Below are 57,127 nucleotides of genomic sequence, written 5' to 3'. Positions count from 1 at the left end.
GCCGCCACGCCTGTTCGACGGCGACGGCGTCGTCGCAGGCGACGCAGGGGAAGTCGAGGCCCTCGATCGACGCGTTGAGCAGGACGACCGGGATGTTCCGGTCCGCAAGCAGGCGGTAGTGGTCGTGCGGCGCGTCGGCCTCCGCGAAGAGACCTCCGGCGAAGACCACGCCGGAGACGTGCTGTTGGAGCAGGAGGTTCACGTAGTCGGCCTCGGAGACGCCGCCCCTGGTCTGCGTGCAAAGGACTGGCGTGAGTCCCTGCTGGGCGAGCGCGCCCCCGATGACCTCGGCGAAGGCGGGGAAGATCGGGTTCTGCAGCTCCGGCAGGACCAGACCGACGAGCCGGGCGCGCTCTCCGCGCAGCTGCGTGGGCCTCTCGTATCCGAGGACGTCCAGTGCCGTCAGTACGGACTGTCGTGTCGCGTCGGAGACGCCGGGCTTGTCGTTGAGGACTCGGCTGACCGTCGCCTCGCTGACTCCCACCTTCTTCGCAACTTGGGCAAGTCGTCGCGTCATGAACGCAAGAATAGCGCAAGTGTTGCAAGCCAGTTGCGTCCGTGCGGCGATCAATGTGTGCACGGCCGGCGACCGATGTGCACGGTCGGCGATCAATGTGCACGGCCGCCCGGAATCCGGACGGCCGTGCGCCTATGACTTGATCCTTCTCCAGTGGGTCAGGGCCGGGTCAGGGCTGCAGGGTGAGCTTGAACGTCGACGTGTCGTTCTTGGTGTTCTGTCCGTTGCCGCTGAACTCGGGCCGCACGAAGGTCGCTTCACCCACGGCGGGGCCCTGGCCCGCTTCCGGCATCTCGTTGACGTAGATGCCGATCGGTGCGCCCGAGATGGACACGTCCGTGAAGATGGTGTCCTTCACGGGGAACTCGGGATTGCTGCCCGTGTATTTCGTCTGGAACATCACCCCGTGATACGTGGGGTCGATGATGTCGACGTTGTTCACCCGAATTCCCTGGAAGACCTTGGACGCGGAGAACGCCCAGATCGCGGGGAAGTCCTGCCCCTTCCAGAAGGTGCCGCCGGCCCGTTCGATCGTGATGTTCTCGAAGGTGGTCGGATCGGTACCGAAGCCGTTCATCGGGTAGCCGAAGTCCAGCGAGGAGATGGTGATCCCGGAGTAGACCAGGGTGTCGGCGATACGGATGTTGCGGAAGGTGTTGTTGTAGCCGCCGTAGACGGCGACGCCCGCCGCACGCCAGGTCAGGATCGTGGTCAGGTTCTCGTAGACGTTGTTCTTCATGTCCGCGCCCCCGGCGTCGATCGCCGAGAAGAGGGCGAAGCTGTCGTCGCCGGTGGCCCTTGCCTCGTTGTTGGCGACCAGGTTGTCCGTGCTGCCGTTGGTCATGTTGATGCCGTCGGCGAACATGTTGCGGATCCGCGAGTTCTTGATGGTCATGCGGTCCGTGTTGGCGCCCCAGTAGAGGCACACCATGTGCTCGTTCCAGATGTCGTCGATGGTGATGTCGGAGACGTTCTGGAAGTCGAAGACCTTGCCGGGGCCGTCGATGCGCGAGGTGTAGTTGCCGAAGTAGGCGAAGCCCGAGAAGGACGATCCCTTCGCGCTCGCCTCCGCCCGGAACCCGATGTCCGTGTTGTCCTGGGACTTGGGCGCGTGGAAGCGGGTGTACCAGGGCCCGGCGCCGACCACCTTGACGGCCTTGCCGTAGACCTGGAACTTGTTGCCCGTCTCGTAGTCACCCGCGGGCAGGTAGACGCCCGTCAGCTTGCCGCTGGTGTCCATGCGGACCTTGTCCAGGGCGTTCTGCACGTCCTGGTGGCCGAATCCGGCGGGCACGACGTAGGCGGCCGGGTCCGGGTTGGCCTTCGGCGCCACCTGTTCGAGGTCGACGAAGTCGATCGCGTAGCGGGAGGTGTTGGCGTTGTCCTTCTGCAGCTTGATCTTGCTGCCCGCCTTGACCGTCCCGCCGAGCAGGACGTGCGCCTCGTCGTAGATGTGCCGGGCCGGTCCCGCGCCCGGCGAGTTGCCGGGCGCGGCCTCGTCCCCGTACAGCCAGGAGTACTTGGAGGTGAGGTCGATCGCCTTGCGGAAGGTGCCGTCGACGTAGATGTTCAGGGTCGCCTCGGTGCCTCCGCCGCCCGGCGCGTCGGGGATGGAGAAGCGGGTGACCAGGGTGTTGGTGTCCTGCTTGGCGGTGAACTCCACGGATTCGCCCGTGGAGTTCAGGGTGACGGCCTTGCGGCCCGACGCCTCGCCCGCGAGGTCGCCGACGGTGCGGTTGGGCCCGACGGTCTTCGCGCCTCCGGCGAGCACACCGTCCTCGGCCTCGTAGGTGTCGTAGGGCATGTCGGCGCCGCGGCCCACGAACAGCGAACGGCTGCTGGTGTTGTTCTCGCGCTTGACCGGCAGTTCGTTGGCGTCGTCGGCGATGACCGTCTTGACGGTGAAGCGGCCTTTGGCGGCCTGCCAGGTGCCGAGCTTGACCGGCTCCGTGGTGTCGCCCGCGCCGATGGTGCCGTTGTGCGCGCCGGTCAGGGTCTTGACCGTGGCGCCCTTGTCGTCCTGTACGAGGAGGGTGATGCCGTGCGCGCCGGACGCGGACGCCTGGCTGCCCTGGTTCTTGATCGCGACGCTGAAGGTGACGTCCTTGCCCGCGGTGGGCGCGGACGGGGTCCAGCTCACCGGCGATGCCACCAGGTCGGACGAGTCGACCTGCTTGACAACCAGCGGGCTCGAACTGGTGTGGGTGTTGTTGCCCTCGTCCTGCTCGATCACCTTGTTCTCCGCGTCGACTTCGGCGCTGAAGAGGTATGAGCCCGCCGCGAGCGCATCGGTCTTGGCGCTCACCGTCGCCGACTCGCCCGCGCCGAGTGCGCCCACGGCCGCCGTGCCCGCCTTGTCGCCGCCGAGGCGGAAGGTGGCGTCGGTTGCCGTCGAGGCCTCGCTGCCGCGGTTTCGCACGATCGCGGTCAGGGTCGGCTCGTCGGTCTCGGTCGGCGCCTCGGGGGCGTACGACAGCTTGGTGATCTCCAGGTCGGGGTTGGCCGCGGGGGCGCCCATGACCTGGAACTCGGCGACCTGTCCGGCGGTGGCGCCGCTGTTCGCGGTGAACCGCAGGCGTACGTCGGCGACCTTGGCCGAGACCGGGATGGTGACGGTGTTCTGGTTGCCCGAGGGGCTGAAGGAGTACTCCTTCTCCGCCACCAGCGAGGTGAAGTCGGCGGCCTGCTGCTCCCGGCCGAGGACCTGCACCTTCTGGGTGCGGGCGCCCCAGCCGGCGTCCGGGTTGAGCTTGACGACGACCGCGTCGACGTCGGCGTTGGCGCCGAGCTTGACGGTCAGGGTGTGGGGGTAGCTGCCCGCGGCGCCCTCCCAGTAGGTGGACGTCTGCCCGTCGTTGGCGTTCTCGGCGACGAACGTGTGGATCACCGAGGAGGCCGCGATCGGCTTGCCCTCGGCCAGGTTCTTGTTGCCGCCGCCGGGCCGGGTCACGGTGTTGCTGTGCGCGGAGACGTTGCCGGCCGCGTCGCGGGCCCGCACCGTGTAGGAGACCGTGACGCCGGCCGACCGGGTGTCGGTGTAGGTCCTCACGTCACCGGCCACGGACTTCAGGAGCTTGCCGTCGGCGTACACGTCGTAGGCCGTGACCTTCACGTTGTCGTCCGAGGCGCCCCAGCTCAGCTTGATCTCTCCGCTTGAAGGCTGGGTGAAGGCGAGGTTCGAGGGGGCGGTGGGGGCCTGGGTGTCGCCCGAATCGCCCTTGCGGATCACGGAGTTGCTGTTGGCGGAGGCGTTGCCGGCGGCGTCGCGGGCGCGCACGTAGTAGGTGACGTCGGCGCTCGCCGGCCGCGTGTCGGTGTACGTGCGCACGTCACCGGCGACGCTGGTGAGCAGGTCCCCGTTGGCGTAGACGTCGTAGGCCGTTACGCCCTTGTCGTCGTCGGAGGCGCCCCAGCTCAGCTTGATCTCACCGCTTGAAGGCTGGGTGAAGGCGAGGTTCGAGGGGGCGGTGGGGGCCTGGGTGTCGCCGCCCGCGGGACCGTATATCTCCAGCTCGGACAGCTGGCCCGCGGGCTGTCCGGTGTTGGCGGTGATCAGGACACGGACGTAGCGCGTGGTGGCCGAGTCGAAGGAGAGCGTCGAGGAGTGCTCCGACGCCGCGGTGAAGGCGTGCTCCTTGGACGCGGTCAGATCGGTGAAGTCCGAGCCGTTCGTACTGCCCTGGATCTTGAGGGTCTGGGTGCGGTCGCCCCAGTTGCCGGGCACCCGCAGGACCACCTCGTCGACCCGCGTCGTCGTGCCGAGGTCGGCCTGGATCCACTGGGGCAGCTTGCCGTTCTCGCTCTCCCAGTAACTGGACCGGTCGCCGTCGTTGGCGTTCGCGGCGGTGTACGTCTGGGTGTGGCTCGCGGCCTTGAGCGTCTTGCCCAGAGCCAGGTTCACCGAGGCGTCGGCGGCGGCGTACACCTGAAGTTCGGCGAGCTGGGCGGCGGGCCAGCCGGTGTTGGCGGTGATGTGCACCCGTACGTACCGGGTCTGTGCGGCCGCGAAGCGGACCGTCACCGTATTGCCCGAGCCGGGTTCGAAGGAGTGCGCGGCCGATGCGGCGAGGGTGCCGAAGCCGGAGCCGTCCGCGCTGCCCTGCACGGACAGGGTCTGCTTGCGGGGCTCCCAGGCCGAGGGCAGCTTGAGGACCACCTCGTCGACGCGGGTGGCGCGCCCGAGGTCGACCTGGACCCACTGGGGGAAGTCGGACGACGAACTCTCCCAGTACGAGCCCGCGTTGCCGTCGGTGATCTGGCCTGCGCCGCGCCCCTCCTTGGCGCTGCTCGCCTTGGCCGGTTTGCCCGCCGCCTGGTCGGGGCCGCCCGCGGCCGAGGCGGAGAGGGCGGGCAGGCCGAGCAGAAGCAGGGTCGCGGTGAGCGCGGCGGCGAACGGCCGCCACCACCAGCGGGATCTTCGGGCCCGGCCCCGGGCGTCTCTGATGCGTCTCATGGCTCGTGCGACTCCCTCACTCTCGTAACGCGCACGTTTTCGCGTTGAGAAGTGGGAGAATTGCAGAGAAGTGTCGAGTTGACTACAGCCGAAGTGGAACTCGTGACCGTGCCCTTGCCGCCGTCCCGGCGCCCCTGGCTCGGCGGTCACCGCCCGTCGCAGGCATGGCGGGCGGTCCATCCGGTAGCAGTCGTCTTGCGGTAGCAACGCTCTCCGGAGTCAATACAGTTTTTGCAACTTGCGCTCAATATATTGCGCACGGGTTACGTCGGTGGTTGAGTATGCGCCGCACCCGGCACCCACAGCACCACGGCGAGCCGACCGTGCCCGTGAGGGGTGCGCTGCCGCCCCGCCCGAACAGGGCGGCACCGCGCCGTAAAGCACGACCCGGAGGGGGTCCCCTGATGTCATTCACACGCCGGCGCACGCTTGCGCTCGCCACAGCGACCGTTCTTTCGCTGGTTTCGTTGTCCGCCTGCGGCACCAGCAGCGACGGAAGCGAATCGGATTCCGGCGGCAAGGTGAAGCTCGACGTCAACGGGCAGCCGCCCAAGACCCAGGCCTTCGAGCGCACGCTCTTCGACAAGCACGTGAAGCAGTTCGAGAAGGCCAACCCGGACATCGACATCGTGCCGCACGAGGGCTTCATGGACCCGAAGACCTTCAACGCGAAGCTGGCCGGCGGAAAGCTGGAGGACGTCTTCTACGTCTACTTCACCGACACGCGCTCCCTGATCGAGAAGAAGCAGGCAGCGGACATCACGGACGCCGTCAAGGACATGCCGCACCGCGACGACATCCAGGACCCGCTGATGAAGATCTTCCAGGACGACGAGGGCCGCCAGTACGGCCTGCCGACGTCCAACTACTCGATGGGCCTGGTCTACAACCGCGCGCTGTTCGAGAAGGCCGGCCTCGACCCCGACAAGGCGCCCAAGACCTGGGCGGACGTCCGCAAGGCCGCCAAGAAGATCGCCGCGCTCGGCGACAACACGGTGGGCTACGCCGACTTCTCCAAGAACAACCAGGGCGGCTGGCACTACACGGCGGAGCTGTACTCCCGCGGCGGCAAGATCGCCACGCAGAGCGGCGGCAAGTGGAAGGCCGCGTTCAACACCCCCGAGGGCAAGGCCACCTTCCAGGACCTGTACGACATGCGCTGGAAGGACAACTCGATGGGCAGCAAGCAGCTGCTCCAGGTCGAGGACGTGCAGCGGATGATGGGCTCGGGCAAGCTCGGCATGTACGTCTCGGCGGCCGACAACATCACCGTCATCGCCAAGCAGTTCGGCGGGAAGTACGAGGACTACGCCCTGGCCCCGGTCCCCGACGCGAAGGGCACGCTGCTCGGCGGCGAGGGCTACATGATCAACCCCAAGGCGTCCCCGGAGAAGATCAAGGCCGGCGTCAAGTGGATCCAGTGGCGCTACCTCAACCCCGAGCTCATCGAGAAGAACGTCGCCGACTACGCCAAGGCCAAGCTCCCGGTCGGCATCCCGATGCCCATGGTGCCCGACGTCTTCGAGGGCTCCGTCCGCGAGCAGGTCGAGCAGGTCAAGAAAGAGAACGCCAACATGCCGACCGGCAACTACCAGGCGTTCATGGACTCCGCGCCCGAGGTGCCCGGCGTGATCGAGCCGCCCAGAGCCCAGGAGGTCTACGCGATCCTCGACTCGGCGATGCAGTCCGTCCTCACCAAGAAGGACACCGACATCGACGCGCTTCTCGACGACGCCGAGAAGAAGGTCAACGCGATCTACAGCGGCTCCTGATGAGCATGTCCCTGAAGACATCCCCCCGGCCCGTGGCCGCGCCCCCGCTGCCGCCCGCCCCCCAGCGGCGGCGGGCGGCCCGGCGCCGCGCACTGCGCGAACACATGACGGCCTACGGGTTCCTCTGCGCGGCCGTGGTGATCTTCGCCCTGTTCTCGTGGTGGCCGATCATCCGCAACGTGCTCCTCGGCTTCCAGGAAGTCAATTTCGCCACCGGCAACACCTGGGTCGGCGCCGACAACTTCGAGAAGCTGTTCAACGACCCGCTGTTCCTCACCGCCTGGAAGAACACCGGCCTGTTCACCCTGTACGCGCTGCTGCTCGGCTTCGCGGTGCCCTTCCTGACCGCGGTGCTCCTCAACGAGTTCCGCCACGCGAGGGCGTACTTCCGGATCCTGGTCTACCTGCCGGTGATGCTGCCGCCCGTGGTGGTGGCGCTGATGTGGAAGTGGTTCTACGACCCGGGCCCCGGGCTGCTCAACGAAATCCTGCGCACGCTGCACCTGCCGACCTCGGCCTGGCTCGACTCCTCGTCCACCTCGCTGATCTCCCTGGTCATCGTCTCGACCTGGGCCAACATGGGCACCACGACCCTGATCTACCTGGCCGCCCTGCAGACCATCCCCGGCGAGCTGTACGAAGCCGCGGAACTGGACGGCGCCAACGTGTGGCAGCGCCTGCGCCACGTCACCGTCCCGCAGACCCGGTTCGTTCTGCTTGTCCTGCTGCTGCTCCAGATCGTCGCGACGATGCAGGTGTTCACCGAGCCGTACGTGATGACCGGCGGGGGCCCCGAGGACTCCACGGTGACCGTCATGTTCCTGGTCTACCGCTATGCCTTCGTCTACAACGACTTCGGCACCGCCAGCGCGCTGAGCCTGCTGCTCCTGATCGTCCTGGGCGCCTTCTCCGCCCTCTATCTGCGCCTCACCCGCGCCTCGAAGGAGTGAGCAGGATGTCCGCCTCGATGCGCACCCTCGTGCGCCCCGCCGTTCTCAGGACGCGCAAGGGCCGGCTCATCTACTGGTCGATGCTCGCCGTCGCGCTCGCGCTGTTCACGGTGGCCTTCGTCGTGCCGCTGTACTGGGCCGCGACCGGCGCCATGAAGTCCTCCACCGAGCTGGCGCAGAACCCGCCCACCTACATACCGGAGAGCTGGCACCCCGAGAACTACGCCAAGGCGTGGCGCGAGATGGACCTGGCCGACTACTTCCTCAACACGGTCGTCCTGGCCGGCGGCGCCTGGCTTGTGCAGCTGGCGGTGCAGGTACCGGCCGCGTACGCGCTGTCCAAACTGCGCCCGCGGTTCGGCAACGTGGTGCTCGGCCTGATGCTCGTGACCCTGATGATGCCCGCCACCGCCCTGCTCGTGCCGGTCTACCTCACCGTGGTGGACGTTCCGCTCTTCAACCGCAATCTGATCAACAGCCCCAGCGCGGTCTGGCTGCCGGCGGCCGCCAACGCCTTCAACATCTACATCCTGAAGAACTTCTTCGACCGGATCCCCGACGAGCTCCTCGACGCGGCGAAGGTGGACGGCGCGGGCCCGGTCACGACCATGTGGCGCATCGTGCTCCCGCTGGCCCGGCCGATCCTCGCGGTGGTCTCCATCCTCTCCATCGTCACGGCCTGGAAGGACTTCCTCTGGCCGCTGCTCGTCCTGCCCGACCCGGCACAGCAGCCGCTGAGCGTCTTCCTCCAGCGCGTGGCCCAGGACACCCCGCTGAACAGTCTGGTGGCCGGACTCGTGATGGCATCCCTGCCGCTGATCGCGCTGTTCCTGGTCTTCCAGCGCCATATCGTCGCCGGGCTCGGCGCCGGCAGCCTCAAGGGCTGAGCCGCGCTCTTCCCCACTTCCGCCCGACCTCAGGTCCGTACGCGATCCGTACGAAAGGACTCCCCCTTGCCCAGCACGGAGTGGTGGCGCAGCGCTGCCATCTATCAGGTGTACGTCCGTTCCTTCGCGGACGGGAACGGCGACGGCACCGGCGACCTGGCCGGTGTCCGGGCCCGGCTGCCCTATCTGGCCGAACTGGGCGTGGACGCCCTGTGGTTCACCCCGTGGTACCTCTCGCCGCTCGCCGACGGCGGCTACGACGTCGCCGACTACCGCACCATCGACCCGGCGTTCGGCAGCCTGCGCGAGGCGGAGCAGCTGATCGCCGAGGCCCGGGAACTCGGCCTGCGCTGCATCGTGGACATCGTGCCCAACCACGTCTCCGACCAGCACGAATGGTTCAAGTCGGCCCTTGCGGCCGGGCCCGGCTCCCCGGAGCGGGAACTGTTCCACTTCCGTCCGTACTCGGCACAGCCGCCCAACGACTGGGTCGGCGAGTTCGGCGGGGTGCCGTGGTCGCGCACGGAGGACGGCGAGTGGTACCTCCACCTGTTCGCGCCCGAGCAGCCCGACCTCAACTGGAGCCACCCCAAGGTCCGCCAGGAACACGAGGACGTCCTGCGCTTCTGGTTCGAGCGCGGGGCGTCCGGCGTACGCATCGACTCCGCGGCGCTGCTCGCCAAGGCCGACGGGTTGCCCTCCATGGATCCGGCACGTCCGCACCCCTTCCACGACCAGCCCGGGCTGCACGACATCTACCGCTCCTGGCGGCGGATCGCCGACGAGTACGGAGCCGCGCTGATCGGCGAGATCTGGCTGCCGGACGCCGAGCGGTTCGCCCGCTACCTGCGCCCCGACGAGCTGCACACCGCCTTCAACTTCGACTTCCTCTCCCGGCCCTGGGACCCGGCCCAGCTGTGGGAGTCGATCGACCTCACCCTGTCCACCCACGCCCCGGTCGGCGCGCCCGCCACCTGGGTCCTTGCCAACCACGACGTGACCCGCACGGTCACCCGCTACGGCAGGGCCGAGGACACCGGCTTCGCCTTCGAGCGCAAACGCTTCGGGGTCCCCACCGATCTGGAACTCGGCACCCGCAGGGCGCGCGCCGCAGCCCTGCTCACCCTGGCGTTGCCCGGTTCCGTCTATCTCTACCAGGGCGAGGAACTGGGGCTGCCCGAGGTCGACATACCGCGCGAGCGCATCCAGGACCCGATGTACGCACGCTCCGGCAAAGTGGACCCGGGCCGGGACGGCTGCCGGGTACCGCTGCCCTGGGACGGCACCCCGGAGCGCAGCTGGCTTCCGGTGCCGCCCGGCTGGTCCGCCTACGCCGCCGAACGGCAGGCGCGCGACCCGGAATCGATGCTCTGCCTGTATCGCACGGCACTGCGGCTGCGGCGCTCCCTGGGCGACGCGGGACCGCTGCGCCGGCTGCGCGCCGAGGAGCCGCGGGTGCTCTGTTTCGCCCGCACCTCCGAGCGGGACGGCACGACCTGGCTCTGCCTGGCCAACTTCGGCCCGGACGACGTGGCGCTGCCCGCCGACACCGAACTCCTGCTGGCCAGCGGCCCCTTGTCCCCGCGGGGGCAGTTGCCACAGGACACGGCGGTCTGGCTGCGGGTCTAAGGAGCACCCGCGGCCAGGCCGCACCTCTTCCGGCGGGGCGGAGCAGGGCCTTGCACTCGGCTCTGGCCGCCACCCTCGGAACCGGCCTGCTGATCTCCAGCCGGCGAGTGGCGCAGGCGCGGTAGGGGAGGACGGCGGCCCCCTGTCGGCGCCCGAGGGCACCAGCAACGGCTGGGTCACCGCGGACCCGGGCGCCACCCGGCGCCTGGACGGCGCCGCTCCCGGCGGGGACGAAGGCGAGGGCGAGGCGCAAATCCTGCGGTTGAAGGACACCACCACCTGTACCGTCGGCCCACACGCCCCGCGGATCGGCGTGTTCAGCCCGGCTGCCGGTGGGTGATGCCGGTGAGGATGAGGTCGATGCCGGCGACGAACTCCGTGCGGTCGTCGTGCTCGCGCAGTTGGCCGGCGACACTGCGGGTGAACGCGTACTCGACGGGGTCGAGGTCCGCCCATGCGGCGGAGGCGTCGTCGAGGAACTCGGCCCGGCTCGTGTCGGGGGTGCGTGCGTGGTGCGCGCGGGCGTCGGCCGCGTTCTGTCCGCCCACCCCGACGATGTAGTTGAGCAGCGCGGACGTGGCGGTGAACTGGAAGGCGGGGGGCGCGCCGAGGGCCTGGACCTGGCGTCCGAGGTGTTCGAAGACGCGCAGCATCGGCGACTTGCCGGGGGAGCGGGCGAGTTGGTCGCCGATCCAGGGGTGTGTCTCGATCGCGTCGAAGACGCCGAGCGCGAGGACGCGGATCGCTTCCTGCGGTGTCGTATCGGCGGGTCCTGCGGGCATGGTGCCCGCGACGACGGCGTCGGTGGCGGCGCCGAGCAGTTCCTCCTTGCCCGTGACGTGCCAGTAGATCGCGCCGGGTCCTGTGGTGAGGCGCTCGGCCAGGGTGCGGAACGTGAGCCCGCGCTCGCCCACCGTGTCGAGCAGCTCGATCGCCGCCTCGACGATGCGTTCCCGGGAGAGCGGTTCCTCCCGTCGCTCTGTGCGACGCGTCCTGGTTGCCATGCGCACATCCTGGCACAGCTCTGGAATCCCGTTCCAGCTTGACATCGCTGGAACGGAGTTCCAGTCTGTCTCTGGAACGTCATTCCAGAGATGTCCTGCCGGCCTGCACCGGCGGGCGCACACGAAAGGAGTACTGCCATGAGCACCCACGTCACGATCATCGGCGCCGGACTCGGCGGCCTCACGCTCGCCCGCGTCCTGCATGTCCACGGCATACCGGCCACGGTCTACGAGGCGGAGGCCTCCGCGGCGGCGCGCGCCCAGGGCGGAATGCTCGACATCCACGAGGACACCGGCCAGCCGGCGCTCCGGGCGGCAGGCCTGACGGACGAGTTCCGCGGTCTCGTCCTGGAAGGCCGCGAGGCCACCCGCGTCCTCGACACGGACGGGGCCGTCCTGTTCGACGACGACAGCGAGCGCGGACGCCCCGAGGTGCTCCGCGGCGAACTGCGGCGCGTCCTGCTCGACTCACTCCCGGCCGGCACCGTCCGCTGGGGACACAAGGTCGACGGTGTCCGCGCCCTGGGCGGGGGGCGCCACGAGGTGAGCTTCGCCGACGGCACCACCGCCGTCACGGACCTCCTCGTGGGCGCGGACGGCGCATGGTCGCGGGTGCGCCCGCTGCTCTCCGACGCGAGGCCCTCGTACATCGGCAGATCGTTCGTCGAGACGTACCTGTACGACGCCGACGCCCGGCACCCGGCCTGCGCGAAGGCGGTCGGCGGCGGGTCCATGTTCGCGCTCGCGCCCGGCAAGGGCATCCAGGCTCACCGGGAGAGCGGCGGGACCCTGCACACCTATGTGGTGCTCTCCGAGCCGCAGGAGTGGTTCGACGCCATCGATTTCGCCGATCCCGCCGCTGCCGCCGCGCGGATCGCGCGGGAATTCGAGGGCTGGGCACCGGAGCTCACCGCGCTGATCACCGACGGTGAGACCGCACCGGTCCTGCGCACCCTCAACGCCCTGCCCGCCGATCACCGCTGGGACCGGGTGCCGGGCGTGACCCTGCTCGGCGACGCCGGCCACCTCGCGGCCCCGAACGGCGAGGGCGCCAACCTGGCCATGTACGACGGCGCCGAACTCGGCAAGGCCATCGCAGCGCACCCCGACGACATCGAGACCGCGCTCACCGCGTACGAACAGGCCATGTTCCCCCGCAGTGCCGCGTCCGCCACCGACGGCAACCAGCTCCTCGAGCTGCTCTACGGCGACGAGGCGCCGCACGGCCTGCTCAGGATGTTCGCCGAGGGCGAGTAGCGGATGTGCGGCGGACGAGGGCTGCACCGCGAGCCCGCAAGCACGCCGGGCATGAAGAAGCCCCGGCTGGACGGGGGAGACCAGCCGGGGCCGTAGAGCGTGGCACGCGGAGGGCGGTCGCCTCTCGGCGAAAGGCTCCATGGGGCTTCAGCCGAACGATCTTCCCCATGGGCTATAGGTGAGGCCCGGGGACACTGTCCCCTCCGCAGCCACACCCAGAAGAACGACGGCCCGGGCCCGGATGTTCCTGGCCGGAGGGGCCGTCGGGGTGAACTGCGGCACACTGCGGCTGTTCGCTGCTATCGCTCTTCCAGCTGCCGCAGGCAGTCGTTCCAGCGTCGGCGCCGCTCGGCGAGGGTCTGCTCCCACCAGGGCGTGCCGCGTTCCCCGAGGCCCGTCTTGGCGAGCTGTACGCGTGCCCGGGCGGCCTTGCGTGCCGCTTCGTCGTCGCCCGCGGCGGCCACGGCCCGGCGGGCCGACATCAGGTGGCGGGTCAGGCGTTCTTCCACTCCGGCGGGCAGGCGGGGGTCGGTGGCTCGCCAGCGCCTGCCCTTGATGACGACGAAATGGCCGTCGTCGGTGTACTGCATGTCCTCTGCCGCCATGGCGTCATCATGACGCGAGCCACAGGTCGGGGCCGAACACCTCGTAGTGGATGTCGGCGGCCGCCACCCCCTTGCCGAGGAGCTGCCCGCGCACCGCGCGCATGAAGGGCAGCGGCCCGCAGAGATAGGCGCGGGTGCCCGGCGCCACGGGGACGTCGGTGAGATCGACGCGGCCGGTGTGGTGTCCGGAGCCTGGCTGTTCGTACCAGAAGCGGGCTGTGCCGGCGGGGAGCTTGGCCGCCAGGACGGCGTGGTGGGCGCGCAGGGCGTGGCTGTCGGGTGAGCGGTCGGCGTGCACGACCGTCACGGGGCCCCGGTGTCCGGCTGCCGCCAGCTCTTCCAGCATGGCCAGCATGGGCGTGCAGCCGATCCCCGCGGAGGCGAGCAGCAGGGGTGCGTCGCCCGGTTCCAGGACGAGGTCGCCGTAGGGCGCCGAGACGCGCAGCAGGTCCCCCCGGCGGACGTGCGTGTGCAGGTGGTGCGAGACCTCGCCGTCGGGCCCGGCGCCGGTGCCCGCGACCTGTTTGACCGCGATCGCGCGGGTGGTGGCGGACGGCGCGCCGATCAGGCTGTACTGGCGTATCTGCCGTGCGCCGTCGGCCAGTTGGACCTGTACGGAGACGTACTGCCCGGCCCGGAACGCGGGGACCGGGCCGCCGTCGGCCGGGCGCAGCAGGAACGACGCGACCAGAGGCGTCTCCTCGGTGCGGTCCACCACCTCCCACGTCCGCCACACGTCGGCGTCGACCACGCCCTGCCGCGCGTACAGACCGGCCTCGATCGTGATCAGGGCGTTCGCCATCAGCCAGTACACCTCGTCCCAGGCGGCGGCGACCTCGGGCGTGATCGCGTCGCCGAGCACCTCGGCGATGGCTTCGAACAGGTGCTGGTGCACGATCGGGTACTGGTCGGCCCGCACCCCGAGTGAGGCGTGCTTGTTCGCGATCCGGCGCAGCATCACGTCGGGCCGGTCGTCGGGGTGCTCGACCAGGTGGGCGGCGAACGCCGCGATGGAGCCCGCGAGCGCCCGGCGTTGGGTGCCGGCGGCCTGGTTGCCGCGGTTGAACAGGTCGCGCAGCAAGGCCGGGTGGGCCGCGAACAGCTTCCCGTAGAAGCGCTCGGTGATGTCCTCGATGGCGGCGCCGATGGCGGGAAGCGTGGCGCGGACGACGGCGGCCGAAGGCTCGGTGAGCATCAACGACTCCTTAATGTGCATATTAGATTCGTATTTTGAGGCGTGCGGCGGTGCCGGCCGCCGATCCGTGGTGGTGCGGTCAGTCCGTGCGGGGCGTGGGGGAGAGCGAGACCAGGAGCGGCCCGGTGGGTGACTTGGTGAGGTCGTCGAGCGAGAGTGGATCGAGCGCTGCGAAGAACGCCTCCTGTGCCTGGCGCAGCGCTCCGCGCAGGCGGCACGCGGACCGGAGCGGACACGGCGTCGCTCCGTCGCAGTCCACGACTTCTCCCGGCCCTTCGAGCTCGCGCACGAGCCCGCCGACCGAGGCCACGCGCCCCGCCGCGGTCAGCGCGAGCCCGCCGCCCCGGCCGCGCCGCGCCTCGACCAGACCCATGTGCTGCAACTTGGCGACGACCTTCGCCGCGTGCGTGTACGGCACGTCCATGGCGGCGGCGACCTCGCGCGTGGTGGGCAGGTCCCCCTCCTCGACGGCGAGGCGCATCAGTACGCGCAGAGCCAGATCCGTGAACCGTGTCAGCCGCATGGCCGCACGCTATAAATGTTGCATCTGAAAGGCAAATTAAAAGCGGGGCCGGGTCGCCCGCGGGGTCGGTAACCGGACATGGCGAGGGGCCCCGGTTGCCCGGGGCCCCTCGCCATGTCCTGCTGCCTCTGTCCGCGCCCGGACAGGAGGTGGCGGTCAGTAGATGTTGGCCTCCACCGCCGGGCCGTCGCCCCGCGTGCTGTTGATCTGGGCCCGCAGCGAGATCTCGTCGTAGACGCGGAACTCCCGCACGATGCGGCCGTCCTGGATCAGGAACTGGGAGACGCCGAGCATCGTCACCGGCTGATTCGTGAGCCGGCCGAAGTCCGGAGTGCCCCGGTAGGTGCCGTGCATCGTCCAGGTGACGGCCACCCGCAGGCCGGCGTAGCGCGGCGAGAAGTTGGTCTGCACGTCCCGGACCTCGAACCGGGCGTCGGGGAAAGCGGCGACCATGGCCATCAGATCGCTCTGGTAGCGCTCGGGGCGGATGACGGTCCGGTCGCCGACGGTGTGCAGGAAGAGGTCACGGGTCATGAAGTCGTTGACCTTCTGCAGCCGGCGCTGCGTCCACACCTCGTCCATGAACTCGAGGACCATCTCGCACTCGGGCCGGAACTCGTCGGGCCGCGGCCCGCTGACGCCCGCGAGCAGGACGTCCTTGGGCGGCTCCTCGGTCATCGACCCGCTGTACCCCTGGAATTGCAGGGCGCGTGCCGCCTCGTCGGGGTCTATGCCGCTCTGCAGACAGGTGGCCAGTTCGTCGCGGACCACCCACTCCTCGACCATCCGGCCGCGGCGGTAGAGGCAGTTGGCGACCGTGCGCTTGCGGATGCGGATGTTCCGCCCGTCCACCAGGTGCTCGTCGGCCGAGAAGACGAGGTGAGAGCTGAGGAAGGCGTCGTTTCCGCGCGCCTCCCACACCACGTCCTCGGCCTGACCGATGTGGCCGGGCGTGCTGCCCATGCGCATCGTCGTGCCCTCGATCACGCCGTCGCGGCCCACCACGGTGCCGAGACTGGTGTGGACGATCGAGTCCGGCTCGTAGTTGTCGACGATGTAGGAGATGTCGCGGCCGACCCAGATGCGGTCGGTGACCTCGCGGATGAAGTCGTCGGGGTCCTTGTAGGGGAGGTAGGCGGCGGGGTCGAGGGACATGATGGGTACCTTTCTCGTTCTGTCGGCTGTGTGTCCGCGTGGATGCGTATGCGTATGCATACGAAGTGCGGAAGGTGTGGCAGGGGAGTCGGTCAGGTGGTGAATTTGTCCGCACCCAGGTGGGTCCGGTATGTCTCCGTCATGAAGGTGCTCACGACCACGAGGGCCAGGAGCGCGGCTGCCGCGAGGTAGACCCACACGGCGTAGATCGTGTCGAAGCTGCTGACGAGCAGGGCCGCGACGAACGGCGTGATGCCCATGAAGATGGAGAACGAGCTGTTGTACGCGATGGCGCTGGCGCTGAACCGGCTGCGCGTCGCGAAGAGTTCGGCCGTGCAGACCGTGACGATGCCGGTCAGGAAGAACTCGGGGATGATGTAGATCAGTTGGCTGGCGACGGCCGCGCCGAAGGTGCCGCCCTCGCCCACCCAGAAGGCCAGCGGGACCAGGACGATGCACGCGACGGCGCCGGAGATCAGCATCGGTTTGCGGCCGATCCGGTCCGAGATGGTGCCGGCGAGCGGCAGCAGCGGGATGAGCACGGCCACGGAGATGGCGTTGGACGTCAGGGCCATCCAGCGGGGCAGGCCCAGCGTGCCGGTCAGGTACTCGGGATAGAACGTGACCCAGGTGTAGGACAGGATCGCGAGCATGACCGAGACGCCGCAGAAGGTGAGGATCGGCCGCCACTGCGTGCGCAGCGCGTCCCGGATCGGCGCCTTGACGACGCCGGCGCCGCCCTCGGTGGCGCGGATGAACTCGGGTGACTCGTCGATGCGCTGCCGCAGCCAGATCCCGACCGCGCTCAGCGGCAGCGCGAGCAGGAACGGGATGCGCCAGCCCCACGAGTCCAGCGTGGGCCCCTCGAACAGCCAGCTGGTGAGCGCGGCGGTGCCCGCCCCGGCGAGGATGCCGAGGAAGCAGCTGTTGGAGGCGTACGAGGCGTAGTAACCGCGCCGCTTGGGCTCTGCCCACTCCACGATGAAGGCCACCGCTCCGACGTACTCCCCGCCCGAGACCATGCCCTGGATGACGCGCAGGAACAGCAGGAGCAGGGGCGCGAAAATCCCGATCTGCTGGTACGTCGGCAGGGCGCCGATCATGGCCGTGGTGACGCCCATGAACACGATGGTCCACAGCAGCGTCTTCTTGCGGCCCACCCGGTCGCCCCAGCGGCCGACGAGAGTGCCGCCCAGGGGGCGGAACAGGCAGGCGATGGCGATGATCGCGTACGTGCTCAGGACGGCCGCGGCCTGGTTGCTCTGCGGGAAGAAGGCGGGGGCCAGGACCGGCGCCATGTAGCCGTAGAGGCCGTAGTCGAACTGTTCGACGAAGTTTCCGATGCTTCCCGCGCCGATGGCTCGGCGTATCGCTTTCCGCTTCTCCGCCTCGGTCCCTTGGGGGCCGACTGCGGTGGTGGGCGGCGCTACAGCGGACATGGCTTCTCCGTTCGCGCGGTTTCAGGATTATGCATACGTATGAACTTCCGCCGAACACTAAGGAGCGCGACGGGGGCCGTCAAGAGGTGGAGTGACGCATTCCGGCGGGCATTTCCACGGGCATTTCCGCGGCGTGGCGGACAGGTGCGCGGCGGGCATGCCCGCGGTGTGCCCGGGCACGGCCCGGCCGGCCCCCACAGAGTCCCGAAGGGGCCGGACGCGGCCGTGCGACCTCATGCGCGAGGGCTCTGCCCCTGGCCCGGCGTGGGCGCCGCGAGGGACTTGAAGGTGTCCATCAGCACGTGGGCCATGTTGTAGAGCACCAGCTGTGCCCCGCCCCGCTCTGCGGCCCTGGCCGCCTCGGCGCCCGGCACGATGGCCATCACCGACCGGCCTGCCTCACGCGTGGCCTGGTGGGCCGTCGTCACCAGCGCGTCGACCGTGTCCTGGCCGGGGAAGGCGCAGTCCGCCGCGAGATCGGCCGGGCCCACAAGGACCGCGTCGACGCCCTCCGTGGCTGCGATCTCCGCCGCGGCGGCGCACGCCCGCTCCGTCTCGATCATCACCACCACCAGGGCGTCGCGGGACGCCGCGACGTGGTCGGCCGCCGCGACCGTGCCGAAGCGGCCCGCTCTGCTGTACGTCGCGAAGCCCCGTGTCCCCAGAGGCGGATAGTGGACCGAGGCGACCGCCCGTCGTGCGTCCTGCGCGTCGTCGACGTGCGGATGGATGATCCCCGCGGCCCCCAGATCAAGGCAGCGCAGGACGAGCGCGGGCTCGGCCGTCCCCACACGTACCAGTACGTCGATGCCCTGCGCCGCGGCGGCCGTCAGATGGTGCTGGAGGAGCGCGGTGTCGGCAGGGCCGTGCTCACAGTCGATGACCACGTAGTCGAGGCCCGCGACCCCCGCCATCTCCACCAGGGTCTCCGAGGGGAGCCGCACCAGCGCGCCGTACAACCGCTCGCCGGCCGCGAGCCGCTGCTTGAGGGGTCGGCGCTGCGTCTGCGGGCCGGGCAGGCGCCGCACCGCTTCTCCCGCCGTCACCGCGCGACCATTCCGGCCGAGAGGTCGATGTCGGCGCCGCACAGACCCGGCATCCGCAGCATCGCGCCGACCGCGGCGCCGACCTCGTCCTCGGTGACCATCCGGCCGAGCGCCGACCGCGACACGAACGCCTCCTCGGCCTCCGCGTAGCTGCTCCCGGTGCGCTCCGCCTCCAGGCGGAAGTTGCGTTCCATCCGCGGGCCCGCGACAGGCCCGGGGGAGAGGGAGTTGACCGTGACGCCCGAGGGACCTACCTCGCCCGCCAAGGTGGTGGTCAGGCCGATGACCGCCATCTTGGACGCGCAGTAGGGGGTGCGCCGCAGCAGGGGGCGCTTGCCCGACACCGAGGCGATGTTGATGACGTCGCCCGCGCCGCGTGCCGTCATGCCGGGCAGGAAGGCGCGGCACATCAGGAACACGCCGCGCACATTGATGTCGAACACCTCGTCCCAGTCCCCGGCCGAGATCTCGGTCAGGGGAGCCACCGGCCCGGCGATTCCGGCGTTGTTGACGAGGATCGAGATCTCCTCGTCCGCGAGGCTCCCGGCGAGGGCCTCGACGCTCTCGGGCCGGGACACGTCGCAGACGCGGTGGATGACGCCGGGACCGAGACACGAGGCGGTCTCTTTGAGGGCCTGTTCGTTGCGGCCGGTGATCACCACCCGTGCCCCGTCCGCGAGGAGGGCCCGGGTGATGGCGGCGCCGAGTCCGCTGCCGCCCCCGCTGACCAGTGCGGTGCGCCCGGCCAGCGGCGCCGTGCCGCCGCTCATGCGCTCGCCTCGTCGTTCCACGGCAGCGTGCCCTTGCCGTACTTGGCCGCGCGCACATCGCCGGAGCGGGCGTGCCCCTCGAACAGCTCGACGCGCGCCGCGCGCCCGCACACCTCGCCGAGCAGCGCCGACGAAGAGGTGTCGGTGACCTCCTGGTAGGTGACGGTCTTGAGGTACTTGCCCACCCACAGGCCGCCGGTGTAGCGCGCGGCGCCCCGGGTCGGCAGGACGTGGTTGGTGCCGATGACCTTGTCCCCGTACGAGACACAGGTGCCTTCGCCCAGGAACAGCGCGCCGTAGTCACGCATCTTGTCCAGCGCCTGACGCGGGTTCTCCGTCAGGACCTCGACGTGTTCGCTGGCGTAGGAGTCGGCGATCTCGAAGGCCTCGTCGAGGGAGTCCGCCACGACGATCTCGCCGTGGTCGCGCCAGGCGGGCCCGGCGAAGTCCTTGGTGGGCATGCCGGGCAGCAGCCGCTCGATGTGGCGCTCGACGGCGCGGCCGAGTTCCTCGGACGTGGTGACGAGCACCGCGGGGGAGTCCGGGCCGTGCTCGGCCTGCGAGAGGAGGTCGACGGCCACCACGAAGGGGTCGGCGTTCTCGTCGGCGATCACCAGGATCTCCGTCGGGCCCGCGAACAGGTCGATGCCGACCTCGCCGAACAACTGCCGCTTGGCCTCGGCGACATACGCGTTGCCGGGACCCGCGATCAGCGGCACCCGGCCGACCGTCTCGGTTCCGATGGCCAGGGCGGCCACGGCCTGGACGCCGCCCAGGAGGTAGAGCTCGTCGGCCCCGGCCAGATGCATGGCCGCGACCGTCGCGGCGGGGATCTCGCCCCGGATCGGCGGGGTGCAGGCGGCGACCCGCTCCACCCCGGCCACCTTCGCCGTCACGATCGTCATGTGCGCCGAGGCGGTCAGCGGGTAGCGCCCGCCCGGTATGTACGCTCCGGCGCCGGCCACCGGAACGTGCCGGTGTCCCAGGCGGACGCCGGGCAGTGTCTCGATCTCCACGTCGTGCAGCGAGTCGCGCTGGGCCTGCGCGAACGTACGTACCTGCTGCTGGACGAAGCGGATGTCGTCCAGGACCGTCTCCGGCACATCGGCGACGATCTTCTTGATCTCGTCCGGGGAGAGGCGGAAGGACTCAGGGCTCCAGTTGTCGAACTTCTCCGAGTACTGGCGGACCGCTTCGTCACCCCGGCCGCGGATGTCGTCGAGGATGGCGCTCACGCGGTCGGCGACGTCCGCGCGGGCGGCGCTCACCGTGCCGGCGGGGACGGGGGACTTGAGGAAACGAGGCATGACGGCTCTTTTCTCGGGGTTCTGGGGGTTCTTGACTCGGGGGCTCTGAGGTTCTTGAGCTGTATGGGGGCGGTGTCAGCAGCGGTGTTTCAGAAGGCGGGGCGCGTCGGGCACGCCGTCGGCCGCGTCCGCACTCGTCCGAGCAGGTCACGCAGCGCGTCGGAGACGGCGGACGGCTCCTGCCAGGGCAGGAGATGCCCCGCGTCGGGGACCGTGCGCAGTTCCGCGTCCGGCAGAGCGCTCGCGATGACCTGGTGGAAGTCCGGCGGGCACAGTGCGTCGCGGCTGCCGGACAGGACCACGGCCGGGCACCTCGCGCCGCGCAGCGCGTCGATCGCGTCCCGGCGAGTCGACTGGGCGGCCAGCTGGGCGCGCGCGGCGTCGGGCCCCACGGCCCGGGCCATGCGCCGGTAGCGCTCCGCCGACTCGCTCGACGGACGCGGCGTGGGGAACATGCCGGGCAGGGTCTGTTCGACGGCGTCCGCGAACCGCCCGTCGTCGACCAGGCCCTCCATCGCGCGCCAGGCGGCGTACTGCTCGGGGCGCGGCGCTCCCGCGTTCGTCGACATGACGCAGAGTCCGGCGATCCGTTCCGGGGAGCGCCGCAGTGCCTCGAACGCGACGATGGCGCCCAGGCTGAGCCCGACCACGACGAACGGTCCGGACACCCTGGCCAGGAGGTCGTCGGCCAGCGCCCCGATGTCCGGCTTTCCCAGTTCGAGATGCAGGACCGGGTGTCCTTCGGGGAAGTCCACCTCCGCCCACAGGCTCGGGTCGCACATCATGCCGGGGACCACCACCAGCGGCAGCGGTTCGGACGGCGGCTCGACATGGGGCACGGCGGTCACCAGCGGCGCGCGGAGCGGGGCAGCAGCGCGTACGGGGCCACGTAACCGTTGTGGTCGATGCCGAGGCCCGCGTCGGCGGCGGCCTTGGAGACTTCCTTGTCCCACTCCAGGCGCACGCGGCCGTCACCGGAGTTGACGACCAGGAGGTCGCCCCGCTCGTCGCCGACGTTGCGCAGGGTGCGCCATGCGTCCTGCGGTACGGAGAGCATGTCGCGCGGGCCCAGTTGGACCGTGACGGGGTCGGTGCGGTTGAGGGTGATCTCCCACAGGCCGTCCTTGACGATCAGCGTCTGCGTCTCGTGCTGGCGGTGCGGGGAGACGCCCTGGCCCGGTTCGGCACGCAGCCAGGCGACGTTGTGGCCGTGCGGGTTGAAGACGCGGGGCTCCTGGTGCGGGTCCTCGGTCATGCCGTAGCCGATGACGCAGCTCAGCCGCACTCCGCCGCCCGGCAGGGTGCTGTCGAGGAAGGGCCGCTCGGACCAGACCAGTTCGTCGCCGGCCGCGACACGGCGCTTCATCTCGTCGACGCTGTAGTGACGCAGGCGGTCGATGTACTCCTGCGTCATCGGCTCGGTCAGTTCGGTGCCGGGCGGGATCTCGTCGCCGGCGACCGTGTCGATCAGCTGGTTGTCGGCGGTCAGGTACAGGCCGTGGCCCTCGGCCTCGCGCAGCACCGAGGGGCCCCAGATGATGCCGCCCGTGTGGTCGTGGCCGAGGACGGTGAACATCCAGCCGTGGTCCGGGCCGGTGTTGGTGAAGCCGCGGAAGATCCAGGTGGGGATGGAGGCGATGTCGCCGGCCTTGAGCGTCAGTTCCCCCTCGGTGCCGTCGGCGCCCCAGCGAAGGAGGTACTCGCCCTCGGTGCAGACGAACACCTCGGCGGTGTAGTGCAGGTGGAGGTTGTTGGTGATGCCGTGGGGCATGGCGGCCGCGCCGATGTTGTAACCGTGCGCCAGTCGCAGGTTGACGTGCTGACCGGCGGCCTGCGAGACGCCGGGCCCGATCATCGCGTAGTTCTCCTTCCGGTCCGAGCCCGGTGTACGGCAGTCGATGAAGGCCTGGTTGCAGGAGACGAAGTCACTGCGGCGGACCGTACGACGCCCCAGCTCGGCGGTGGACACGACGACGTCAGGCATGGCTGCTCCCTCGAATGGAATACGTATGCATTCCCATGACAGGCCCTGTGTTGTGCGATGTCAAGGGGGCACGTGGTGCGGGTTGCGGGCGTAGGGTGCGCGGGACGTGTGTCGGTGCTTCTCGTGGAGGCACGCAGGAGTTGCCGTCCGCCTGCTTGCGGGCGGCGGGGATCGGCGTCACCGGCGGGGTGTGCCGCGCGGGTCGCGAGCGGGGGCGCGCACCTGTCCGCACCCGCCCTTCGGGTTGATGCGACATACGTATACTGAAAAGCCGGACGCCGGGGTGGCGCACCGGTCGACGAGGAGAGGGCCGATGGCGATCACGAGTCACGACGTGGCGAGGCTGGCCGGCGTTTCGCAGCCGACCGTCTCCCGCGCCCTGCGGGACGACCGACGGGTGTCCGCCGCGACCCGCGAGAAGGTCCGCAAGGCGGCGCAGGCACTGAACTACGTGCCCAGCGAAGCGGGCCGCACGCTGTCGACCCGCTCCACCCGTCGGATCGGGGTGATCGTCACCGACCTGACGAACCCCTTCTACCCGCACGTCATCGCACCCCTGCACGACGAGCTCCAGGCCCTGGGCTACCGGATGATGCTCCTGACCGAACGCTCCGACGAGGCCGTGGCCGAGGAGAAGCTCCTGGACCAGTCGCTCGACGGCGTGGTGCTCGCGACGGCCACCACCGACTCCGCTCTCCCGGCGCAGCTCGACCGCCGCGGCATGCCCTACGTCTTCCTGAACCGCGAGACGGGCCGGCGGGGCGACTACGCCTCCGTCGTCGACAACGAGGGCGGCGGCCGCCTCGTCGCCCACACGCTCGCCGAGCTCGGCCACCGGCGGATCGCCGGCATCTTCGGCGCGGCGAACACGACGACCGGCCGCGACCGGGAACTGGGTTTCCGCCTGGCCTTGGCCGACGCGGGCATCGGACTGCCCGAGGACCGGGTGGCCCGCGGCGCCTTCGAGTACGAGACCGGATACGAGGCGCTGCCCCGGCTGCTCGACGCCGCCGAGACCCCCACTGCGGTCTTCTGCGGCAACGACGTGGTCGCCATCGGCGCGCTGAACGCGGCCCTGGCGGCCGGCGTCCGGGTCCCCGACGACCTGACCGTGATCGGTTTCGACGATCTGCCCATGGCGTCCTGGGAGGTCTTCCGGCTCACCACGGTCCGCCACGACCTGCGCGAACTCTCGCGTCAGGCGGCGCGCCTGCTCGTACGGCGCATCGACGGAGACGCCGACCCCGACGGCGAACGCCTGGTCCTGCCGACCGAGTTCGTGCCGCGGGCCACGCACGCCCGGCACCCCTGACGCCTCACGCCTGCCTGCTCACCGCAGGGGGCCGGTTGCCGTGCCGCCGCTGTCGCAGCACCCCCGCGGTGACCAGGACCGCGGCCAGGGCGAGGGAGAGCCACAGTTCCAGTCGGTGACCGGGCAGCACCGCCATGAGGACGAGCACCCCGGCGATGAAGGCGATCGTGGCGAGGGTCAGGTAGGGGAAGGCCCACATCCGCACCTCGGTGGGCTGAGGCTCCTTGCGGCGGGTGGCGTACTGGGTGATGGCGATGACCATGTACATCATCAGGGCGATCGCGCCGCTGGACGCGATGAGGTACGTGAAGACGCTCGGCAGCAGATAGTTGGCGATCACCGCGGCCACGCCGATGACGGTCGAGGCGAGGACCGCGTTACGGGGCACACCGGCCGCCGATGTGGCGGCGAGGGCCGCGGGGGCGTCCTGGCGGCGGGCCAGGGAGAACGCCATGCGCGAGGCGGTGTAGATGGCCGAGTTGAGGCAGCTGCTCACGGCCACGACGAGGACCACGTCCATGATCAGGCCGGCGCCCGGGATGTTCATGCGGTCGAGGACCGCCTGGTAGGAGCCGTCGGCGAGGGCGTCGGAGTTCCACGGCACCAGGCTGACCACGACGAAGATCGAGCCGACGTAGAAGAGTCCGAGGCGCCACACGACGGCGCGGACGGCCTTCTTGATGTTCTTCTTCGGTTCCTCGGACTCGGCGGCGGCGATCGTGACGATCTCGCTGCCCTGGAAACTGAACATCGCCGTGAGCAGACCGGCGAGCACGGCCACCCCGCCCTTGGGCGCGAAGCCACCCTCGCTCCACAGATGCGAGACGCCGTGGGCATCCGACCCGGGAAGGACCCCGAAGATCGCGAGCGCGCCGAGTACGAGGAAGGCCACGATCGCGACGACCTTCAGGAGGGCGAACCAGTACTCGAACTCCCCGTAGTTGCGCACCGCCAGGAGGTTGCTGCCCGCGAGCAGAGCGATCATGGCGAGCGCCGGGATCCAGCTCGGCACCGACGTGAGACCCGCGATGACCTCGCCCGCGGCGATGGCCTCGATGGGAATGACGAGAATGTAGAACCACCAGTACAGCCAGCCGATGGAGAATCCGGCCCACCGGCCCAGGGCGCGGTCCGCGTAGGTGGAGAACGAGCCCGTGTCGGGGTTGGCGACGGCCATCTCCCCGAGCATCTGCATGACGAGCACCACCAGGGCGGCGGCCAGCAGGAAGGAGATCAGAACGGCCGGTCCCGCGGCCGCGACGGCGGTCGACGAGCCGACGAAGAGACCGGCCCCGATCACGCCGCCGATGGAGATCATGGTGATCTGGCGGCCCTTGAGGCCCTGTTGGAGCGCGGGCCCGGCGGTCGGGGGCGCCGGTTCGAGCGTGGGGTGGTGCATGGGGAGATCCTCGGGGGAGTGGGGGCGCGGATGCCCCTGGTACAGGACGGTACTCACTCGTCCCGGGCGTTCGTCACCGGCGGCGGCCCGGGCACCGGTCGCGGCGGGAGCGTGCTGCTCCCGGGGCCGGGACCCCCACCCCCTGCCGGGTCGGCACGGGGGCGGGGCCGGTCGGGGGCGGGGGCCGGGATCAGAGCTGCTCGCGCAGCGCGTCCGGGATCGCGTCGAACGCGCCGGACGTGCGGCCGATCCGGTCGATACGGATCGTGGCGGTCGCACCGTGGGCCGCGAGGCCCTCGAAGGCGGAGATCCGTTCGACGGCGGGCGCCAGGGACGCCGTGCCCTCCTTGACGGCACGCTGGTACGTGAGCGGCTTGAGGAAGCGGGAGACGGAGAGACCCGCGTTGTAGCGGGACGTCTTGCCGGTGGGCAGCACGTGGTTCGTGCCGGCGATGCCCTTGTCGGAGTAGGCGACGGTCGACCAGGGGCCGATGAAGACGGAGCCGTAATTGGTGAGGTTTCGCAGGTAGAAGTCGTCGTCCTCCGTCTGGATCTCCAGGTGCTCGGGGCCCAGGATGTCGGACACGGCGACGGCCTGGTCCCGGTCGCGCACGACGACGACGGAGCCGAAGTCGCGCCAGGCGGGCCCCGCGATGTCGCGGGTGGCGAGCGTCTCGAGCTGCCGGTCCATCTCGGCGACGACCGCCCGGCCCAGCTTCTCCGAGGTGGTGATCAGCGCGGCGGGGGAGTTCGGCCCGTGTTCGGCCTGGCCGAGCAGGTCCGCGGCGACCCAGACCGGGTCGGCGGTGTCGTCGGCGATGACGGCGACCTCGGACGGTCCGGCCAGGAGGTCGATGCCGACCTGCCCGAAGAGCTGCCGCTTGGCCTCCGTGACGAAGGCGTTGCCGGCGCCGACCAGCATGTCGACGGGGGCCTCGCCGAGGAGGCCGAACGCCATCGCGCCGAGGGCCTGGACACCGCCGACGGCGAAGACGCGGTCGGCGCGGGAGAGGTAGGCGCCGTAGAGCACGGCCGGGTGGGCGCCGTGCTCGCCGGAGGGCGGAGTGCAGGCCACCACGGTGGGCACGCCGGCCGTCTTGGCGACGCCCACGGTCATGAAGGCGCTGGCCAGGAGCGGGAAGCGGCCTGCGGGGAGGTAGGCGCCGACCCGCGACACCGGGACGTAGCGCTGTCCGCCCCGCACGCCAGGGGCGAGCTCGACCTCGAAGTCGGTCAGGTGCTCGCGCTGCGCCGAGGCGAAGCGGTGCGTGCGCTCGTAGCCCATCTCGAGGGCGGTGCGGACGTCGGCGGGCAGGGCGTCGCCCGACTTCTTGAGCTCGGTGGCCCCGATCTCGAGATCGCCGGACCAGCCGTCAAGCTCCTTGCCGTAGGCACGGACCGCGTCCATGCCCTTGGTCTCGATCTCCTTCAGCATCTGGGAGACGCGCTCGACCACCTTGGGGTCGCGCTGGGCGGGGGGACCGTCGACCTCCGGCTTCTTGAGCCACTGGAAGGGAGCGAGGGTCTTCTGTTCGTCGTGCGTGATCTGCATATCCGGGACGGTAGACGCGGCTGTGCCACAGGACTAGAGGGGCGAATCCTGCGCCTGCCACAGGGTTTCCCTGTAGGACTCCCGGCGGCGCATCCCCAGCCGCCAGCCGCCAGCCGCCAGCCGCCAGCCGCCAGCCGCGAGCCGCCAGCCGCCAGCCGCCCGTCACGTCAGTAGTCCGCTCCCGATCTCCCGGATGGTGTCCTCGGCGAGGCGGGCGAGTTCCCGGGTGGCGCGCGAGAGGGGGCGGCCGCGGCGCCTGACGAGCGCGATGGTGTCGTAGAGGGGCTCGGCGAAGGGCGCGGTGTGCAGTCCGGCGGGGAATCTGGGGCTGTCGATGACGGCCCGGCTCGCGATGGTGTCGCCGGCTCCGGCCGCGGCCAACTTCAGTGCGGCTTCCACGTGTTCGAGCTCGATCAGAGGATCGATCCGGGCTCCGGCGAGCTGGGCGCGCTCGGCGAGCTGGCGCCGGGTCGGGTCCTTCCAGCCGTAGTGCGCGTCATACAGCACGAGCGGCGCCCGGGAGAACGCCTCGATGGTCACGGGGACGCGGGTGCGCTCGGCACTCGCACTGACGAAGAACACCTCGTCCCGCATGAGGGGAGTGATGGCGAGGCCTTCGTCGTCGATGGGCAGAATGACCAGGCCCGCCTCGATCTGCCCCGCCGCGACGGCCAGGGCGGTCTCGGCGGAGTTCTGGCCCACGAGCCGTACGCGGACGGCCGGATAGCGGGCGTGGAACATCTGCACGAGGTTGGAGAGCAGGTAGTAGTCGGCGTTGCGGAGCACCCCGAAGGTGGCGGTGCCGCCGCCGAGCGAGCCGAGTGAGTGCACGGCCCGCGTCCCGCTGTCGGCCGCCGCCACCGACTCCTGGGCGTACGGCAGCAGCTCCCGCCCCGCCGCTGTCAGGGTCAGGGTGCGGCTGCCGCGCAGGAACAGCTCCGCCTCCAGCTCCGCCTCGAGGCGCCGGACCAGCTCGGACGCGGACGCCTGGGCGATGTCCATGGCCTGTGCGGCGGCGGTGAAGGATCCGAGCCGTTCGGCCTCGACGAAGGCCCGCAACTGGTTGAGGGTCACGCCGAGCCGCCCTTCGGGAGGAGCACCGCGAGACGGCTGCCGCGAAGGCGGGCATGTACGGGGGCGGGGAGGGAGGTGATCCTGTGCATACCTGCACCTTAGAAACTGACGCCACCGCGCCGGTGCTGAGGCCGGCGTGAGATGCCCGGTCAAGCCGGTAGACGCCGCCGATCGGGGGGCACCGCTGTCGCCGGTCCCGGTCCCGGGCTCGACAGCCGCAGTCGGCAAGGCCGTGTCGATCGTCGACGGCGGCTATGCGCGGCACCGGGGTTTCTGAAGTGGCCCCCGACACTCACCCACACTCACTCACTTCAGGCGGGCGGTGGCGGTTCCGCGTTTCCGACATAGGCACCGGCCATCGCACGGACCCGGGCCGACCATCCCAGTGCCGTCAGGTCGTCCGTGAGCGTCCGGGCATCGTGGAACACCTTCACGACGCGGTACCGGCTGCCGTCGTCGAGCCTGCGCAGCACCGCCGGGGAGGAGCCGTTCGCGAGGACCTCCTCCTCTGCCACTGCGGCTGGACCGTCGTCGATGAAGATCGCTTTGCCTCCCGGCACGAGAGCGGCGGCGACGGCGCTCCAGAAGCCGGGCAACCGTGCCGGCGGGACGTGGGAGAGCCAGAAGGCGAATAACACCGTGTCGTAGCGTCGCGGCGGCTGCCATTCGAACAGGTTGGCTTGCAGGAACTGGACGGCGGCGGATGCGGTGCGCTGCCGGGCGATGGCCAGGACTTCGGGTGCCGCGTCGACGGCGGTCACCGTACGCGCCCGCGCGGCGAGCAGCGGAGTCCATTGCCCCGTTCCGCAGGCCAACTCCAGCACGTCACCGGAAATCGGGAGGTCATCGACGACGGTCAGTCAGGCAGGTTCCCTTCCTCCGGGCAGTCATGCCGAGGGGTCATGTCGATGGGCCTGTCCGCCTGGCGATGGCCGCTGCGCGGTACAGCGTTGCGCGGCGCCCACCAGTTCCTCTCAGTGCCGAATTGAGCACCTCTTCGAGGGGGGCGGTGCCTCAGGCGTGGTCATTCCGCAGAGGGCGGCCTATGGCCAGGTCTTCGTCGAGCTTCGTCACCACCGCTGTGGCCAGGGGCGGAACGTATTGCGTAGCCCATTCCTCGACGGACGCCAGGAAACCGATGAGTTGGTCCTGGACTGATCCCAGCAGGTCCGGCAGCTGAGAAAGGGGCAAAGAAATGGGCAGCCCTTCCCGGTCGTCCCCATCGGGCCACAACTGGATGGTCGCCCCGACGTGCTCGACGCGTGGCGTGGGGTCGTGGCCGAGCCATGGTTCTCCGCCGTCCAGGAGATCAAGCCAGTCCCGCCAGTTCTCCAGGCCGAAGCAGCATCCGGGCGACGCCGTGACCCCGGTGGTGGTGTCCCGGATCCGCAGGCCGCCGGGGGCGACGACGCACTCCGTCGTCACCAGGCGGCGGATCTGGTCCACGCTGTTCTCGGGATCGCTGGCCCGGCGCTCGCGATGGCCCTTGTTGTAGCTGGTCAGGACCGCCATCGCAGTGCCTAGCTCGTGCGGTGACAGTTCGCCGGACAGTGACAGGAGGCGGTCGGCGGGCGGGGCGGCGACGGGCCACAGGGCGAAGTGTCGGGCCCGGTAACTTTCCAGCACGGCATCCATGATCAGCACGGCCCCAGTGTCGCCCGTGACCTGCCACGGGCGCATCGCCATTTCCCGAAGCCCTCGACTTGCCCCGTTTTCCGGTCTCGGCCCGCGACAGCCACGAAGCCTGAACTGCCCCGGTCGCCCGGGCCCCGAGGCGGGCGGATCCTGGAGGTATGAACGGCATACGCACCTCCGCGGTCGCCCGCCTGTCGGTCGCCGCGATGACCGCATGCCTTCTGGGAGCCGGCAGCAGCATGGCCGTGGCAGCTCCTTCACTGCCACCGACAGCTGACGAGGCGGGCTCCTGGGGAGACACGAAGAAGTGGGATGACGGCCTGACCGTCACCACGTGGAAGCCGGCGAAGTTCACGCCCTCGAACACTGCCGCCGGGCACGAGGCGGGCAATCAGGCCGTGAAGTGGCGCGTCAAGGTCCACAACGGCACCGATGAGCCGTTCGACGCCGTACTGATGTCGGTGTACGTGAAGTCCGGTGAGGACGGGGAGTCGTGCCCTCGGATCTTTGACAGCGCCGAGAACCTCGACTTCGGGATAGAGGGCAGCGTGTCACCGGATGCGAACGCCACCGCCGAGTTCGCGTTCGACATTCCGCGCGGCCAGCTGAACAAGGTCGACCTCGAAGTCGTACCTGACCTCGATCACGATGGCCGACACTGGGAAGGGAAGGTGAAGTAGGCAGCTGAGAGGCGGCGTCCGTGCTGCTTGAACCTCCCGCAGCGTGAGGTCCTACGGTCTCGCGGGCGGCGTCCTGGCCATGGTCCGGGAGGCCCAGAGAGCGTGAACTGCCCGCCGCAAGCGCTGCGTTGAGCCCGCCGCCCGGAGCGCGAGCGATGCGTTGAGCCCGCCGCCCGGAGATGCTCCGTCACCTCTTCTCCAGCGCCCTGCGGAAACCGAGCGGGCTGTGCAGGGCCTGCTCGATGCTCTCCAGGCTCCTGCCCTTCGTCTCCGGCACCTTCAGCGCCACGAAGACGATGCAGGCGACGTTCATCAGCGCGTAGAACAGGAAGGTGCCGGAACGGCCGATGGTGTTGATGGCCGTCAGGGCGGTCATGGCGATGAGCAGGTCGAAGCCCCACACGGAGAGCGTGGCCAGGCTGGTGGCCGGGCCGCGCACGCTCAGCGGCAGGATCTCCGGGCCGATCAGCCAGACCACGGCCTGCATCCCCACGCCGTTGAACAGGATGTACGCGAACAGCGAGATGATCACGGTCCAGCGTTGGGCGGCGGACTCTGTGGAGGTACTGAAGGCGAGCGCGAGCACCGCCATCGCCAGTGCCGAGCCGGGCAGGAACCACAGCATCGTGCGGCGCCGCCCGGCCTTGTCGACGGCGATGGCGCCCACCACCCCCGCCACGACGAGCATGGCGCCGATCCCGATGCCGGTGAGCAGGGAGACCGAGTCGCCGAAGCCCGCGTCGTTCAGGATCGTCGGTGCGTAGTAGACGATGGCGTTGATCCCGGTGAGCTGGGAGAACGCCGCGATGCCCACCGCGATCAGAAGAGCCGGACGCAGCCATCGCCGACGCAGCATGCGCCAACTGCCGCCCTCCGCAGAGGCGTCGGCCGCCACCGAGGCGATCTCGGCCACCTCCGCGGTCACGTCCGCTCCGGCGGGCCGCAGCCGTCGCAGCGTGCGCACCGCGTCGTCGGTACGGTTCTGCGCGATGAGCCACCGCGGGCTCTCCGGCAGGAACATCATGCCGACGGCCAGCGCCACGGCGGGGACGACGGCGAGGGCGAACATGACGCGCCAGCCGCCGTTGCCGGTCAGGGCCCAGCCGCAGAGATACGCGATGAGCTGACCGATGGCGACCATCAGCTGGAAGAGCACCATGAGCCGGCCGCGCACGGCCGCCGGGGCCAGTTCCGCGATGTAGACGGGCACCATGTTCGATGCGCCGCCCACCGCGAGGCCGAGCACGAAGCGCGCGGCGACCAGCGTCGTCACGTCCGGGGCGAGCGCGGCCGCCACCGCGCCGACGGCGAAGATCACCGCGACCGCCGCCACCACCTTGCGCCGACCGTGCCGTATCGCGGCGCGCCCCGACACCAGCGCGCCGACCATCGCGCCGAGGAGGATGACACTGACGACGATCTCCTGCTCGCGTGAGGAGAGGTCGAGGTCGTCCCGCAGGTGCAGCAGGGCGCCGGAGATGATGCCGGTGTCGTAGCCGAAGAGCAGACCGCCGAGGGCCGATACGGCGGCGACGGCATAGACCAGCATCGGCGGGCGCCCCGTGCCTCGGGGGCGGGCCGCCGGGCGGTCGGCCGCCAGGGTCACCTCAGGCATCGCCCATGACCAGACCCTCGATGGTGTGCTTCTGGGTGATGGGCGTCAGCTCGTCGACGACCGGGCAGTCCAGGTGGCGGCGCACCCGCTGCGGCAGCGTCTCCCGGTAGGCCCGGGTGATCGCGGTGTCGTGGCGTTCGGCGTTGTCGGCCTCCGGCCCGTCGAGGCCGAGCACGAGGACGGGCCGCGCCTTGACCGACTCGTTCTTGGTGCCGCGGTGAATGGTCAGCGCGGTGCGGGCCGAGATGTCGCCGCGCTGGGGGTACTTGCGCAGCGCGCGCTGCTCGTAGCGGCCGTAGCGCTCGCGGGGCGGGAACATGCCGTGCTTGAAATCGGGTTCGTCGTCCCATTGGGTGCCGGGCGCGATCTCGAAGGGGCCCATGTCCTCGGCGGTGTCGACGGCGGTGACGTTGAAGGCCAGGGAGGTGAGGCGGCGCTCGGCGCGCGTCTCGTCCGGGATGGGGAAGTCGCGGTGCCAGGGCTGGTTCACCGCGCCCTCCAGCGGTATGTCGAAGCCGAGTTCGACGATGCGGTAGTCGGGGCCGAGGACGGCCGTCGCCACCGACCTGACCCACGGGTGATCGACCAGGTCGACGAATCCGCGCAGCTGCTCGGGGTGGATCTCCACGTAGTAGCGGTGCGGGCCCCGGCCCACCGCGCCGTCGGGCCGGGAGCGCGCCTCCTCGAAGGCGGTCTCGATGTCCTCGCGCAGTCGGTCGGCCCACTCCTTGGTGAAGGCCCCCTTCCGCGCGGTGATGCCGTCGGCGTACAGGTTCGCCACGTCCCGGGTCACGTCGACGTCCAGGTCAGCGGGGCGGATACCGGGAAATGCGGACACAGTCATCCCTTGCCTCCTTGCAAGCAGAGCTTCCGCCCCCACATTGCATCGTTGAATGCAACGTTGCAATACCCTTCCGGGTACCTGCTTGGTAAACGATGTGCCATGAAAGGATGGCGCGGTGAGCAGTCGTCTGAAGGATGTGGCCGCCCGCGCCGGCGTCTCCGTGCGCACCGTCTCGAACGTCGTCAGCGGATCCGCTTCCGTGGCGCCCGAGACCCGCGAGCGCGTGCAGGAGGCGATCGACGAACTCGGATACCGCCCCAACCTCGCCGCCCGCAGCCTGCGCGCCGGCCGTACCGGCATCATCGGCCTGGCCATCCCCGAACTGCACTCGCCGTACTTCGGCGAACTGGCCGGGCTGTTGGTGCAGGAGGCCCAGCGCCGCTCCTGGACCGTGATCATCGACCAGACCGGGGGAGACGCCGACGCCGAACGCCGCCTGCTCGCCCGGGGCGGCGGACGCGTGGTCGACGGCCTCATCATCAGCCCCTGGGCAATGGACCCGGCCGAACTCGCCGCGACCGCGCCCGCCGTGCCCCTCGTCCTGCTCGGCGAGCGCAGCCCGCAAGGAGCGGCGGACCGCGTCGCCGTCGACAACGTCACCGCTGCCGACGAGGCCACCGGCCACCTGATCTCCCTCGGCCGCCGGCGCATCGCCGCCATCGGCCTGCAGCCTCACCTGCACAACGGCACCGCCCGGCTGCGCGCCGAGGGTTACCGCCGCGCGCTGGACCGCGCGGGGCTGCCTCGACTGCCCGAAGCCCAGCGCACCGTCGCCGCACTGCACCGGGCGGACGGAGCCCGCGCCATGGCCGAACTCCTCGACGGGCCGACCGCGCCCGACGCCGTGTTCGCCTTCAGCGACGAACTCGCCCTGGGAGCCCTGCACGTGGCGCACGAACGAGGCCTGCGCGTGCCCGAGGACCTCGCGATCGTCGGGTTCGACGACATCGAGGACGGCCGCTACAGCCACCCCCCGCTGACCACCATCGCGCCGGACAAGCAGCAGATCGCCGAACGCTCCCTGCAGTGCCTGGCGGACCGCATATACAGTCCCGGCAACGCCGTCCCTCCGCAGGAGCTGACCGTGCCGCACCGCCTGATCCGGCGCGGCACGACCTGAGAGCCGACGGGCCGTACCCGCGCGAGAACCTCGCGCCGTCTTCGGCTCCCCCAGTCCAACTGCGCCCGCAGCGGCGTACGTTCGCCTCCACGCCCGCTCCTCCTGGTGCGGTCGCCGGCGATCGGTGTCCTCGGGCTGACCCGCCCTGCCATCTACCCGGCGAGCGGCACGAAGAGGACGTAATACCGTTCCAGATCCCACATCGCCTTCGGCCAGTCCTCGGCCTCGGCGGCGGCAGCCCGGCGTTCTGCCGAGTTGTCGCGGCCGTGCGCGTAGATGTGGACGCGGTAGGTCCTGGCGGGGTCGAGGTGCAGGTCCGACGGCCGCAGGTCTTTGCCGGCCGACATCCCCCGGAGGGGGTATCCGCCGTCGCTGACGGCCATAACGCCCTTGTGGTCCGGGCGATAGTCGGACGCCGACAGGAGCCGCCACCCGTTCTCCTCCGGGGCGGCGGCGCGGTCGGCGATCTTCAGTGTCACGCGGGCAGTGTGGTTCCGCACGCGGCTGACGACGGTGATCTGGCCGGGGTGGCGCGTTACCTTCTCGGCCAGGTAGTCCGGTTCCGGAAGCTTGGGTTCAGGGCCTTGTTCGACGATGTAGAAACGGCTCCGGTCGATGCGCACATCCCAGGTCACCTGTTTCCCGCGCTCTTCTTCCACGACGGCATCCACGCGCCGCAACTCGTCACGGCACTCCACCGGCACGGCCTGTACGGAAAGGTCCACGGTTCCGCTCGGAGGCGTGATGGCTCTGGAGACCAGATCGGCCCTGGCGCGGTCGAGGCTGTCTGCCGCCACCGCCTCGCAGTCGACGGGAACGGTTGACGCGGTGCTGTAGTCGGAGGAGAACGCGTGGTCGGTCGTCAGCCCGGCGCCGAGGACCAGTACGAGCGCGGCACTGCTCAGGACCGGTCTCGCCTGCCATCCGGAAAGGGCCTCGCTTCGCGCTGTTGTGCTCATGCTCGGTGGGTCCTCTCACATCGCCACCGCGTTGTCGTCCGGCGGGGGTTGTCGGCTGACGGTCAGCCCGTCACGGGGTTCTTACACGCAGGCGGCAGCCGCTCGCAAGATCGCCCGAGCGGGCCGGCCGGACGATGCGCGTCGGGCTGCTAGGGGGTTTGCTCGGGTTCCGTGATCCCGAGGTCGACGCGCATGACGTGCCGCATGCGCCACAGGGGATCCCACAGCTGGTCCATGCTGTGCCTGGCGGCGCTCAGGCTCTCGCCTCTCTGCGCGGTGCCCCCGTCGAGACGCATGAGCAGGCCGTAGAGATCGCCGAGATGGCGGTTGGCCGTGCTGGCTGCCGCTGCCACAGAGTCCGGCAGCACCATCTGGGCCTCGGCGTGACGCATACGGTGCTCACGGCGTGCCCGCTCCAGATCCGACCGCAGCTCCTCGGTCACCTCGTTGTTCTCCAGCGCGTGGAGGACCCTCGTCAGCACGTTGGCCAAGTCGCGCGTGCCCGCGCTGAGGGCGGCGTAGCACGTGCGCCGCGCCTCCAGCCGGGCCTGCCGAGTGTTGTACTCGCGCTCGTCCCGCTGGAGTTGCCTGGTGTGCTCCAGTTCGCGGGCCCTGGCGCGATCGGCGCCGCGCTGCGTGATGACGGCGGCCGCGAGCGTGCCGCCGATACCCAGCACCGCGATCACGATCGGACTGACTGAGCTGTCCATCTGGCCCCCCGGCTCCAATCGGCTCGCCGGGACTGTACCCGCGCCGGCGCGCCTTGTGCCGGGGCGGGGCGGTGACACCTGCGCTCCCTGGAGGCGCCCGTGCTTTTGACGTGCACGGCCGGGGACTCGCCGTCGTCAGCTATCTTGCGGGCCCGGCTCGCCGAGGGCCACCAGGCCGTGCGCATCCAGTCCGGCATCCCCGGCCTGAAGGCGGTCTACGGCGTGCACAGCACCGACGAGAGCGGTGCAGCCGTCCTGCACCAGCAGGCCCGCCCGCTGGTGGAGGACTGGGACACCGACGCCTACCTGCGGCACGCGCACACCGTCTTCGAGGCGGTCCGCCCGGAGTTAGGCGCCGAGTTACCGCTGCTGCACGACGCACACCACCGGCTCAGCCCGATCCAGGCGGCCGGGCTCGGCAAGGACCTCGAACCGTACCGCCCGTTCTGGCTGGAGGACTGCACACCGGCCGAGAACCAAGAGGCCCTGAGACTGGTGCGCGGCCCTGATCACCGAGCAGTTGATCGACTACGTGGCTGCCCGCTCCGTGTCTGCTCTGTGTCCGGCTCTCAGATCACCATGACGCGGCGCCCGCGCGTGTGACCCGCCTGGCTGTCGGTGTGTGCCGCCGCGGCGTCGGCGAGTGTGTACGACTTCTCGACCGGGATGTGGAGCTTGCCCCGCGTGATGAGGTCGGCGGCCTCGGCGAGGGCGTCCGGCACGCTCCCGGCGACGCCCGAGAAGCGGACGCCGAGATCCGGTGCCGTGAGGTCGGCGATGGAGACCACCTTCCGCGGGTCGCCGGTCAGTTCGACGAGTTCGCGGATGACTCCCGAACCGGCCAGGTCGAGAGCCGCGTCGACGTGGCCGAGCTGCCGCACGCGTTCCACCCAGCCCTCGCCGTACGTCGTGGCGAGGGCGCCGAGGCTGCGCAGATAATCCTGGTTCGCGGCGCCGGCCGTGCCGATCACCGTAATGCCGCGCTCGCGGGCGATCTGCAGCACCGCCGATCCGACTCCGCCGGACGCACCGCTGACCAGCAGCGTCTGCCCCGGCTCCACGCCGACCTGGCCGATGATGCGCAGCGCGGTCTCCACTACGGAGGGGTACCCGGCCGCCTCTTCGAACGTCAGGCCCTCGGGCATGCGGGCCCACGCTCCCAGTACGGCGAACTCGGCGTAGGTGCTGTGCCCTTCGCCGAACACGTGGTCGCCGATCTCGACTCCTTCGACGCCCTCGCCGACCTCGTCCACCGTCCCGGCGGCGTCGAGCCCCACCCCGGAGGGCAGCTCGGTCGGATGGGCGCCCAGGACCTGGCCCTCGCGGACCCTCCAGTCGACGGGGTTCACGCCTGCCGCCCGCACGGCGACGCGTATCTGGCCGGGGCCCGCGTGGGGCTCCTCGGCATCTATGAGTTGCAGGACTCCGGGGCCGCCGAACTCGGCGAAGCTCACTTTCTTCATGCCGCCGAACGTAGCACTAACGGTTAGTGTTTCAAAACGGTTAGGGTTTTGTATTTGGTAGTGTCAGTGCATGACCGTGCAGACCGGACGTCGCGAGCGCAAGAAGGCCGCGACTCGCCAGAAGATCGCCGACACCGCCCTGCGGCTCTTCCTGGACCGCGGATACGAGGCGGTGGGCATCCGCGACGTGGCCGCCGAGGCCGACGTGGCCGTCACCACGGTCTTCTCCCACTTCGCCTCGAAAGAGGCCCTGGTGTTCGAGCTGGACGAAGACTTCGAGCAACGCCTGACTCAGGCGGTCACCGGCCGCGCCCCGCGCGAGCCGTTCATCGCCGCGCTGCGCCGCGAGATCCACGCCCTGGTGCGCCATTGCGCGGCGGAGGACGCCGCCCCGATCTGGCACATGATCGACGAGTCTCCCGCCCTGCGGCAGTACGAGCAGTCGATGAGACTGCGCCACGCGGAGTCGCTGGCAGCGGCTATCGCCGCCGATCCCGACCTGGCCCGGGGCGCAACGGCAGGCCGGGCGATCGCGAGGTTCGCCATCGACGCCTTCTCGCTGGCCCGCGAGGCGGAAGACCCGGAGGCCGTGGTGGACGAGGTCTTCCGGATGATCGAGGCGGCATGGGAGAGCACCTCGCCTGATCGGCGGGCGTGAGGCCGCCAAGCGGGCCGCCGGTACCGTGTCCCGGCTTGATCGCCGAGAAATGAAGTAGCGGGCGAGCGCGCCCTCTTGGCCATGACGGCGATGGCAGCGGGGCGGCGGGGCGGTGCGTGGGGCCGGATGAGGCAGTTTGGCTCTGGCATTGAGATGCGACCCGCCGATACCCGTTGCTACGCGTCGCTACCCGTCTCGTAGCCGAAGAAGGTACGTCGCCGTCACCGCGACGGCACGGTCCTGGTCCTGCGACAGCTCTACGAGGGCATGTGCCGTCCTCGACCCGGGGATGCCGGCCAGCGCCTGGGTCAGCCGCCTGCGGGCCGGCGCCTCTGTGGTGTCCTGGGCGAGGCGTTCGATGAGCGTGGTCGCCAGCTGGTCCGCGCGCGCGGTGTCGCCGGCCAGCACGCTCAGGGCATCGGCCGCGTCGGTGTCGTTACGCCCTTCCACGATCATGTCGACGAGCGTCGGGACCGCCTCGGCTTCTCCTCGTGCCCCCAGTGCCAGCGCCGCATGCCCGCGCACCACGGCGTCGGGGTGCCCCAGGGCCTCGCGCAATTGCGCGCCGGCCTGGTCGCCGGGCATTTCGGCGAGGGACTGCACGGCACGTTCCCGTACCGCGGCCACCGGTGCGCCGAGGCCCTGCGCCAGCAGCGCCGCAGCGCCCTCGCCCGATCGGGCGAGGGCCCATCGAAGCGCCCCGGCGACGTTCGGCTCCGTCTCGCTCAGTGCCGCCTCGACCAGGGCCTCCACCGGCACCGGCACCTCGTCTGCCGAGGAGAGAGCGGCACGCTGGCGCGCGTCGGCGTTCTTCGAGCCAAGGGCCTGGAGCAGCGCGACGACCTGGAGAACGTCCTCCCAGCCGGCGGGGCCGGCGGCATCGATGCGGCGCAACCGCGTGAGCAACTCGGTCTCGGCCGCGATGCGTTCGCGCGTCTGCGCGATGAGGTCGCCGACGAGCGCCGACGGCGTGAAGCCGGAGTCGTCGAGGGCGCGTCCGATCTCGCGCAGCGAAAGTCCCAGGGACCGCAGGCTCTCGATGTGGAAGATCCGCCGGATGTCCTCCCCGGAGTACTCCCGGTATCCCGAGCCGCTGCGCCCGGAGGGCCGTACCAGGCCGAGCGATTCGTAGTGCCTGAGCATGCGGGCACTGACCCCGGACCGCCGCGCCACCTCACCGATCAACACGCCTTATTGTCCCTCCTGCTCGGACCCGCCGAGGGCCACGACGCGCTTCGCCTCCTCGATGGCGAATTCGAACCCGGTGTCCGGGTCGCGCAGCAGCCGTTGCGTCGCGAGCGCGTGCGCGTGCACCCGTGGGTCAGGGCTCGTCGTTGCCTTGTGCAGGGCGGGCAGGATGACTTCGCCCAGCGCGACCAGTGCCCGGCTCAGACTCAGCTGCGTCTCCCGCTCACCGCGCCCGAGCTGTGTCGCCAGCGCCGTGGCCAGCGAGGGTTCCTCGCCTTCCGGTACGAGCAGGACCGCGGCCCGCCAGGCGCTCCTGGCCACCTCGTCGTCGGCATCGGACAGCAGCGCCCGTGTGATGGCCGGCCACGCCCGCTGATCCCCGATCTTGGAGAGCGTGTGCAGCGCCTGGCTCCGGGCCTGCGCTCGCGGCGAGCGGACCTCGCGGAGCAGCCCGGGGAGCGTCAGGGAGACCGGGTGGCGGGTGAGCGCCCAGGTCAGCATGTCCCGGACGAAGAACTCGGGCTCGATGGCGCAGCGTTCGATGAGCTTGTCGACGAAGCGCGGGTCGGGCGCCGTGCCTACCGCCAGAGCGGCCCGCAGGCGCACCGACGCATTGTCGTTCTCCAGGCCCCGTAGTGCTTGCAGTGCTTGCAGGTCTTGCGCGTCGTGTCTCGTGATCGTCATGGAGACCACCTCCTTGGCGAGCAGTGAAGACCTTGTCACCGTGTCAAGGTCAAACAACGCCTGCGGCAGTGCGTGACAGCCGGCAGTGCGCGGCGAGGTGCGGTGCGTGACACGCGGCAATAGGTCACGCACCGGAAGTAAGTCACGCGCGGCAGCGCGTCACACCGTGACCGCACCGTCCGACGCCGAGCCGACGATGGCCGCGTACTTGCTGAGCACCCCACGCTCGACGGGGCGCTCCGGGCGCGTCCAGCCCGCCCGGCGCTCGGCCAGTTCTCCGGCGGGTACGTCGAGGTCGAGCGTGTTGCGGGCGGAGTCGACGACGACCGTGTCACCGTCCGCCACGAGCGCGATGGGTCCGCCGTGCCATGCCTCCGGGGCGACGTGGCCGATCACGAGGCCGCGCGAGACACCGCTGAAGCGTCCATCGGTGACCAACGTGACCGACTCACCCAGGCCCTGCCCCACCAGCGCCCCGGTGATCGACAGCATCTCGCGCATGCCCGGCCCTCCGGCCGGGCCCTCATAGCGGACGACCACCACATCGCCGTCCGTGATCCGCCCGCTCTGGATGGCCTCGAAGCACTCTTCCTCGGAGTCGAAGACCCGCGCCGGGCCCCGGCGGACGAAGTCGGGGCGCCCGCCCAGCTTCAGCACGCAGCCGTCGGGAGCGAGCGAGCCGCGCAGGATCGCCAGTGCCCCCGGCGGTTTGACGGGGGAGTTCACCTCAGCCACCACGTCCTGCCCCTCCGCGCCGACGGCGGACGAGGCCACGTCCGCCGGTGAACGCCCGTCGACCAGGGTCACCGAGTCGCGCAGCACGCCCGCTTCGAACAGCCGGGCCGCCACCAGCGAGGTGCCTCCGGCGCGCCACAGATCGGCGGCCGTGTAGGGCCCGGACGGTTTGAGCGCGGTGATGATCGGCACCGCACGGCACACCGCGCCGATCGTATCGATGGCGAGGTCGACCCCAGCCTCGCGGGCGATGGCAAGCAGATGCAGGACCGCGTTGGTGGAGCCGGCCATCGCCGCCACGGAGACGATGGCGTTGTGGAACGCGTCCTGCGTGAGGATCGCTGACGGCCGTAGGTCACGGGAGAGGACGTCGAGCGCGAGCGCGCCGACCTGTTCGGCAGCGGCCGTCTTCTCCGCGGCCGTGGCGGGGATGTCTCCGACGCCGAACGGCGCGAGGCCCAGGAAGTCCGCGACCGTGCCCATCGTGTTCGCGGTGTACTGCGCCGCGCAGGTCCCCGCGCCCGGGCAGGCGTGCCGGGCGAGGTCGTCCACGTCCTCCTGGCTGACCCGTCCGACGGAGCGTTCGCCCAGGGCCTCCCACATGTCCTGAATGGTCACCTCGCGCCCGCGCCACGTCCCCGGCATCATGCTGCCGCTGTAGAGGAGCACGGACGGGATGTCGAGGCGAGCCATGGCCATCATGGCGGCGGGCACCGTCTTGTCGCAGCCGACGATGCAGACCATGGCATCGAACTGATGGGCCCGCCCCATGAGTTCGATAGAGTCGGCGATGACCTCCCGGCTGACGAGCGAGGCCCGCATGCCGGGCGTGCCCATCGTCAGGTTGTCCGAGACGGCGATGGTGTTGAACTCCATGGGCGTCCCGCCGGCCCCGCGTACTCCCGTGGCCACATGACGTGCCAGGTCACGGTGCGTCAGGTTGCAGGGCATCGTCCCGGTCCAGGTCGCGGCGATACCGACGGTGGGACGCCGCATCTCCTCCTCGCCCAGGCCCATCGCGTACAGATGCGAGCGAGCCGGTGCGCGGTCGGGATCGTCGGCGATGCTCATGAAGACTCCTTGGGCGTGGCGGCGTACGAGCGTAGACGCGTGGGAGCGTACGGGTGCGGAGGCTTACCGGGGGCGGTCGGTCACGTGGATCGGGCTATGCAGCACCCCGAGTCCCTCCACCTCCACCTCCACCTGCAACTTCAACTTCACCTCCACGATGCCCCGTCCCACAGGCACAGTTGCGGGTCCCGGCGGACCGGGGTGAGTACGGCGTCCCGCGCGCGGCTCAGCGCTCAGCTCAGCGCTCGGGCAGGGGATGGATGGTGACGCCCTGGACGACGCGGTTGACTTCTCCGTCGGGGAAGGGATTGTCCGGCCGCATTCCGCAGGCCAGCGAGGCGGCCAGGGCGACCAACTGGGCGCACAGCACGGCGGGCAGTGCCAGGGTGGCATCGTCGGCGTCGGCCATGCCGTCCACCAGCCATGTGTGTTCGGCCGGCAGACCGTCCGGACGGCCGGCGACCGCCACCACCTGCCCTGCGGGCAGACCGGCGCTCAGCTCCCTGAAGATGTCCAGGTCGTACTGACGGGTGTACGGGTCGTTCGACACGTAGACGACGGCCGCTGTCCGCTGGGTGAGGAACGCCTTCGGTCCGTGCCGGAAGCCCAGCGACGAGTCCGAGAGCGCGGCCACCGCGCCTCCGGTCAGCTCGAGCAGCTTGAGCGCGGACTCGCTGGCCAGGGCCTGCAGCGCGCCGCTTCCCAGATAGACGAAACGGTCCGGAGCGCGGTCGGTCAGTTCGGCGATCCTGTCGGGAACGTCGCCGGACAGCAGGGCTGCGGCCGAGTCGGCGCAGCCGTCGAGGCCCCGGATGTGGCTGCCGCCCAGCGAGTGGAGCGCTCCGAGGAGCATGCAGGTCAGGCTGGAGGTCATCGCGAAGCTCTGGTCCTCGGCCTCCGGCGGCGTCAGGAGCACGTAGGAGTCGGTACGGTCCTGGTGCCGGGCGGCCAGCGAGCCTTCCGCGTTGCAGGTGATGACGAGGTGGGAGCAGTGGTCGAGCAGCTGATCGGCGATCTCGGTCGCGGCGATGCTCTCGGGGCTGTTGCCGGAGCGTGCGAAGGACACGAGCAGGGTCGGCCGGTCACGCTCCTCGAAGCAGGCGAGGGGTGTGGCGGTGATGTCCGTCGTGGCGACGGCCTCGACCGCCCGGCCCGTCGTTCCCCGCAGCGCCGCGCGCACGATCTGTCCCGCGTACGCGGATGTGCCTGCGCCCGTGAGGACGATCCGCAGCCGGTCCTCGGCCAGAAGAGGTGCAAGGAACGTGTCGAGGGCGGCGCGCTCCTTCGCCATGCGGGAGGCCATCTCGGCCCACAAGCGCGGTTGCTGGTGGATCTCGCGGTGCGTGTGGGCGGCGCCCTGGGGCACCTCGGGGCGATCGGGGGTCTCGGGGGCGGCGGTCTTCACGCAAACTCCTTCAGGCAGAGGCAATTTGGGCGCGCACCCCTCAGGAGGTGCCGAGGGCGCCACGCTGGCACCCTATTCATTTCCATTAACAAGCGTCAATGAGCAAAAATGAGCAACAGTGAGCGATGCTGGATCTGGGAGTGTCCCAACGCCCCTCCCGGCGAGTCCCGTTCGGGAGGGAGCAGCGGCAGGCTGCTCGTAGGCGACGTCCGTCGCCCGCGGCGGAGTCAATTTCTGGCAGAGATGAGCAACCCCAGTAAGCTTCCCGTGAGGGACAGACGGGCCACCGCCTGCCGCAAAAGTCGCAGGGCAGGACCGAGCCGGTCTTCGCGCCCACGCCGAGGAGAAGAGAGACCAGGCCATGCTGGGCGCCGAGCGAAGGAAGAGGTTGCTCCACGCGGTGCGCGCGGAAGGCGTCGCCCATGTGGGCATGCTCGCCGAGCGTCTGGACGTCAGCCCTTCGACCATCCGCAGGGACCTGTCCGCGCTGCAGGCCCAAGGCCTGCTGAACCGCACCCACGGCGGGGCGATGGCCGAAGCGGTCCAGGCGGACGAGCCCGACCGGCCGCAGCGCAGCGGGGTCGCCTCCCGGGAGAAGAGCAAGCTGGCGAGCGCCGCCGTGGAGCACATCGCCCCCGGCGCCACGATCCTCGTCACCGGCGGTACGACCACTGCCGCGATGGTGCCGCTGCTAGAGGGGATCGAGCGGCTGACGGTGGTCACCAACTCGCTCCATCTGGCCGTTGACCTCGCCCGTTTCGAGGAGATCAGCACGGTCGTGCTCGGCGGTTACCTGCGCCATCGGGAGATGTCCCTGCTGGGCCACCTGACGCGCCAGGCACTGGAAGAACTACAGGTGGACGAGGCGTTCGTGGGCGCCTATGGCATCACGGAGGCCGGGATCAGCGGCGCGCACGTGGACGAGGCGGAGACTGACCGCTGGCTGCTCTCGCGCGTACGGCGGATCACGGCCCTGGTCGACGGATCGAAGTTCGGCCGCTCGGGCCCGGTCCGCATTGCGCCCGCCCGCCAGCTGTACCGGGTCATCACCGACGGCTCGGCACCCGAGGACGAACTGGACGCGCTGCGGGCCGCCGGGGTGGACGTCGTGCAGGTCTGAGAACGATCCGTACGGTCTGATCCGACGACGTCCTGAAGGTCCGAGCGGACCCATCAGACGATGTCGTACAGGTCTGGGCGGAGCAGGTCACTCTCCCGTCAGCCGCACTCCAGTCGCCCACTCGCCCCAGATCCCCGTTGTGCCTGGTTGCGTGACTGCCAGCAATAACGTGTAGCTGTTGACTGAAATTGCTCACTTGACCGTCCGGGAACTGCCGCCGGTGGATGGAACACCCGTCACCGCCGCCACCTACGCCAACCCGCGATCGCGAACACCAACACCAACAGCGTCCCCAGGAACACGAGGAAGCGCCACCTTGTGTCCGCCCACGATGCTCTCCGCACCACATGCGTGCTCAGTGCGTACAGCGCGGCGGCAGGAACCGTCATCGCCAACCGGACCGCGAGTGGCCCGTCTCCCAAATTCATGCCTCCCGGCTACCCGGAGGACTCCAAGATCAGTGCTCGCAGAGCGAGAACTCGCGCTCGTAGACCTGTTCGTTGTGTTCGGCGATGAAGAACTTGCGTTCCCGCATGAGTTCTTCGCGGTATTCCTTGGCCTGCTCCAGTGTCATGGTCGAGGTGTCTGACCACGGTTGCTGCGGTGGTACGTCGGAAGTCGAGACGATGTTCTGTGAGGGGTCGACCAGGAAGAACGCGAGGATCTTGCGGTATCCCGGCCGGCCGGGGTCTGCGAGGCGGAACGATCCGACGCGGTGTTGCAGGACGTTCGGGAAAGCCAGGCAGCGGCCTGCCGGGGTCGAGGCCGATCCGAGGTTCTGGTTGAGAGGGTCTTCGTCGTCCAGGCCGTACACCTCCCTCATGCCGGCGTCGTCGTTCTGCTCGTAATCCGGGTCGTCGATGGCCGCGCGGAAACTGAGCCGGCTTTCCGTGATGTTCTCGCTGTCCCAGTAGTAGATGCCGGTCGAGACGATCCGCTCGTTCCGCATTCCCTCGACATGCCAGGAACCGCCCTCATACTCAGGCTTCTCCGGAGTGAGGTGAATCGTGGCGAGCTTGACGATGACTTGCAGGCGACGGCCGCGCAGGTCGACGCGGGCGGAGTCGTCGAGTGCCGCGGGCGGGGTAAAGGCCGGGGCGTCGGGCACGGTCGGGAGGCGGTTTTGCCACCAGTCGTCCATCGCCCTTTCATATGCCGCGTAAGCGTCACTGTCGTGGGAGTCGTCGGGTGCGACCGGCTCACTGCCCTCGTACCAGGAGTAGGGATCGGCCTCGATCCGCGGAGGCCGCGGATGGCGCAGGTCGGTGAGCACGTTCTCCCACAGCGGGAGCATGCGCGCGAACAGCTCCGGCAGCACGGAGGCGAGTTCGCGGTGCTTTTCGGGGTGGACGTTGTTGACGTACGAAAGGAAGGACACGTCCCCGTCGTCGCCGACCTGCACATCAGTGGGCAACCACTGGAACTTCTCCGAGAATTCGTGCTTCGACCAGTAATTCGGCGTGAACTGCCAGGCCCGCTCCGGCGCACCGCTCACTTCGCGTACGAGGCAGAAGAGTGAGGGGTGCACCACGTCCAGTACCTGGCCGTCGGACCCCGGATGCCAGTCCTTCTCCGCTTCGGGGATTTCTTCCAGAACCCGAACCGCCGCACGCAGGCGGGACCGCAGCTCCTCGTCGATCAGCGTGTCCGACTGCCAGACTCCGTCGACGCCGGTCAGCTCGATGCCGGTGTGCTCGTCGCGCAGCCCGGCGTAATAGGGGAGTTCATCAAGAACATAGCGAATCTGCGCTTCGGTCATGCCCTGGGCAGACGCTTCCCGGGTCCAGCTGGCAACAATGCCGGGGTCGTTCATCTTGACGAACCACGAGGGCTTTTCGCGGATAGCGGCGCTGCACTCCATCATCTGCAGCTCGCGCAGAGTCCGGGGTATCGCGGCGGCTGCGCCTGCTCCGGAAAAGGGCAGCGGGAAGGCAGTCAGATCAGTCAACTTCTCTCGGTCCTCACAATGGAAGTGCAGTGCCGCGAAGCGTACTTCAGGCCACTGACAGCGCCGCTTCGGCCACAGCCAGCCGGAGCTAGCCCGAGCTAGGGGCCATTCACCCAGCCCAACGCCCTGTCAGGAAGGTGAGGGTGACGACCGTCGTGAGCGGGGCGCCCAGGCACAGGCAGATCGTGGTGAGGCGTGGGCGGCGCAGGCTCCAGGCGGTCAGGGCGATCCACAGCGGCCACCACACGAGGGTGGCGCGGGGGATGGACATGTACCAGTACGAGGTTCCGAGCGCCCAGAGGTTGAGGGCGAGGTAGAGGGCTTCGGGCCAGCGGCGGCGGTAAAGCAGCAGAGCCAGCAGGAGCAGACCTGCGGTCATGGCGAGGAGTTCGGCCTGGAACATACCGGCGTACCCGAGGGCCTGCGTGTGCGAGAAGGCCGCCTCCCAGGTACGGGACCACGCTTCCCACGGTGCGTGGAAGGTGCGGTGCCAGCCGCGTTCCTGCGCGTGCTGCCAGGCCATCCAGTCACCGGTGTGCGCGTGCAGGTACCAGCTGTAGAGGGCCGCCGGGAGCGCGGGCAGAGCCAGCCACGGCAACGCGCGCCGGCGCCGGTGGGTGCGGGCGGTGAGCAGGAAGTGCAGGGCGATGGCCGCGGCCAGGAAGAGCCCGGTGACCCGGACGGTGGCGGCCAGGGCTGTCAGCGTGGCGGCCAGGGGCCAGTGACGCCGCTGGGCCGCGAGCCAGGCGGGCAGGGCCAGGGCGAGGAAGAGGGCCTCGGTGTAGCCGACGGCCAGGAACACGGCACACGGTGACAGGAGCAGGAACAGGGCGGCGCGTCGGCCTGCGGACGGGTGGCGCAGATGGAGGCGGGCGATCCTCGCCAGCGCGAGGACCGCGACGGCTCCTGCGGCCAAGGAGATGAGCAGTCCGGCCGCGGTCCAGTGCGGCACCACGAGGTGCACGGTGCGCAGCAGGAGCGGAAAGCCGGGGAAGAAGGCCTCCCGGTTGTCCCAGCCGCTGAGCGCGGGACCGGCTCCGCCGGGGAAGTAGCCGTCGCGCGCGATGTGCATGTAGTGGGCCCAGTCCCAGTGCTGGAAGGGGGCGAGGACACTGTCGGGCGCATGGGCATCCGGGTTCTGGGGGAAGAGCCAGCGGGCGCAGTAGGCGGTGATCCAGAGGGCCAGGCGCGTCAGCAGGTACAGCCAGAGCACTTCGCGGTCGGCGGGTGACAGCCGCAGGGCGGCACGGCCGGAGCGGGGAGACGGCCGAGTCAGGGGCAGCGGCTTGTTGTCGGTGCCGGTGCCGGTCTCGGCGCCGGGTTGTACGGGGGCGATCGGGCGCTCGGACGGACGCGCCGCCGATGAGGGTATGAACAGGGGCATAAGGGACTCTTCTGGGTGCGCGTGGGCATGCGGCATCGGCCGGTGAGGCGGCCCGCCGGATCACGGGGGTGTCAGGACGGAGATGCGCGGAGCGGTCGGTCTACGGGCAGGCGCGAGTGCTCGGCGGCTCAGCGCGGGGGCGGGCTCGTGCTGGCGTTGTGGGTCGGGGGGTTCGTCGGCGTGGAGGAAGGCGGCGGGGCGGTGTCCATCGGGGACGGCGCGGGCCGGGAGGGTGTGTTCGCCGGGGGGACCGGCGCCGGATCGCCCGGAAGGAGCGTGACCGCGGCCGCTCCGCCGGCCCCAAGGACCAGGCACGCGGCAAGCGTGACCACGGCGCGCCGGCGGCGCTGCGACCTTCTGCCGCGCTCGGCGATCTGCGCGAACGGCGGCAGCCCTGCCTGGGTCTGGCCGCGGTCCGCGGCCTCACGGAACAGCGAGCGCAGCGGGTCGTTGGGTTCAGACATCGAAAGCCTCCTCCTCGATGCGCGGGTCCTTGAGGCGGCTGGCGAGTGCGGCTCGCCCGCGGAACAGATGTGTCTTGACCGTGCCGCTGGACAGGCCCGTCTCACCGGCGATCTGCTCGACGCTCAGGTCGCACAGGTAGTGCAGGGTCATCGTGCGGCGCTGCTGGGCGGGCAGGGTGCGCAGTGCGTCCACGAGCACGACGGCCTCGGGGCCGGGGCCTTCGGTGTCCGGCGGTGCGCTGCTGCGCTGCCAGGCCTCCGTGGTGCGCCGCCGGGAGCGCCAGCGGCTGACCGCGAGGCGCCAGGCGGTGGTGCGGATCCACGCTTCGGGCTGCCCGTCACGATCGAGCCGGCGCCGATGCCGCCAGGCCCGCACGAACGCCTCCTGTACGACGTCCTGTGCCTCGTGCAGGTCGCCGAGCATGACGTACAGCTGCCCCGTGAGACGCGTGACCGTCTGGGCATAGAATTTCTCGAACTCCTCGACGGTCAACGACCACTCCCGGATCTCTCTCGCTTCACCTGGCATACGCCTGCCGGGCACGATCCGGTTGACACCGCTGCGAACACAGCGGAGTGATCGTCGTCACGCGCGACATCGGGAACGCGGGGGAGCTGAACTCACTCTGCGGTAAACCCCGCCAATTGTGCGTCAGCTGGGTATGGGGGCGGCGGGGAAAGCGAGTTGGAGTCCGGGAACGTGGCAACAGGTTTGTCCGACAAGAGCACCGGCGGGCGATCTCCGTGGCCGTTGCGTGGGCCCTCGTCATCCCGGATACGTCGACACTCCGCTAACGGGTGAATAGGCGCAGTACCGGGGCATTGGCGGATGTACTGGCCCCTCCTAGCAACTCACGTTTCGTTCTGGAGTGACATGCGTACCCGTAATCTCCCCCTCGCCCTGAGCCTTGCCGCTGTCGCCCTGGCCGGCGGCGCCGGCAGCGCCGTCGCCATCGGCGACGACACCGGCACCACCTCGCTCAGCGGCAACGGTGCCGAGACGGCGTTCGGCAACAGCGCCACCAAGGGGGACATGAGTCTGCAGGGGGCCCTGGTCCAGGGCTCTTTGAACAAGCTCTGCCTTGGTGTGCCCGTCAAGGCGAACGTCGGCGCCCTCGTCGGTCTCGTGCCGATCGCCGTTCAGGACATCCCGATCCTCTCCGCGCCGCAGAACCAGCAGTGCGCCGAGAACTCCACGCAGGGCAAGCAGGACGAGCCGCTGTCGCACATCCTCAACGACATCCCGGCGCTGTCGGGCAACGGCTCCAACAACGGCTGAACCTGACGACGCCTCCGCGGGCCGGGTGCCGCCCGGCCCGCGGAGGCGGTACGAGGGGCCTGTGGCCCCGCAGTTGCTCCGCTCGCGGACCGGCTGCAGGGCCACAGGCCCCTTTGTGGTGCGCTGCGAGACGCCGGAAGCGCGATCGGCCGGATGCCGCCTTTCGTGGGCGTGTGCATGCCAATAGGCTGTGCGCCCTTCACGTACTGGGGGTCCCGTGAACGGTCTCCGTGTGGTCATGGTCTGCCTGGTGATCGCGTACGCCGCGCTCGTCTCACCCGCTGCGGCCGTGTCACCCGCTGCGGCCGTGGCGCCCGCCGCGCCCGCGTCACCCGCCGCACCCGCGAAGCCGAGTTGGGCGGCGCTTCCGGTGCCCGCGGCAGCCCCGCCGGTGACCGTGTCCGATCTCGCTGCCCGCGGGCCGGACGAGGCATGGGCCACCGGATACGAGCAGGCCGCCGATGGACTGCGGCCGCTGCTGTACCGGTGGAACGGCACGGCGTGGAGCCGGGACACCACCTTCCCCGGCGCCGGTGAACCGGGCCGGCTGGGCAAGGTGCAGTTCGTCGGCAACGAGGTGTGGATCCTCCGCAGCGACGGCGCGGGGGAGGGGCAGATACTGCGCAGGTCGGCGAGCGGATGGAGCACCGTCCCGCTGCCGCAGGCCCTGTGGACCTACCAGGACTTCGCCGCGGTACCAGGTGCCGCGTGGGTGGTCGGCGAGGACGACGCCGGACTGAAGGTCCTGTACTACGACGGCTCCGGTTGGTCCGAACAGCCGGTCCCGGACGGTGTGTTGTACCTGATGGGAGTCACCGCGCGTACCGCCACCGACGCCTGGGCCCGGGCGGACACCGATACCGGAACCACTGTCCTGCGCTGGGACGGCACGGCTTGGCGGGACGCGAAGGTGCCGCTGCCGGCGAACAGCAACGTGCACACGATCCTGCTCGAACCGTCCGGCCGGGCCACGATCGGCGGCAGCCAGTACTCCGACGGAGTGGCCCGCACCTACCTGATGACCTGGAACGGCCACGCGTGGCGCACCACCTATCCACCGCTGGGCGACACCTACACCGAGGCCATGGTGCGCGGCCCGGACGGCGCGCTGTGGCTGCCGGTGCGCAGCGACCGCGCGTTCCGGTCCAAGTACGCGCGGGTGGAGGGCAACCGCACCACCTACTCCTACGGGCCCGAGCGCACGCACGCGATCGACGTCAAACCGCGTGCACTGGCACGTGCCGGCTCCGTACTGCTGTCCTTCGGTACCGCCGAGATCTACGGCTCGAAACCGAACCTGATGAGTGAGCGGCTCGGAGGCTGAGGCTGACCATGGCACACCAACTTCCCCGGACCCGAAGCCTTGCCTGGACCCGCAGCCTCCCCAGGGTCCGCCGACTGCTCGTCGCGGCCCTCGCCGTCGCCATGACCTGCACGGCCGTCATGGCATCGGCCGCGGCGGGGGCGCAGGCCTGGCAACACGTTGCGGTCCCTGCGCAGGTGCGCCCGCAGGCCGGGCTGAACGAGGCCGTGGCGTTCGGCCCCGACCTGGCGTGGGCGGTGGGCACCGACGCCGTCGGCCGCGAGGCACCGGGCTTCCCGCTGATGCTGCGCTGGGACGGGACCGCGTGGCAGCGCCAGGATCTGCGCGGGGTCGGCTGGCAGGGAGAGCTGTTGTCCGTCGCCGCGACCTCGCCGTCCGCCGTCTGGGCGGTCGGCCGTGACGCGACCGGCGGTGCCCGTCTGCTGCGCTACGACGGCAAGACCTGGCAGGAGACCCGGCCGCCGCGCGGTGTCGTGCTGACCAAAGCCGTCAGCGGCGGCGACGAGACCTGGCTGATCGGTTCGCGGGACGGGGCGCAGGTGTTGCTGCGCCGGGACGGGGGCGACTGGCGGGAGGTGCCCGTGCCGCCGGGATCCGTGTACGGCCTGCACATCCTGGCGGCCGACGACGTCTGGGCCGCGGGCGCCAACACCTCCGGTGCGGCCGTATCGCACTGGAACGGGCAGGCATGGCAGCAGACGACAGTGAACGGATTCCCGCGGTCGGCCGTGAGCAGTGTGCTTGCCGTCTCGCCGACGGAGGTGTGGGCCGGAGGCACGGAAGGGTTCGTCGGCGGCCCGCCGGGCCGGCCGATTCCCCCGCTCCTGGTCCGCTTCGACGGGCAGGCGTGGAACCGGGTGACCGTGCCCACCGACTTCGGCTCCGTCAGCTCACTGGTCCCCGCCTCGTCCGGCGAACTGGGCTGGGTCTCGCTGGCCCGCTCGCAGAAATGGGGCCCGCCGGGCAGCAACCCGCCGCTCGTGCCCGGGCCGGACTTCCTTGCGTGGCACGGACAGACCTTCACCGAGTACAGCGAACCGGCCGTGGCGGGGGAGGGCGAATCCCGGGTGCTGGGGCTGACGCCGGTGCCCGGCACGGCGGCGGTGTGGTCGGTCGGCCGGGCCGACGGCCCCGAAGGCACCTTCGCCCCGCGCATCCTGCGGTACGGCTGAGCAGGCAACTGGCGCCGCGGCAGGCGCGACTGGCCCGCCCGCTGACAGGAAGCGCCGCTCCCTAGCGCCCGGCGCAGTCCCCTGCCCACACGGCAGGCGACCGCCCCGACCACGGGCTCGCCTCTTCGAGTTGGGCGGCAAGGCGGAAGAGGAGCCCCTCGTGCCCGTGGGCGGCGGCGAACTGCATGCCGATCGGGAGTCCTGTCCCGGCGTCGGCCGTTACGGGCACGGACATGGCGGGCGTGCCCGCGACGTTGAACGCCATGGTGAACGGCGAGAGATCGTTGATGCGCTCGATCCAGCCGAGGCCGTCGAGCGTCTCCGCGCCCTCGGTATGGGTGCCCAGGGGCAGGGGGAGCTCCGGCAAGGTCGGGGTGAGCAGCATGTCGTGCGCGTCGAAGTACCGTGCCAGGCTTCGGGCGACGTGGTTCCGGTTCGCCAGCGCGGCGACGAACTGGGCGCCGCTGACCTGCTGCCCGTAGTGGTAGCCGGCAAGGGTCACCGGCTCGAGGGTGGTGGAGTCGACGGGCCGGCCGAAGGCGGCGGCCAGTTCGTCGACCGAGGCCGTGAGATTCGCTGCCATCAGGCGGGCGTTGGCCAGGATGAACTCCTCCCGGTCGGACCCGAGTCCGACCTCGACCTCCTCCACTCGGTGGCCGAGGGATTCCAGCAGCCGCGCGGTACGGGCGAGAGCGTCGGCCACCGGAGCGGTGGTGCGGCGTCCGCCCCATGCCCCGGTGGCCCCGGCGAGCACGCCGATCCGCAGTGAGCCCGGAGGCCGGGTGATCTCTTCCGCGTACGGCCTGGACGGCTGTCGGGCGGAGTAGGGGTCGCCCGGCTCCGGCCCGCGGATCAGATCGAGCAGCGCCGCGCTGTCGCGCACGGTGCGGCTGACGCTGCCGTGCACGGCCAGGCCGTTGAAGACCTCGTCGGCTCCGGGGCCCATGGAGACCCTGCCGCGGGTGGGCTTCAGGCCGAAGAGGCCGTTGGAGGCGGCGGGGATGCGGAGGGACCCTGCGGCGTCGGTGGCGTGGGCGATCGGAACCACCCCGGCAGCGACAGCGGCGCCTGCGCCTCCGCTGGATCCGCCCGCGCTCCGCCCGGGGTCCCACGGATTGCGGGTCGCTCCGTGCAGCAGGGATTCGGTCGTGATGCCGTAGGCCAGTTCCGGTGTCGCGGTACGGCCGAAGGTCACGAGGCCCGCGCGTCGGAAGCGCCGCATCAGGAAGGAGTCGACGCCGGCGATGTTGCCGGCCGCGAGGCGGCTGCCCAGCTCCATCCGCCTCCCGGCCATGGAGATCCCGATGTCCTTGATCAGGAAGGGGACGCCGGCCAGCGGAGCGCTGCCCGGTTCCGGTTCCGGTTCGTCGTCGGTGGGCCATGTCTCGACGATGGCGTTGATCTGCGGGTTGACCGCCCGGGCGGCCTCACGCGCGGCCGATTGCAGTTCGGCGGTGGTTGTCTCACCCGTGGCCACCAGCTCCGCGAGCCCGACGGCGTCGAAGCTCACGTACTCGGCAATCCTCACTGTCACTCCATTTCCAGCCAGAGAACGGTACTGCGTGGTCCCATGTGATACCGAGCGGTATCGCATGGGCCTGGCTGGTACCGTAACAGGAAGTGGAGGCACGGGGCCCACAGCCCGAGTGCCCGCCGGACATCACGGAGCCCGTCATGACAACGACCGCCAGAAGGCCGAGCAGGGTGGCGAAACTGCCGCCGCGTGAGCGCATCCTCGACGCGGCGGAAGAGCTTTTCCAGAGCGAGGGCATCCAACGGGTCGGCGTCCAGGCCATCGCCGAGCGGGCCGAGACCACCAAAATGGCGATCTACCGGCACTTCGAGACCAAGGACGAACTGGTCGCGGAGTGGTTGCGCATCGTCGCCGCCGACTACCAAGCGGCCTTCGACCGGGTCGAGACCGAACACCCCGGCCGGCCCAAGGAGCAGATCCTTGGCCTGGCCCGCTTCATCGCCGAAGGGCTGCCGGAGATCTCGCACCGGGGCTGCCCGTTCATCAACTCCCTCGCCGAGTTGCCCGACCGCTCCCACCCCGCACGGCAAGTGATCGAGAATCACAAGGCACTGCAGACGCGCAGGCTGGTCGGCATGTGTGCCGCGGCCGGGCTGCCCGACCCCGAACAGGCCGCGGCCGAGATCACCTTCGTACTCGAAGGTGCGCAGGTCAGCATGCAGAACGGAAGCATCGACCAGGTCGGGGACCGGCTGCTGAGAATCGTCGAAGGCGTCATTGACCGGCACGGCGCCTGATCGCTGCCCGAAACGCGGACAGCGCGCCTGACCGAGATCCCCGTTCAGGGAGGGTGGCGCCCGGTCACCCTGTCAGGGCGTCAGGGCGTCAGAGCGTCAGGGCACGAGGACGATCCGGCCGCGTACGCCGCCCTCGGCCATGGCCCGGTAGGCGCCGGCCGCTTCGTCGAGCGGAGTGACCGCGTGGACGCGGGTCGGCAGCTCCCCTGCCGCCGCCCGTGCGAGCAAGGGGGCGAGAAGCGCGCCGTCGGGACGGGCGAACAGGACCTCTACGGTGATGCCACGCTCCCCGGGAAGCCGCGAGGCCGGTTGCACGCCGACGAAACGGCCGCCGTCGCGCACCGCCCGCAGTGCGTTCTCCTGCAGGGCTCCGGCGTCGGCGACGGCATCCCAGCCCTGCCCGGCATCGGTGGCGAAGCCGGCCCCGAGACCCCGGACGAACGGCTCGTCGGCCGCTCGGGCCATCCCGGTCACCTGCCAGCCGCGATCCCGCGCGAGTACGGCGACGTACGCGCCCACAACCCCGGCCGCACCGGTCACAAGCAGCCGCCGAGCCGTGCCCGACGGTTCACCGAGGAGGTCGGCGAGCTGGGCTGCGGCAGTGGCGTTGAGCGGTACCGTCGCCGCCTCGACCAGGTCCATGCCGTCCGGGACCACGGCGACATGTGCGGCGGGGGCGATGAGGTGCTCGGCATGGGATCCGTGGTCGCGGTCGAAACCGTCGATGAACCCGGCGACACGGGTGCCGAGCCGGAGCCCGACGCCGGGCCCCGCCGCCTCGACAGTGCCGGCGAAGTCCCAGCCGAGACCGGTGTAGTCCGGCTGGTGGACCAGTCCGAGCTGGTGAAAGACGCCCCCGGCTACCCCCAGGTCGACCGGGTTGATCGCCGCTCCGGCGATCTTGACGCGGATCTCCGCGGGTCCCGGCTCGGCTACCGGGACGGTGACGGTCTCGATCGACCGGGGGCCGGACGGTACGCGGACTACCGCCCGGCGGGATGTCATCTGATGCATCGCCAACGTCTCCTGCGTGAAGGGCGATTGAGGTGGTCTTGCCATCGCTGTGGTGCGGCACCAGCATGGGGTGACCTGCTCCCCACAGGGAAGTAGGCACCTTCAGGTGCGTAAGTCACCGAGCGGAAGAGATGACCGATGCCGACCAGCACCGCGTCCCAGCGGCGGGCCGCAGCCAAAGCGGAGTACGACGCGTTCCTCGCGGCTTGTCCCAGCCGCCAACTCCTGGAGCGGATCTCCGACAAGTGGGTCGCCCTTGTGCTCGCCGCCCTGGGCGGGGACGGCCCGCGCCCCGGGGCTGCCCACCGCGACGAACCGCGGCCCATGCGGTTCTCCGAGCTGGCACGCCGGATCTCCGGCGTGAGCCAGAAGATGCTGACGCAGACGCTGCGTTCACTCGAGCGCGACGGGATGCTGACCAGGACCGTGACTCCCACGGTGCCCGTCACCGTCACCTATGAGCTGACCGACCTCGGCCGCTCGCTCCAGTCGGTCATGCGGGGAATCAAGGAGTGGGCGGAGGGTCACATGGACGAGGTCCTCACTCATCGCGACGGCTATGACCACAGGCAAGGCGACACCGCCGGCTGATCCGAGGAGAGCAGCCGACCGTCATCAGCTCGCTGCCCGGGGTGAACGGTGCACGAGATCTCTCCTGGTCACGCATCATGGGCCGCAAGGGGCGACATTGCCCCGCGGGTGCGCCTGAGCGGGCGCCGACGGGGAGGAGCGACGGTGGACGGGTTTCGGTCGGAGGCGACGGTGGCCGCGGAGATGCGCGAGGGCGTGCATGCGCTGCTGGCCGTGCTGGAGCCGGAGCAGGTGCGTGAGCTGCGGGCGGGGCCCGCGCGGTTGGACGCGCCCGAGTGGCGGGAGTGGACGTACCTGCCCGGCTCGCGCCCCGGACTGCCCACCGAGGACCTGGACGGCGTGCAGCGGGACGCCGTCGACGCGCTGCTGACCACCGCGCACAGTGCGGCAGGAGCGGAGCTGGCGCGCGGGGCGATCGAGGTGGAGCGGCACCGCCGTGCCACGGTCGGCGCCACGGGTGCCGACCGCTACTGGGTACGGCTGCTGGGCGACCCGGACGGCACTGAACCCTGGGGCTGGCGGATGAACGGCCACCACCTCGCCGTACACGTACTGATCGCGGAGGCCGGGATGCGGGTGACGCCGCACTTCATCGGCTCGGAGCCGGCGCGCATCCCGGACGGCCCGCAGGCCGGCCGCCGACTGCTCGGCCCGGAGGAAGACCTGGCCAGGGAACTGGTCACGGATCTGGACGTCGGCCGACGGGCCAAGGCGGTCTTCGCCGCCGCGCCGCCGGACGACATCCTGACCCGCGATGACCCCTTCGCCGATCCGGACCTGCTGCCGGACGGCCTGCCGCACGGCGACATGACGCCCGGCCAGCAGGAACTGCTCGCCCGCCTGGTGCGCCGCTACCTCGACCGCGCACCCGCCGCGTACGCGCGGGAGTGCTGGTCCGAGACCGTGGCGCGCGGACCGGGTGCCCTCTCGTTCGCCTGGGCCGGTGGCCGCGAGCCAGGGGACCGGCACTATTACTGCGTGCGGTCCCCGGACTTCCTCATCGAGTACGACAACACCCAGGACAACGGCAACCACGCCCACTCCGTATGGCGCCACGTCCGTCACGACTGGGGCGCCGACCTGCTGCGCGCGCACTACACGGACCAGCACGGGTAGCGGGAAGAGGGGCTGCTGCGTCAGCTCTCGGTGGCCGGGCGGAGGATGACGGGCAATTCCCGGTGCCCGTTGGAGATGAAGGATTCCGCGGGGCTCAGATCGGCGGCGGGGACGGCGAGGGCGAGGTCCGGGAAGCGGGTGAACAGTGCCCGCAGCGCGGTCTCGGCCTCCATCCGCGCCAGGGCGGCGCCGAGGCAGACGTGGACGCCGTGGCCGAAGGCCAGGTGTGTCTTGCTGACCCGCGTCAGGTCGAAGGAGCCGGCGCTCTCGCCGTGCAGGTCGGGGTGGCGGTTCGCTGCCGCGTAGGAGGCGAGGATCGCCTCGCCCTGACGGATCACGAGTCCCTGCTCCAGCTCGATGTCCTCGATCGCGTACCGCATCGGCAGGTGCGCGACGGGCGCTTCATAGCGCAGCGTCTCTTCGACGACATCGGACCAGGAGCTCTTGCCCTCGCGCAGCAGGGCGAGTTGATCGGGGTGGGTGAGCAGCGCGGCGATGGCCTGGTCAAGGAGGTTGACGGTGGTCTCGTATCCCGCGCTGATCACGAGGAGGAGAGTGTCGAGGAGTTCCTGCTCCGTCAGTGCGGAGCCGTCGTCGTCCCGGGTGGCGATGAGTACGGAGGTCATGTCCTCGCCGGGCTCCGCGCGTTTGGCCGCGACCAGGTCAGCCATGATCGCGTACACCTCCTCGGTGTTCGCGGCGGCCTCCTCGATGCTGAGCGTGGTGTCGAAGACGCGGTCGACGGTACGGCGGAAGTTGGGCTTCAGGTGCTCGGGCAGTCCCATGAGTTCGCCGATGACGCGGATCGGCAGCGGGTAGGCGAACCGCTCGCGCAGGTCGGTGGGCT

General features: G+C 70.3%; 49 protein-coding genes and 2 pseudogenes (2 of these 51 only partly in view). 17 read left to right on the top strand and 34 right to left on the bottom strand.

What is annotated here, in order from left to right:
- Together IE226_RS05295 and IE226_RS05290 are read right to left on the bottom strand one after the other, a co-directional pair.
- Positions 1–517, bottom strand: the 5' portion of a protein-coding gene (locus tag IE226_RS05295) for a LacI family DNA-binding transcriptional regulator (protein ID WP_190079814.1). It extends 509 nt beyond the left edge of the window; 517 of the gene's 1,026 nt are visible here — the first part of the coding sequence; the start codon lies at positions 515–517; the stop codon falls past the left edge of the window.
- Between the two features lie 169 nt (positions 518–686).
- The gene (locus tag IE226_RS05290; protein WP_190079813.1) at positions 687–4,970 is read right to left on the bottom strand and encodes a discoidin domain-containing protein; all 4,284 of its coding nucleotides are present in this window, start codon (positions 4,968–4,970) and stop codon (positions 687–689) included.
- Between the two features lie 404 nt (positions 4,971–5,374).
- On the opposite strand from IE226_RS05290, the gene IE226_RS05285 reads away from it, so the two are divergent.
- The 4 genes from IE226_RS05285 to IE226_RS05270 all read left to right on the top strand — a co-directional run bounded on the left by IE226_RS05285 (position 5,375) and on the right by IE226_RS05270 (position 10,208).
- Positions 5,375–6,742 (top strand): ABC transporter substrate-binding protein, encoded by a 1,368-nt coding sequence (locus tag IE226_RS05285; protein ID WP_190079812.1) that lies wholly within the window; start codon positions 5,375–5,377, stop codon positions 6,740–6,742.
- On the top strand, positions 6,742–7,692 hold the full coding sequence (locus IE226_RS05280; RefSeq protein ID WP_190079811.1) for a carbohydrate ABC transporter permease: 951 nt from the start codon (positions 6,742–6,744) through the stop codon (positions 7,690–7,692). Before IE226_RS05285 ends, IE226_RS05280 begins: the two co-directional genes overlap by 1 nt.
- Before the next feature lie 5 nt (positions 7,693–7,697).
- Positions 7,698–8,579: a carbohydrate ABC transporter permease gene (locus tag IE226_RS05275; RefSeq protein ID WP_229870510.1), complete on the top strand. Its 882-nt coding sequence runs from the start codon at positions 7,698–7,700 to the stop codon at positions 8,577–8,579.
- Between the two features lie 66 nt (positions 8,580–8,645).
- A complete protein-coding gene (locus tag IE226_RS05270) occupies positions 8,646–10,208 on the top strand; it encodes a glycoside hydrolase family 13 protein (protein ID WP_190079810.1) in 1,563 nt (520 codons plus the stop codon).
- A 317-nt stretch (positions 10,209–10,525) separates the two neighbouring features.
- Here the strand turns inward: IE226_RS05270 and IE226_RS05265 are convergent, their stop codons facing one another.
- On the bottom strand, positions 10,526–11,212 hold the full coding sequence (locus tag IE226_RS05265; RefSeq protein ID WP_190079809.1) for a TetR/AcrR family transcriptional regulator: 687 nt from the start codon (positions 11,210–11,212) through the stop codon (positions 10,526–10,528).
- Positions 11,213–11,350: 138 nt separating this feature from the next.
- On the opposite strand from IE226_RS05265, the gene IE226_RS05260 reads away from it, so the two are divergent.
- Complete coding sequence (locus IE226_RS05260) at positions 11,351–12,469, top strand: FAD-dependent oxidoreductase (protein WP_190079808.1); 1,119 nt, start codon at positions 11,351–11,353, stop codon at positions 12,467–12,469.
- Positions 12,470–12,768: 299 nt separating this feature from the next.
- Here IE226_RS05260 and IE226_RS05255 read toward each other — a convergent pair whose 3' ends face one another.
- The 10 genes from IE226_RS05255 to IE226_RS05210 form a co-directional block, all read right to left on the bottom strand.
- On the bottom strand, positions 12,769–13,074 hold the full coding sequence (locus tag IE226_RS05255; RefSeq protein WP_190079807.1) for a hypothetical protein: 306 nt from the start codon (positions 13,072–13,074) through the stop codon (positions 12,769–12,771).
- 7 nt (positions 13,075–13,081) lie between these two features.
- On the bottom strand, positions 13,082–14,269 hold the full coding sequence (locus tag IE226_RS05250; protein ID WP_190079806.1) for a globin domain-containing protein: 1,188 nt from the start codon (positions 14,267–14,269) through the stop codon (positions 13,082–13,084).
- A gap of 79 nt (positions 14,270–14,348) precedes the next feature.
- Complete coding sequence (locus IE226_RS05245) at positions 14,349–14,792, bottom strand: RrF2 family transcriptional regulator (protein WP_190079805.1); 444 nt, start codon at positions 14,790–14,792, stop codon at positions 14,349–14,351.
- 156 nt (positions 14,793–14,948) lie between these two features.
- The gene (locus IE226_RS05240; RefSeq protein WP_190079804.1) at positions 14,949–15,947 is read right to left on the bottom strand and encodes a nuclear transport factor 2 family protein; all 999 of its coding nucleotides are present in this window, start codon (positions 15,945–15,947) and stop codon (positions 14,949–14,951) included.
- 92 nt (positions 15,948–16,039) lie between these two features.
- Entirely contained in the window at positions 16,040–17,386 is a 1,347-nt protein-coding gene (locus IE226_RS05235; RefSeq protein ID WP_190079803.1) for an MFS transporter, read from the bottom strand.
- A gap of 233 nt (positions 17,387–17,619) precedes the next feature.
- Positions 17,620–18,432, bottom strand: coding sequence for an HpcH/HpaI aldolase family protein (locus tag IE226_RS05230; RefSeq protein ID WP_229870509.1), 813 nt, complete (start codon positions 18,430–18,432; stop codon positions 17,620–17,622).
- Complete coding sequence (locus IE226_RS05225; RefSeq protein WP_190079802.1) at positions 18,429–19,202, bottom strand: SDR family NAD(P)-dependent oxidoreductase; 774 nt, start codon at positions 19,200–19,202, stop codon at positions 18,429–18,431. Before IE226_RS05225 ends, IE226_RS05230 begins: the two co-directional genes overlap by 4 nt.
- Complete coding sequence (gene hisD / locus IE226_RS05220) at positions 19,199–20,509, bottom strand: histidinol dehydrogenase (RefSeq protein WP_190079801.1); 1,311 nt, start codon at positions 20,507–20,509, stop codon at positions 19,199–19,201. The genes IE226_RS05225 and hisD (IE226_RS05220) overlap by 4 nt, the downstream gene beginning before the upstream one ends.
- A gap of 89 nt (positions 20,510–20,598) precedes the next feature.
- A complete protein-coding gene (locus IE226_RS05215; protein ID WP_229870508.1) occupies positions 20,599–21,348 on the bottom strand; it encodes an alpha/beta fold hydrolase in 750 nt (249 codons plus the stop codon).
- Positions 21,349–21,353: 5 nt separating this feature from the next.
- A complete protein-coding gene (locus IE226_RS05210) occupies positions 21,354–22,493 on the bottom strand; it encodes a cupin domain-containing protein (RefSeq protein WP_190079800.1) in 1,140 nt (379 codons plus the stop codon).
- Positions 22,494–22,806: 313 nt separating this feature from the next.
- On the opposite strand from IE226_RS05210, the gene IE226_RS05205 reads away from it, so the two are divergent.
- The gene (locus IE226_RS05205) at positions 22,807–23,805 is read left to right on the top strand and encodes a LacI family DNA-binding transcriptional regulator (RefSeq protein ID WP_190079799.1); all 999 of its coding nucleotides are present in this window, start codon (positions 22,807–22,809) and stop codon (positions 23,803–23,805) included.
- A 4-nt stretch (positions 23,806–23,809) separates the two neighbouring features.
- Here the strand turns inward: IE226_RS05205 and IE226_RS05200 are convergent, their stop codons facing one another.
- The 5 genes and pseudogenes from IE226_RS05200 to IE226_RS05180 form a co-directional block, all read right to left on the bottom strand.
- Entirely contained in the window at positions 23,810–25,204 is a 1,395-nt protein-coding gene (locus tag IE226_RS05200; RefSeq protein ID WP_229870506.1) for an amino acid permease, read from the bottom strand.
- 190 nt (positions 25,205–25,394) lie between these two features.
- Complete coding sequence (hisD, locus tag IE226_RS05195) at positions 25,395–26,756, bottom strand: histidinol dehydrogenase (RefSeq protein ID WP_190079798.1); 1,362 nt, start codon at positions 26,754–26,756, stop codon at positions 25,395–25,397.
- A gap of 162 nt (positions 26,757–26,918) precedes the next feature.
- Positions 26,919–27,830, bottom strand: coding sequence for a LysR family transcriptional regulator (locus IE226_RS05190; protein ID WP_190079797.1), 912 nt, complete (start codon positions 27,828–27,830; stop codon positions 26,919–26,921).
- Positions 27,831–28,141: 311 nt separating this feature from the next.
- Positions 28,142–28,690, bottom strand: a pseudogene (locus tag IE226_RS05185) (class I SAM-dependent methyltransferase); the annotation flags it as partial.
- 154 nt (positions 28,691–28,844) lie between these two features.
- Positions 28,845–29,474, bottom strand: coding sequence for a hypothetical protein (locus IE226_RS05180; RefSeq protein WP_190079796.1), 630 nt, complete (start codon positions 29,472–29,474; stop codon positions 28,845–28,847).
- Positions 29,475–29,623: 149 nt separating this feature from the next.
- Here IE226_RS05180 and IE226_RS05175 point away from each other — a divergent pair, with 149 nt between their 5' ends.
- Complete coding sequence (locus tag IE226_RS05175) at positions 29,624–30,145, top strand: DUF4352 domain-containing protein (protein ID WP_190079795.1); 522 nt, start codon at positions 29,624–29,626, stop codon at positions 30,143–30,145.
- Positions 30,146–30,332: 187 nt separating this feature from the next.
- Here the strand turns inward: IE226_RS05175 and IE226_RS05170 are convergent, their stop codons facing one another.
- Entirely contained in the window at positions 30,333–31,760 is a 1,428-nt protein-coding gene (locus IE226_RS05170; RefSeq protein ID WP_190079794.1) for a sugar porter family MFS transporter, read from the bottom strand.
- The gene (locus IE226_RS05165) at positions 31,753–32,604 is read right to left on the bottom strand and encodes a phytanoyl-CoA dioxygenase family protein (protein ID WP_190079793.1); all 852 of its coding nucleotides are present in this window, start codon (positions 32,602–32,604) and stop codon (positions 31,753–31,755) included. Before IE226_RS05165 ends, IE226_RS05170 begins: the two co-directional genes overlap by 8 nt.
- A gap of 115 nt (positions 32,605–32,719) precedes the next feature.
- On the opposite strand from IE226_RS05165, the gene IE226_RS05160 reads away from it, so the two are divergent.
- Positions 32,720–33,724: a LacI family DNA-binding transcriptional regulator gene (locus IE226_RS05160; RefSeq protein WP_190079792.1), complete on the top strand. Its 1,005-nt coding sequence runs from the start codon at positions 32,720–32,722 to the stop codon at positions 33,722–33,724.
- 152 nt (positions 33,725–33,876) lie between these two features.
- Here IE226_RS05160 and IE226_RS05155 read toward each other — a convergent pair whose 3' ends face one another.
- Positions 33,877–34,683, bottom strand: a complete 807-nt coding sequence (locus tag IE226_RS05155; RefSeq protein WP_190079791.1) for a hypothetical protein — start codon at positions 34,681–34,683, stop codon at positions 33,877–33,879.
- 149 nt (positions 34,684–34,832) lie between these two features.
- On the bottom strand, positions 34,833–35,393 hold the full coding sequence (locus tag IE226_RS05150; protein WP_190079790.1) for a hypothetical protein: 561 nt from the start codon (positions 35,391–35,393) through the stop codon (positions 34,833–34,835).
- Between the two features lie 144 nt (positions 35,394–35,537).
- Between IE226_RS05150 and IE226_RS05145 the strand changes: the two are divergent.
- Positions 35,538–35,894, top strand: a pseudogene (locus IE226_RS05145) (enolase C-terminal domain-like protein); the annotation flags it as partial.
- 68 nt (positions 35,895–35,962) lie between these two features.
- Here IE226_RS05145 and IE226_RS05140 read toward each other — a convergent pair.
- On the bottom strand, positions 35,963–36,856 hold the full coding sequence (locus IE226_RS05140) for an NADP-dependent oxidoreductase (protein ID WP_190079789.1): 894 nt from the start codon (positions 36,854–36,856) through the stop codon (positions 35,963–35,965).
- Positions 36,857–36,926: 70 nt separating this feature from the next.
- On the opposite strand from IE226_RS05140, the gene IE226_RS05135 reads away from it, so the two are divergent.
- Positions 36,927–37,514, top strand: coding sequence for a TetR/AcrR family transcriptional regulator (locus IE226_RS05135; RefSeq protein WP_190079788.1), 588 nt, complete (start codon positions 36,927–36,929; stop codon positions 37,512–37,514).
- Positions 37,515–37,700: 186 nt separating this feature from the next.
- On the opposite strand, the gene IE226_RS05130 is transcribed toward IE226_RS05135, so the two are convergent.
- The 4 genes from IE226_RS05130 to IE226_RS05115 all read right to left on the bottom strand — a co-directional run bounded on the left by IE226_RS05130 (position 37,701) and on the right by IE226_RS05115 (position 42,597).
- On the bottom strand, positions 37,701–38,702 hold the full coding sequence (locus IE226_RS05130; RefSeq protein ID WP_190079787.1) for a MerR family transcriptional regulator: 1,002 nt from the start codon (positions 38,700–38,702) through the stop codon (positions 37,701–37,703).
- Positions 38,703–38,705: 3 nt separating this feature from the next.
- Positions 38,706–39,386, bottom strand: coding sequence for a HEAT repeat domain-containing protein (locus IE226_RS05125; protein WP_190079786.1), 681 nt, complete (start codon positions 39,384–39,386; stop codon positions 38,706–38,708).
- Between the two features lie 159 nt (positions 39,387–39,545).
- Complete coding sequence (gene ilvD, locus IE226_RS05120) at positions 39,546–41,192, bottom strand: dihydroxy-acid dehydratase (RefSeq protein WP_190079785.1); 1,647 nt, start codon at positions 41,190–41,192, stop codon at positions 39,546–39,548.
- Positions 41,193–41,430: 238 nt separating this feature from the next.
- Positions 41,431–42,597: an SIS domain-containing protein gene (locus tag IE226_RS05115; protein ID WP_229870504.1), complete on the bottom strand. Its 1,167-nt coding sequence runs from the start codon at positions 42,595–42,597 to the stop codon at positions 41,431–41,433.
- Positions 42,598–42,958: 361 nt separating this feature from the next.
- Between IE226_RS05115 and IE226_RS05110 the strand changes: the two genes are divergently transcribed.
- The gene (locus IE226_RS05110) at positions 42,959–43,717 is read left to right on the top strand and encodes a DeoR/GlpR family DNA-binding transcription regulator (RefSeq protein ID WP_190079784.1); all 759 of its coding nucleotides are present in this window, start codon (positions 42,959–42,961) and stop codon (positions 43,715–43,717) included.
- Positions 43,718–44,174: 457 nt separating this feature from the next.
- On the opposite strand, the gene IE226_RS05105 is transcribed toward IE226_RS05110, so the two are convergent.
- The 4 genes from IE226_RS05105 to IE226_RS05090 form a co-directional block, all read right to left on the bottom strand.
- Positions 44,175–45,695 carry a DUF4246 domain-containing protein gene (locus tag IE226_RS05105; RefSeq protein WP_506417417.1) on the bottom strand — a complete coding sequence of 507 codons (1,521 nt, stop codon included), beginning with the start codon at positions 45,693–45,695 and terminating at the stop codon, positions 44,175–44,177.
- 79 nt (positions 45,696–45,774) lie between these two features.
- Positions 45,775–47,049 carry a mannosyltransferase family protein gene (locus tag IE226_RS05100; protein ID WP_190079782.1) on the bottom strand — a complete coding sequence of 425 codons (1,275 nt, stop codon included), beginning with the start codon at positions 47,047–47,049 and terminating at the stop codon, positions 45,775–45,777.
- 128 nt (positions 47,050–47,177) lie between these two features.
- Positions 47,178–47,513 (bottom strand): hypothetical protein, encoded by a 336-nt coding sequence (locus tag IE226_RS05095; RefSeq protein ID WP_190079781.1) that lies wholly within the window; start codon positions 47,511–47,513, stop codon positions 47,178–47,180.
- On the bottom strand, positions 47,506–48,006 hold the full coding sequence (locus IE226_RS05090; RefSeq protein WP_190079780.1) for a SigE family RNA polymerase sigma factor: 501 nt from the start codon (positions 48,004–48,006) through the stop codon (positions 47,506–47,508). Before IE226_RS05090 ends, IE226_RS05095 begins: the two co-directional genes overlap by 8 nt.
- A gap of 381 nt (positions 48,007–48,387) precedes the next feature.
- Here IE226_RS05090 and IE226_RS05085 point away from each other — a divergent pair, with 381 nt between their 5' ends.
- The 3 genes from IE226_RS05085 (at position 48,388) to IE226_RS05075 (ending at position 51,288) form a co-directional block, all read left to right on the top strand.
- Positions 48,388–48,792: a rodlin gene (locus IE226_RS05085; RefSeq protein WP_190079779.1), complete on the top strand. Its 405-nt coding sequence runs from the start codon at positions 48,388–48,390 to the stop codon at positions 48,790–48,792.
- Between the two features lie 217 nt (positions 48,793–49,009).
- Positions 49,010–50,116 (top strand): hypothetical protein, encoded by a 1,107-nt coding sequence (locus tag IE226_RS05080; protein WP_190079778.1) that lies wholly within the window; start codon positions 49,010–49,012, stop codon positions 50,114–50,116.
- An 8-nt stretch (positions 50,117–50,124) separates the two neighbouring features.
- The gene (locus IE226_RS05075; RefSeq protein ID WP_190079777.1) at positions 50,125–51,288 is read left to right on the top strand and encodes a WD40/YVTN/BNR-like repeat-containing protein; all 1,164 of its coding nucleotides are present in this window, start codon (positions 50,125–50,127) and stop codon (positions 51,286–51,288) included.
- A 61-nt stretch (positions 51,289–51,349) separates the two neighbouring features.
- Here the strand turns inward: IE226_RS05075 and IE226_RS05070 are convergent, their stop codons facing one another.
- A complete protein-coding gene (locus IE226_RS05070) occupies positions 51,350–52,816 on the bottom strand; it encodes an amidase (RefSeq protein WP_190079776.1) in 1,467 nt (488 codons plus the stop codon).
- Between the two features lie 146 nt (positions 52,817–52,962).
- On the opposite strand from IE226_RS05070, the gene IE226_RS05065 reads away from it, so the two are divergent.
- The gene (locus IE226_RS05065) at positions 52,963–53,559 is read left to right on the top strand and encodes a TetR/AcrR family transcriptional regulator (protein ID WP_190079775.1); all 597 of its coding nucleotides are present in this window, start codon (positions 52,963–52,965) and stop codon (positions 53,557–53,559) included.
- 96 nt (positions 53,560–53,655) lie between these two features.
- On the opposite strand, the gene IE226_RS05060 is transcribed toward IE226_RS05065, so the two are convergent.
- Positions 53,656–54,573, bottom strand: coding sequence for an NADP-dependent oxidoreductase (locus IE226_RS05060; RefSeq protein WP_190079774.1), 918 nt, complete (start codon positions 54,571–54,573; stop codon positions 53,656–53,658).
- Between the two features lie 138 nt (positions 54,574–54,711).
- Here IE226_RS05060 and IE226_RS05055 point away from each other — a divergent pair, with 138 nt between their 5' ends.
- Complete coding sequence (locus tag IE226_RS05055) at positions 54,712–55,164, top strand: winged helix-turn-helix transcriptional regulator (protein WP_190079773.1); 453 nt, start codon at positions 54,712–54,714, stop codon at positions 55,162–55,164.
- 144 nt (positions 55,165–55,308) lie between these two features.
- Complete coding sequence (locus IE226_RS05050; RefSeq protein ID WP_229870502.1) at positions 55,309–56,280, top strand: DUF3500 domain-containing protein; 972 nt, start codon at positions 55,309–55,311, stop codon at positions 56,278–56,280.
- Between the two features lie 20 nt (positions 56,281–56,300).
- Here the strand turns inward: IE226_RS05050 and IE226_RS05045 are convergent, their stop codons facing one another.
- Positions 56,301–57,127 carry the 3' portion of a cytochrome P450 family protein gene (locus IE226_RS05045; RefSeq protein ID WP_190079772.1) on the bottom strand. Its footprint extends 406 nt past the window's final position, so 827 of the gene's 1,233 nt are visible here — the last part of the coding sequence; the start codon falls outside the window, past its right edge; its stop codon occupies positions 56,301–56,303.

Source organism: Streptomyces longisporoflavus, assembly GCF_014649775.1.
In the GTDB taxonomy this organism is placed as follows: domain Bacteria; phylum Actinomycetota; class Actinomycetes; order Streptomycetales; family Streptomycetaceae; genus Streptomyces; species Streptomyces longisporoflavus.
This window is presented reverse-complemented; position numbering and strand designations above follow the sequence as displayed.

Bases quoted from the DNA above. Each gene is read 5' to 3' on its own strand.
- IE226_RS05290 (WP_190079813.1), bottom strand. From the start codon at position 4,970: ATGAGACGCATCAGAGACGCCCGGGGCCGGGCCCGAAGATCCCGCTGG.
- IE226_RS05285 (WP_190079812.1), top strand. From the start codon at position 5,375: ATGTCATTCACACGCCGGCGCACGCTTGCGCTCGCCACAGCGACCGTT.
- IE226_RS05280 (WP_190079811.1), top strand. From the start codon at position 6,742: ATGAGCATGTCCCTGAAGACATCCCCCCGGCCCGTGGCCGCGCCCCCG.
- IE226_RS05275 (WP_229870510.1), top strand. From the start codon at position 7,698: ATGTCCGCCTCGATGCGCACCCTCGTGCGCCCCGCCGTTCTCAGGACG.
- IE226_RS05265 (WP_190079809.1), bottom strand. From the start codon at position 11,212: ATGGCAACCAGGACGCGTCGCACAGAGCGACGGGAGGAACCGCTCTCC.
- IE226_RS05260 (WP_190079808.1), top strand. From the start codon at position 11,351: ATGAGCACCCACGTCACGATCATCGGCGCCGGACTCGGCGGCCTCACG.
- IE226_RS05255 (WP_190079807.1), bottom strand. From the start codon at position 13,074: ATGGCGGCAGAGGACATGCAGTACACCGACGACGGCCATTTCGTCGTC.
- IE226_RS05250 (WP_190079806.1), bottom strand. From the start codon at position 14,269: ATGCTCACCGAGCCTTCGGCCGCCGTCGTCCGCGCCACGCTTCCCGCC.
- IE226_RS05245 (WP_190079805.1), bottom strand. From the start codon at position 14,792: ATGCGGCTGACACGGTTCACGGATCTGGCTCTGCGCGTACTGATGCGC.
- IE226_RS05240 (WP_190079804.1), bottom strand. From the start codon at position 15,947: ATGTCCCTCGACCCCGCCGCCTACCTCCCCTACAAGGACCCCGACGAC.
- IE226_RS05235 (WP_190079803.1), bottom strand. From the start codon at position 17,386: ATGTCCGCTGTAGCGCCGCCCACCACCGCAGTCGGCCCCCAAGGGACC.
- IE226_RS05225 (WP_190079802.1), bottom strand. From the start codon at position 19,202: ATGAGCGGCGGCACGGCGCCGCTGGCCGGGCGCACCGCACTGGTCAGC.
- hisD (WP_190079801.1), bottom strand. From the start codon at position 20,509: ATGCCTCGTTTCCTCAAGTCCCCCGTCCCCGCCGGCACGGTGAGCGCC.
- IE226_RS05210 (WP_190079800.1), bottom strand. From the start codon at position 22,493: ATGCCTGACGTCGTCGTGTCCACCGCCGAGCTGGGGCGTCGTACGGTC.
- IE226_RS05205 (WP_190079799.1), top strand. From the start codon at position 22,807: ATGGCGATCACGAGTCACGACGTGGCGAGGCTGGCCGGCGTTTCGCAG.
- IE226_RS05200 (WP_229870506.1), bottom strand. From the start codon at position 25,204: ATGCACCACCCCACGCTCGAACCGGCGCCCCCGACCGCCGGGCCCGCG.
- hisD (WP_190079798.1), bottom strand. From the start codon at position 26,756: ATGCAGATCACGCACGACGAACAGAAGACCCTCGCTCCCTTCCAGTGG.
- IE226_RS05175 (WP_190079795.1), top strand. From the start codon at position 29,624: ATGAACGGCATACGCACCTCCGCGGTCGCCCGCCTGTCGGTCGCCGCG.
- IE226_RS05170 (WP_190079794.1), bottom strand. From the start codon at position 31,760: ATGCCTGAGGTGACCCTGGCGGCCGACCGCCCGGCGGCCCGCCCCCGA.
- IE226_RS05165 (WP_190079793.1), bottom strand. From the start codon at position 32,604: ATGACTGTGTCCGCATTTCCCGGTATCCGCCCCGCTGACCTGGACGTC.
- IE226_RS05155 (WP_190079791.1), bottom strand. From the start codon at position 34,683: ATGAGCACAACAGCGCGAAGCGAGGCCCTTTCCGGATGGCAGGCGAGA.
- IE226_RS05150 (WP_190079790.1), bottom strand. From the start codon at position 35,393: ATGGACAGCTCAGTCAGTCCGATCGTGATCGCGGTGCTGGGTATCGGC.
- IE226_RS05140 (WP_190079789.1), bottom strand. From the start codon at position 36,856: ATGAAGAAAGTGAGCTTCGCCGAGTTCGGCGGCCCCGGAGTCCTGCAA.
- IE226_RS05135 (WP_190079788.1), top strand. From the start codon at position 36,927: ATGACCGTGCAGACCGGACGTCGCGAGCGCAAGAAGGCCGCGACTCGC.
- IE226_RS05125 (WP_190079786.1), bottom strand. From the start codon at position 39,386: ATGACGATCACGAGACACGACGCGCAAGACCTGCAAGCACTGCAAGCA.
- ilvD (WP_190079785.1), bottom strand. From the start codon at position 41,192: ATGAGCATCGCCGACGATCCCGACCGCGCACCGGCTCGCTCGCATCTG.
- IE226_RS05110 (WP_190079784.1), top strand. From the start codon at position 42,959: ATGCTGGGCGCCGAGCGAAGGAAGAGGTTGCTCCACGCGGTGCGCGCG.
- IE226_RS05100 (WP_190079782.1), bottom strand. From the start codon at position 47,049: ATGCCCCTGTTCATACCCTCATCGGCGGCGCGTCCGTCCGAGCGCCCG.
- IE226_RS05095 (WP_190079781.1), bottom strand. From the start codon at position 47,513: ATGTCTGAACCCAACGACCCGCTGCGCTCGCTGTTCCGTGAGGCCGCG.
- IE226_RS05085 (WP_190079779.1), top strand. From the start codon at position 48,388: ATGCGTACCCGTAATCTCCCCCTCGCCCTGAGCCTTGCCGCTGTCGCC.
- IE226_RS05075 (WP_190079777.1), top strand. From the start codon at position 50,125: ATGGCACACCAACTTCCCCGGACCCGAAGCCTTGCCTGGACCCGCAGC.
- IE226_RS05065 (WP_190079775.1), top strand. From the start codon at position 52,963: ATGACAACGACCGCCAGAAGGCCGAGCAGGGTGGCGAAACTGCCGCCG.
- IE226_RS05060 (WP_190079774.1), bottom strand. From the start codon at position 54,573: ATGCATCAGATGACATCCCGCCGGGCGGTAGTCCGCGTACCGTCCGGC.
- IE226_RS05055 (WP_190079773.1), top strand. From the start codon at position 54,712: ATGCCGACCAGCACCGCGTCCCAGCGGCGGGCCGCAGCCAAAGCGGAG.